This is a genomic window from Chryseosolibacter indicum (assembly GCF_018598585.1).
Classification (GTDB): domain Bacteria; phylum Bacteroidota; class Bacteroidia; order Cytophagales; family Cyclobacteriaceae; genus Chryseosolibacter; species Chryseosolibacter indicus.
Map to the genome: position 1 here is coordinate 1 of NZ_JAHESD010000025.1, position 57,671 is coordinate 57,671.

At 41.2% G+C, this 57,671-nt stretch carries 48 protein-coding genes and 1 pseudogene (1 of these 49 running past the window's edge); 17 read left to right on the forward strand and 32 right to left on the reverse strand.

What is annotated here, in order from left to right; genetic code table 11:
* The first annotated feature begins 430 nt into the window (after positions 1 to 430).
* The gene (locus KK060_RS12270) at positions 431 to 643 is read left to right on the forward strand and encodes a DUF4248 domain-containing protein (RefSeq protein ID WP_254154030.1); all 213 of its coding nucleotides are present in this window, start codon (positions 431 to 433) and stop codon (positions 641 to 643) included.
* A gap of 46 nt (positions 644 to 689) precedes the next feature.
* Here the strand turns inward: KK060_RS12270 and KK060_RS12275 are convergent, their stop codons facing one another.
* The 3 genes and pseudogenes from KK060_RS12275 to KK060_RS12290 form a co-directional block, all read right to left on the reverse strand.
* Positions 690 to 1,493, reverse strand: coding sequence for a helix-turn-helix domain-containing protein (locus tag KK060_RS12275; protein ID WP_254154031.1), 804 nt, complete (start codon positions 1,491 to 1,493; stop codon positions 690 to 692).
* 49 nt (positions 1,494 to 1,542) lie between these two features.
* Positions 1,543 to 2,513, reverse strand: a pseudogene (locus tag KK060_RS12280) (SDR family oxidoreductase).
* 10 nt (positions 2,514 to 2,523) lie between these two features.
* A complete protein-coding gene (locus tag KK060_RS12290) occupies positions 2,524 to 3,450 on the reverse strand; it encodes an oxidoreductase (protein WP_254154033.1) in 927 nt (308 codons plus the stop codon).
* 245 nt (positions 3,451 to 3,695) lie between these two features.
* Here KK060_RS12290 and KK060_RS12295 point away from each other — a divergent pair, with 245 nt between their 5' ends.
* The gene (locus KK060_RS12295; RefSeq protein ID WP_254154034.1) at positions 3,696 to 3,941 is read left to right on the forward strand and encodes a hypothetical protein; all 246 of its coding nucleotides are present in this window, start codon (positions 3,696 to 3,698) and stop codon (positions 3,939 to 3,941) included.
* A gap of 248 nt (positions 3,942 to 4,189) precedes the next feature.
* Here the strand turns inward: KK060_RS12295 and KK060_RS12300 are convergent, their stop codons facing one another.
* From KK060_RS12300 to KK060_RS12340, 9 genes are all read right to left on the reverse strand, one after another.
* Positions 4,190 to 6,451: a GH92 family glycosyl hydrolase gene (locus tag KK060_RS12300; RefSeq protein WP_254154035.1), complete on the reverse strand. Its 2,262-nt coding sequence runs from the start codon at positions 6,449 to 6,451 to the stop codon at positions 4,190 to 4,192.
* Between the two features lie 48 nt (positions 6,452 to 6,499).
* Entirely contained in the window at positions 6,500 to 8,878 is a 2,379-nt protein-coding gene (locus KK060_RS12305) for a family 20 glycosylhydrolase (protein WP_254154036.1), read from the reverse strand.
* An 8-nt stretch (positions 8,879 to 8,886) separates the two neighbouring features.
* Positions 8,887 to 10,746, reverse strand: coding sequence for a glycoside hydrolase family 35 protein (locus tag KK060_RS12310; RefSeq protein ID WP_254154037.1), 1,860 nt, complete (start codon positions 10,744 to 10,746; stop codon positions 8,887 to 8,889).
* Positions 10,747 to 10,757: 11 nt separating this feature from the next.
* Positions 10,758 to 12,230, reverse strand: coding sequence for an alpha-L-fucosidase (locus KK060_RS12315; protein ID WP_254154038.1), 1,473 nt, complete (start codon positions 12,228 to 12,230; stop codon positions 10,758 to 10,760).
* A 26-nt stretch (positions 12,231 to 12,256) separates the two neighbouring features.
* Positions 12,257 to 15,562 (reverse strand): VCBS repeat-containing protein, encoded by a 3,306-nt coding sequence (locus tag KK060_RS12320; protein ID WP_254154039.1) that lies wholly within the window; start codon positions 15,560 to 15,562, stop codon positions 12,257 to 12,259.
* A gap of 173 nt (positions 15,563 to 15,735) precedes the next feature.
* Positions 15,736 to 17,409, reverse strand: coding sequence for a RagB/SusD family nutrient uptake outer membrane protein (locus tag KK060_RS12325; protein ID WP_254154040.1), 1,674 nt, complete (start codon positions 17,407 to 17,409; stop codon positions 15,736 to 15,738).
* Between the two features lie 11 nt (positions 17,410 to 17,420).
* The gene (locus tag KK060_RS12330) at positions 17,421 to 20,900 is read right to left on the reverse strand and encodes a SusC/RagA family TonB-linked outer membrane protein (RefSeq protein WP_254154041.1); all 3,480 of its coding nucleotides are present in this window, start codon (positions 20,898 to 20,900) and stop codon (positions 17,421 to 17,423) included.
* 189 nt (positions 20,901 to 21,089) lie between these two features.
* Positions 21,090 to 22,088 (reverse strand): FecR family protein, encoded by a 999-nt coding sequence (locus tag KK060_RS12335; RefSeq protein WP_254154042.1) that lies wholly within the window; start codon positions 22,086 to 22,088, stop codon positions 21,090 to 21,092.
* A gap of 238 nt (positions 22,089 to 22,326) precedes the next feature.
* Positions 22,327 to 22,923 carry an RNA polymerase sigma-70 factor gene (locus KK060_RS12340; RefSeq protein ID WP_254154043.1) on the reverse strand — a complete coding sequence of 199 codons (597 nt, stop codon included), beginning with the start codon at positions 22,921 to 22,923 and terminating at the stop codon, positions 22,327 to 22,329.
* Positions 22,924 to 23,097: 174 nt separating this feature from the next.
* Here KK060_RS12340 and KK060_RS12345 point away from each other — a divergent pair, with 174 nt between their 5' ends.
* Positions 23,098 to 23,430, forward strand: a complete 333-nt coding sequence (locus KK060_RS12345; RefSeq protein WP_254154044.1) for an L-rhamnose mutarotase — start codon at positions 23,098 to 23,100, stop codon at positions 23,428 to 23,430.
* Between the two features lie 5 nt (positions 23,431 to 23,435).
* Here KK060_RS12345 and KK060_RS12350 read toward each other — a convergent pair whose 3' ends face one another.
* Entirely contained in the window at positions 23,436 to 24,875 is a 1,440-nt protein-coding gene (locus KK060_RS12350) for an alpha-L-fucosidase (RefSeq protein ID WP_254154045.1), read from the reverse strand.
* A gap of 19 nt (positions 24,876 to 24,894) precedes the next feature.
* On the opposite strand from KK060_RS12350, the gene KK060_RS25045 reads away from it, so the two are divergent.
* Complete coding sequence (locus KK060_RS25045; protein WP_302180065.1) at positions 24,895 to 25,020, forward strand: hypothetical protein; 126 nt, start codon at positions 24,895 to 24,897, stop codon at positions 25,018 to 25,020.
* 232 nt (positions 25,021 to 25,252) lie between these two features.
* On the opposite strand, the gene KK060_RS12355 is transcribed toward KK060_RS25045, so the two are convergent.
* Positions 25,253 to 27,526, reverse strand: coding sequence for a monovalent cation:proton antiporter family protein (locus KK060_RS12355; protein WP_254154046.1), 2,274 nt, complete (start codon positions 27,524 to 27,526; stop codon positions 25,253 to 25,255).
* 97 nt (positions 27,527 to 27,623) lie between these two features.
* Positions 27,624 to 27,842, reverse strand: coding sequence for a hypothetical protein (locus KK060_RS12360; protein ID WP_254154047.1), 219 nt, complete (start codon positions 27,840 to 27,842; stop codon positions 27,624 to 27,626).
* A gap of 541 nt (positions 27,843 to 28,383) precedes the next feature.
* Here KK060_RS12360 and KK060_RS12365 point away from each other — a divergent pair.
* Positions 28,384 to 29,370 carry an alpha/beta hydrolase gene (locus KK060_RS12365; RefSeq protein WP_254154048.1) on the forward strand — a complete coding sequence of 329 codons (987 nt, stop codon included), beginning with the start codon at positions 28,384 to 28,386 and terminating at the stop codon, positions 29,368 to 29,370.
* A 128-nt stretch (positions 29,371 to 29,498) separates the two neighbouring features.
* On the opposite strand, the gene KK060_RS12370 is transcribed toward KK060_RS12365, so the two are convergent.
* Together KK060_RS12370 and KK060_RS12375 are read right to left on the reverse strand one after the other, a co-directional pair.
* Positions 29,499 to 30,305, reverse strand: coding sequence for an AraC family transcriptional regulator (locus KK060_RS12370; RefSeq protein ID WP_254154049.1), 807 nt, complete (start codon positions 30,303 to 30,305; stop codon positions 29,499 to 29,501).
* Between the two features lie 44 nt (positions 30,306 to 30,349).
* Positions 30,350 to 31,321: an aldo/keto reductase gene (locus KK060_RS12375; RefSeq protein ID WP_254154050.1), complete on the reverse strand. Its 972-nt coding sequence runs from the start codon at positions 31,319 to 31,321 to the stop codon at positions 30,350 to 30,352.
* 250 nt (positions 31,322 to 31,571) lie between these two features.
* Between KK060_RS12375 and KK060_RS12380 the strand changes: the two genes are divergently transcribed.
* The 3 genes from KK060_RS12380 (at position 31,572) to KK060_RS12390 (ending at position 34,253) form a co-directional block, all read left to right on the forward strand.
* The gene (locus tag KK060_RS12380) at positions 31,572 to 32,162 is read left to right on the forward strand and encodes a YdeI/OmpD-associated family protein (RefSeq protein WP_302180066.1); all 591 of its coding nucleotides are present in this window, start codon (positions 31,572 to 31,574) and stop codon (positions 32,160 to 32,162) included.
* 283 nt (positions 32,163 to 32,445) lie between these two features.
* Positions 32,446 to 33,288, forward strand: coding sequence for an SDR family NAD(P)-dependent oxidoreductase (locus KK060_RS12385; RefSeq protein WP_254154051.1), 843 nt, complete (start codon positions 32,446 to 32,448; stop codon positions 33,286 to 33,288).
* Positions 33,289 to 33,332: 44 nt separating this feature from the next.
* Entirely contained in the window at positions 33,333 to 34,253 is a 921-nt protein-coding gene (locus KK060_RS12390) for a helix-turn-helix domain-containing protein (RefSeq protein ID WP_254154052.1), read from the forward strand.
* 76 nt (positions 34,254 to 34,329) lie between these two features.
* Here KK060_RS12390 and KK060_RS12395 read toward each other — a convergent pair whose 3' ends face one another.
* Positions 34,330 to 35,241, reverse strand: a complete 912-nt coding sequence (locus KK060_RS12395) for an NAD(P)/FAD-dependent oxidoreductase (protein ID WP_254154053.1) — start codon at positions 35,239 to 35,241, stop codon at positions 34,330 to 34,332.
* A gap of 260 nt (positions 35,242 to 35,501) precedes the next feature.
* Here KK060_RS12395 and KK060_RS12400 point away from each other — a divergent pair, with 260 nt between their 5' ends.
* The 6 genes from KK060_RS12400 (at position 35,502) to KK060_RS12425 (ending at position 40,668) form a co-directional block, all read left to right on the forward strand.
* Positions 35,502 to 36,083, forward strand: a complete 582-nt coding sequence (locus tag KK060_RS12400; RefSeq protein ID WP_254154054.1) for a TetR/AcrR family transcriptional regulator — start codon at positions 35,502 to 35,504, stop codon at positions 36,081 to 36,083.
* Positions 36,084 to 36,145: 62 nt separating this feature from the next.
* A complete protein-coding gene (locus KK060_RS12405; protein WP_254154055.1) occupies positions 36,146 to 36,940 on the forward strand; it encodes an SDR family NAD(P)-dependent oxidoreductase in 795 nt (264 codons plus the stop codon).
* A 414-nt stretch (positions 36,941 to 37,354) separates the two neighbouring features.
* Positions 37,355 to 37,765 (forward strand): OsmC family protein, encoded by a 411-nt coding sequence (locus KK060_RS12410; protein WP_254154056.1) that lies wholly within the window; start codon positions 37,355 to 37,357, stop codon positions 37,763 to 37,765.
* Between the two features lie 55 nt (positions 37,766 to 37,820).
* A complete protein-coding gene (locus KK060_RS12415; protein ID WP_254154057.1) occupies positions 37,821 to 38,729 on the forward strand; it encodes an alpha/beta fold hydrolase in 909 nt (302 codons plus the stop codon).
* Between the two features lie 101 nt (positions 38,730 to 38,830).
* Positions 38,831 to 39,694 carry a helix-turn-helix domain-containing protein gene (locus KK060_RS12420; RefSeq protein ID WP_254154058.1) on the forward strand — a complete coding sequence of 288 codons (864 nt, stop codon included), beginning with the start codon at positions 38,831 to 38,833 and terminating at the stop codon, positions 39,692 to 39,694.
* A 53-nt stretch (positions 39,695 to 39,747) separates the two neighbouring features.
* Positions 39,748 to 40,668, forward strand: coding sequence for a DMT family transporter (locus KK060_RS12425; RefSeq protein WP_254154059.1), 921 nt, complete (start codon positions 39,748 to 39,750; stop codon positions 40,666 to 40,668).
* A 3-nt stretch (positions 40,669 to 40,671) separates the two neighbouring features.
* Here KK060_RS12425 and KK060_RS12430 read toward each other — a convergent pair whose 3' ends face one another.
* From KK060_RS12430 to KK060_RS12455, 6 genes are all read right to left on the reverse strand, one after another.
* The gene (locus KK060_RS12430; protein WP_254154060.1) at positions 40,672 to 41,652 is read right to left on the reverse strand and encodes an adenylate/guanylate cyclase domain-containing protein; all 981 of its coding nucleotides are present in this window, start codon (positions 41,650 to 41,652) and stop codon (positions 40,672 to 40,674) included.
* A gap of 227 nt (positions 41,653 to 41,879) precedes the next feature.
* Positions 41,880 to 42,449, reverse strand: a complete 570-nt coding sequence (locus KK060_RS12435; protein ID WP_254154061.1) for an NADPH-dependent FMN reductase — start codon at positions 42,447 to 42,449, stop codon at positions 41,880 to 41,882.
* Between the two features lie 19 nt (positions 42,450 to 42,468).
* Entirely contained in the window at positions 42,469 to 43,041 is a 573-nt protein-coding gene (locus KK060_RS12440; protein WP_254154062.1) for a YceI family protein, read from the reverse strand.
* A gap of 179 nt (positions 43,042 to 43,220) precedes the next feature.
* Positions 43,221 to 44,003, reverse strand: a complete 783-nt coding sequence (locus KK060_RS12445) for a polysaccharide deacetylase family protein (RefSeq protein ID WP_254154063.1) — start codon at positions 44,001 to 44,003, stop codon at positions 43,221 to 43,223.
* Between the two features lie 23 nt (positions 44,004 to 44,026).
* Positions 44,027 to 44,611, reverse strand: a complete 585-nt coding sequence (locus KK060_RS12450; protein WP_254154064.1) for a Crp/Fnr family transcriptional regulator — start codon at positions 44,609 to 44,611, stop codon at positions 44,027 to 44,029.
* A gap of 565 nt (positions 44,612 to 45,176) precedes the next feature.
* Entirely contained in the window at positions 45,177 to 45,737 is a 561-nt protein-coding gene (locus KK060_RS12455; protein WP_254154065.1) for a U32 family peptidase C-terminal domain-containing protein, read from the reverse strand.
* Between the two features lie 519 nt (positions 45,738 to 46,256).
* On the opposite strand from KK060_RS12455, the gene katG reads away from it, so the two are divergent.
* Positions 46,257 to 48,497, forward strand: a complete 2,241-nt coding sequence (katG, locus tag KK060_RS12460; protein ID WP_254154066.1) for a catalase/peroxidase HPI — start codon at positions 46,257 to 46,259, stop codon at positions 48,495 to 48,497.
* A gap of 166 nt (positions 48,498 to 48,663) precedes the next feature.
* Here the strand turns inward: katG and KK060_RS12465 are convergent, their stop codons facing one another.
* The 8 genes from KK060_RS12465 to KK060_RS12500 all read right to left on the reverse strand — a co-directional run bounded on the left by KK060_RS12465 (position 48,664) and on the right by KK060_RS12500 (position 56,787).
* The gene (locus KK060_RS12465) at positions 48,664 to 49,653 is read right to left on the reverse strand and encodes an FAD:protein FMN transferase (protein ID WP_254154067.1); all 990 of its coding nucleotides are present in this window, start codon (positions 49,651 to 49,653) and stop codon (positions 48,664 to 48,666) included.
* 12 nt (positions 49,654 to 49,665) lie between these two features.
* Entirely contained in the window at positions 49,666 to 51,864 is a 2,199-nt protein-coding gene (locus KK060_RS12470) for a PepSY domain-containing protein (RefSeq protein ID WP_254154068.1), read from the reverse strand.
* 11 nt (positions 51,865 to 51,875) lie between these two features.
* Positions 51,876 to 52,358: a DUF2271 domain-containing protein gene (locus KK060_RS12475; protein WP_302180067.1), complete on the reverse strand. Its 483-nt coding sequence runs from the start codon at positions 52,356 to 52,358 to the stop codon at positions 51,876 to 51,878.
* Positions 52,359 to 52,362: 4 nt separating this feature from the next.
* Entirely contained in the window at positions 52,363 to 53,874 is a 1,512-nt protein-coding gene (locus KK060_RS12480; protein ID WP_254154070.1) for an ankyrin repeat domain-containing protein, read from the reverse strand.
* Positions 53,875 to 54,445: 571 nt separating this feature from the next.
* A complete protein-coding gene (locus tag KK060_RS12485; protein ID WP_254154071.1) occupies positions 54,446 to 55,048 on the reverse strand; it encodes a porin family protein in 603 nt (200 codons plus the stop codon).
* Between the two features lie 254 nt (positions 55,049 to 55,302).
* Positions 55,303 to 55,851: a hypothetical protein gene (locus tag KK060_RS12490; RefSeq protein ID WP_254154072.1), complete on the reverse strand. Its 549-nt coding sequence runs from the start codon at positions 55,849 to 55,851 to the stop codon at positions 55,303 to 55,305.
* Between the two features lie 175 nt (positions 55,852 to 56,026).
* Complete coding sequence (locus KK060_RS12495; protein WP_254154073.1) at positions 56,027 to 56,437, reverse strand: hypothetical protein; 411 nt, start codon at positions 56,435 to 56,437, stop codon at positions 56,027 to 56,029.
* Positions 56,434 to 56,787, reverse strand: coding sequence for a hypothetical protein (locus KK060_RS12500; RefSeq protein WP_254154074.1), 354 nt, complete (start codon positions 56,785 to 56,787; stop codon positions 56,434 to 56,436). The genes KK060_RS12495 and KK060_RS12500 overlap by 4 nt, the downstream gene beginning before the upstream one ends.
* Before the next feature lie 190 nt (positions 56,788 to 56,977).
* Here KK060_RS12500 and KK060_RS12505 point away from each other — a divergent pair, with 190 nt between their 5' ends.
* Both KK060_RS12505 and KK060_RS12510 read left to right on the forward strand, forming a co-directional pair.
* Positions 56,978 to 57,505, forward strand: coding sequence for a GNAT family N-acetyltransferase (locus KK060_RS12505; protein ID WP_254154075.1), 528 nt, complete (start codon positions 56,978 to 56,980; stop codon positions 57,503 to 57,505).
* Positions 57,505 to 57,671, forward strand: the 5' end (the start) of a protein-coding gene (locus KK060_RS12510) for a hypothetical protein (protein WP_254154076.1). Its footprint extends 778 nt past the window's final position; only the first 167 of its 945 coding nucleotides appear in the window; it begins with the start codon at positions 57,505 to 57,507; the stop codon falls past the right edge of the window. Before KK060_RS12505 ends, KK060_RS12510 begins: the two co-directional genes overlap by 1 nt.

The following is a 57,671-nucleotide window of genomic DNA, read 5'->3' on the forward strand; positions in this document are numbered from 1 at the left end:
CGTGGGCTCGGAGATGTGGATAAGCGACAGGTAAAATCCGGTGAGGGGCTGATGGGTGATGGGACCATGCTCCCTGGAGGTCAATAATGTTCTTTCAAAGCACATACATGTCAGAATTGCATAAAACAAAATCCGTTTCGCATAAATCAAACTATCCTATAATGATAGCTCCTGTTAAACAAAAAGCCCATCAACGTACACTGCACACGAAGTACAGGTACATAGATGGGCTCTCAACATTCAATGTAAATAAACTCTCACGAATTTCAACCTTGCCAGGATTTTACAACCTGCCATGACGGCAACGTCACGTGTAGCAGTTCATTTAAATCCGTGAAGATTCATTCGAATTCCTTCAGAATCTTACACAACCGTTCAGGTGGAGGGAAGTAAGCATTAAATTCATTTCACACTTTTATAACGCATACGGATGAATAAACACCATGGAATAGTGATCAGACCCTATACGCACAAAGAGCTTGCTGCGCTTTATGGTGTGTCGTGGCTTACCTTCCAGAAGTGGCTGAAACCTTTTGAGGAAGAGATCGGTAGCAAGAACGGGCACTTCTATAGCACACGCCAGGTAGAAATTATCTTCGGAAAATTAGGCTTCCCATCTATCTACATTGCCGATGAACGCTGAGTTAAAGCTTCTTTACATTCATTATAAAGCATATCCATAGTACAGGCTATTGTTGAACCTTAGATTCGACAGCAACCTCTGAAGGGGTTTTTCCAAATTCCTTTTTGAAGGCGAATGAAAAATGGGACAAATCCTCGAAGCCTACTTCCAGGTACACATCACTTGGCTTTTGGTTTTGTTTACTAATCTGAAAGAAAGCTTCATCCAGGCGTTTCTTTTTTAGCCAGCAACCTGGTGGAATCCCGAATGCTTGCACAAAATCCCTTTTAAAGGATGACAAACTTCTTCCGGTCATAAACGCAAAACGTTCCAGGCTTACATTGAAACGAAAGCTGCGGTTCATGAATGCCTTGATGTCAATTTTCTCCGGGGTGCTGAAATTGAACAGAATACCAGACAGCCAAGGCTCTGATTTCAAAATAATCAGCATGAGTTCTTCCCGTTTGATATCCGAGAACGTTTCATCAATCTGCAAATCGCCCATGTAATAAGGTTCAAGCGATTGGACATAACTCTTGAATAACCGGTTCTCCTTCAAAAACAAGAATGAATCATTGTTGTCTGTTGATGAAGCTACATACGGATGACGCTCCTGAAATTCTTTGAGGAATGCTTCATCCAGTGTGATGATGATTTTTTCAAACTGGTCATCTTCCTTGTACTTTGTGTACCTGATGAGGTAGTTTTTCCGGGCGATATAATAATCACCCGGTTTTAAAGAATAATGTTTGTTCCCATCATAGGCCGTCATTGAACCTTTCAGCAAATACATGAAAAAATGTTCAGGTATAAACTGTTCGGGCGATATTTCCGGACCAAGGTGACAAGATTGAATATTGTTTACCTTCATAAAATACTGAACACAAGTAGAATCTGAAATCTAATTGAGGATCCTAAATTTAATGGTTTTGCAATTGGCAACTGTCAACGCTGGCAAGTATTGCTTCCTCCTTCTTCCTGGGATGCCAGTTTAACGTTTCAACGGCCTTCCTGTTAGACAACACAACATATTTTTCAATGGGGGTCGGTTGCATGGATGCTATTTTCCCGGCACATTCAGGACGCTCTTTTTTAATCAACTCGGCTACATCATAAAAACTCATGGCGCCTTCGGAGGTAGCGAGGAAGCGCTCACCATTCGCTTTGGGATGCAGCATGGCTTTGATGTGAATATCAGCTACATCGCGCACGTCTACTACGCCAAAAGTGAATGGTGCATTGTCTTTGATTACCCCATCGATAATTCCCTTGACAACAGTATCAACGGACGCCGAAGATATGTTTCCCAGGCACGGCCCGAAGATCCCGACCGGATTGATAACCGTAAACTCCATAGCTCCCCCTTCGGTCTTTATAAAATTCCACGCTGCTTTTTCTGCTATGGTTTTGGATTTGATATACGCCTGGATAGGTGCCCTTTCATCCGTCCAGTCATCTTCCGTGTAAATATGATTTTCAGGATCAATACTATAACCAATGGCTGCAAAGGAAGAGGTAAGCACGAACGTTTTACTCCGGCTTCTTTTGCCGCCCTTAATGCACGCAAAGCACCATCGCATGCAGGAATGATCAGTTCGTTTTCATCTTTCGGTTCGTCGGCGACGAAGGGTGAGGCCAGGTGCAATACATAGTCACAACCACGTGCGGCTTCATCCCAACCCTCATCCGACAGCAAATCTGCTTCATAAAAAGAAAGGTTGCTGAAATCGATTATACCTCCCTGACGTAGTGCATTCAGTATTTCATCTTTCCGGCTTAATGAGCGAAGTGTGGTCTTTACAGTAAAGCCTTGTTGTAATAATTGCAGTATGGTATGGACAGCCAGAAATCCTGTTCCCCCGGTTACCAATACAGTTTTTTGGTTCATCATATATCTTCCATTAAAAATTGAATTTTACTTGTGTAACCTCCTCCGCATAGTCCCACAGTTGCTTTGCCAATACAGGATCGTTCATGGCAGGAGTACTATGCCTGGAGGGTGCCGGGTAACCAGTATACTCTTTATCACCATCGGGCCCATAAAATACGCCCCCGCTTGCATTCGGATCAGTAGCGGCAAACAACGTTGGTAATGCACCTTGCCAGGGCTCCATTACTTCATCAAATTGTGCGAACAAACCCTTCAGCTCTTCCGCGGGGATGTGTCGTTGCAGATCGGTACGCGTAACACCTGGATGGGCCGCAGCGGAGATCATGTTAAAGTTGGCTGCTTTCAGTTTGCGATCTAACGCATAGGTGAACAGGATATCGGCCAGCTTGCTTACTGCATATTCACGCCATGCATCATAGGATTTTTCGAGCCTCAGGTTGTTGAAGTCAATACCAGATGCACGAATGGCTGCGCCACTTGAAAGCGTTACCACCCGCGCAGCATCTGACCTTTTAAGCGCCCCGAAAAGATTTCCCGTAAGGGCAAAATGTCCGATAAAGTTTACCCCAAATTGCAATTCAAATCCATCATCCGTTTTTGCGGGCGGAGGAATCATCACCCCGGCATTGTTAATAAGAATATCCACTTGTGGATACTTCTCTTGGATAGTTTGAGAGAACGTTTTAATTTGACTGAGACTGGCGAGGTTGAGTAGTTGTATTTCCAAAGAGCCTCGTCCCTTTACTTCAGCGATCATTTTTTCCTTAGCATCCTTCGCTCTTTGCAAATCCCGCGCAGCAATAATTACATCTGCCCCGGCTACATATAATGCTTTGGCTGTTTCGTATCCAATGCCGGTATTGGCACCTGTTACAATAGCAGTCTTTCCTGACAGATCAGGAATATTATCGTGTATCCACATAACTTTGATATTCATAATGATGCAAAGCTCAACATTCAATCACCGTTTCCGTTTTGTTGTGGAGTTCAATTTTTGTTTGCTGTGAGGGTCAGTTCTTCTAACGGTTATACCTTGGTGCACCCGTTTTTCCAATGGCTTAAATTCTGACTGGTAATAAGACTTGCACACAAGTCCTTTAAATTCCTCCGTATCCCCTTACAATCTCTTGCACTCATTTAAAACCGTTAACCAGAGCAGTCGCCCCGTTACACCTTTAGCCTATGGAAACACAAATAAATCATAGCAACGGGGCAGGCAATTGGATTGCCTTCCTTTTTGGGGTCATGTTCAACTTCCTGGTGAAGTTCGACCTCCATCATGCCATTGACTACGCCGCGCAAGCCATTACGGGTGGACTGGTCTGTCTCGTCTTTAAAATCCTGGGTGATTTCATTACGCATTGTATAAAAAGATGGTGGGGCCAATTTATCCGATGGTTAAAGGCGAAGTACGAAGGCCGGGGCTAAAACTGTTTCTTTCTGATACAGGAACACCAGACCAACGATGTTCCTATTTTGAAGTGAGGTGAAGACGAGGATCAATAATTCGTCTGTTGCAAAAAAAACGGTAGTAACATGAGACAATGTCACTACCGTCTAAGCTTTAAAAATTACTTTGCTATCACTTCCTTGGCGCGACAATTTGTTGCGGGGAACTATTTATTGTTTAATCCACAGATGTGCAATTCTCGGCAAACGTTCTTTTGATTCGAGAACTATAAAGATCCGGAAAACGCCTTCTCGGTGCCCCACTGTTTGTTTGGCTCCTCTCCCATCTCAATTTCCAGGGTACCACCTTTCATGATATCCGTATATGGTAACCAGGTCTTGTTATATGGTTTTCCGTTAAGCGAGATCCGTTGAATATAGATGTTGGCAGCAGAATTATTTTTTACTTTAATATCAAAGTAGTTGTTGACACCGACCTGAAGACGTGCGTTTTCTATTGCTGGACTACCAAACACATACATGCCGTTGGCAGGATTAGCAGGATAAAATCCTAATGCTGAAAACACGTACCATGCAGACATCTGACCAACATCTTCGTTGCCGCAAAGACCATCCGGTTTATCACTGTAAAGACTGTCCAGTATATACCGAACCTTAGGTGCAGTCTTCCACGGTTGTTGTGTGTATCCATAGAGATAGGTTATATGGTGACTTGGCTCATTGCCATGTGCATACTGACCGATAAGCCCTGTTATATCCGCCGATGCCTCCTTACCAAGATCTCCTTTCACAATAAACAGTGAATCAAGCTTTTCAATAAAACGTTGTTCTCCGCCCAGCAACTCCATTAATCCTTCTACATCCTGCGGAACAAGCCAGGTATATTGCCATGCATTACCTTCGGCAAAATCATCTTTCATGTGCTTTACAATGAAAGGACTGAATGGCGTACGCCATTTGTCATCAGAGATCCTTCCCCTTACAAAGCGTGTTTCAGGATCAAAATAATTCCTGTAGTATTTCGCACGTTTACTAAAGAGCGTGTAGTCATCTTCCCGACCAAGCTTTTTGGCTACCTGTGCTATACACCAATCATCGATGGCGTACTCAAGTCCTTTAGCAACACTTTCTACTTCCAGGTCAGCAGGTATGTATCCCTTCTCCCTTACATACTTTAATCCTCGCTCGTCCAGGAGCGCAGAAGCTTTCATGGCTTCCAATGCAGCATTTGCATCAAAACCGTTGAAGCCTTTTAATACCGCATCGGCAATTACAGGAAATGCACTGTTGCCCGGCATCGTGTTTGTTTCGTTACCCATCAGGTGCCATACAGGAAGCTTTCCTTGTTGCTCATATATTCTGAGCATCGTATTAACCATATCGTTTACACGTTCCGGATTAAGAATGGTATGCAGTGAATGGGCAGACCGGTACGTATCCCACAATGAAAAGGTGGTGAGGTTGGTGAAGGTTGTATCGTTGTATATCTTTTTGTCTGATCCCCGATAGTCTCCATTCACGTCATTGAAAACGGATGGGGCAATCATGGTATGGTACAGGGCCGTATAGAAATTGCGAAGTGTATGCTTGTCTGCATTAACCTGAACCTTGTTAAGCTCCTTATTCCATAAACTGTCTGCATCTTCAACCACTTTATCAAAATCCCAATGCGGAATTTCTGCAGTTATATTCATCATGGCATTCTCTACGCTTACAGGCGAGATACCCACCTTCACCAGCACTTCCTTTGCAGCCTTATCAAAACGTACATACCCTTTGATATCTTTTCCTGTTGATGATTTCTCATTGATAATTTTTCCATCGTGCGCTACAGAAAATTCCCTGATGGGCTTTGAAAATACTGCGGAGAAAAAGATCCGTTGATCTTCAGCCCAGCCTTTAGAATATCTGTAACCGGTAAGCGTGGAATCATTCACAAATTCCATGTGAGTTTCATACGGAGCATCCCAACCAATGCCTTGCCTGAGATCAATGAGAACATAAGCGTCATCTGTGTTTGTAAATTTGTAACGATGAAAACCTACCCTTGTTGAAGACGTAAGTTCCACCTCGATGCCGTATCGCTTTAACACCACGCTGTAGTATCCTGGTTTTACCTTTTCCTCATCATGAGTAAATTTCGATCCAAATCCACTTTCGGGTTTCTCAACAGTTCCTTTTGTAAAACGAAATTCACCTGTTGCCGGCATCAGCATGATATCGCCCAAATCCCCGATACCCGTTCCGCTCAGGTGTGTATGAGAAAAACCAATAATCACAGAATCTGAATAATGATAACCGGAGCACCAATCCCATCCTTCAGAAAGTTGTGTTGGTCCAAGCTGTACTGCTCCGAATGGCACGCTAGCTCCTACAAACACGTGACCGTGAAAACTGCTTCCGATATAAGGATCAACATACTGTGTCAGGTGCTGCACAGAATCACGTGCAGTAGTCACAATACGCTGATTGTTATCACAGCTAAAGAACAATACCAAAACCAGGAAAAATACAATACAACATCTCATGACGAATGGATTAACGTTTGCTCAAATATAGTAATCAACTGAGTATACCTACTTTGCTATAACACGGAAGGCACTTTCAGGTATGGGTTGTTTTTCAATTGCAGGACCTTCATACAAAAGCTGCAGGTCATTACCGCCACCACCATCAAAATAACGGAGAAGGAATGGATGCAGACCTCTCCTTAGCGCCACCTGACCGCTTTTCTCAACATTGCCATGATAACCATCATGGTTGACCACCATGCGATCGCCAATCTGCAATGTGCTTCCGTCGTCAGAAGATAAATAGAATGTATAAATACCATCGGACGGAACTTCAATCAGTCCAGTGTACTCCAGTGCAAATACGTTTGAACGAACAAAAGAAGGGAACACTATTTTATGGATCAAAGATTCTTTCTTCAAATCCTTATCCGATATTTTAGATACTGAGTTATATTCTCCTTCATAGTAACGGCAATGCAAACCTGCTTTGGTACCTGATGCCGCAACGGCATCGAGATATGCTTGCTTTTCATAACGTACTGTATACGCATTACCTCTTCTGCCACCAAAGCCTACTGTTAGTAGCTTAAGCGTCATGGAAGAATCAATACCAAATGGCTCAGTATATCGACTTGATTTTTCAGTTGGTTGTGTTCCGTCGGTGGTGTAATGTACAGCGGTAACCCCAGCAGGAACTGTAAGCGCTATTTTAGCGGTATCAATGAATACACGTTGCTCGCGTATATCTGTAATATCAGGTAATCGGTAATGAATGTTTAGTGTATCAAGCCTTGCATAGTGATGAGACATCCGCTTACTGAAGTCATTCCAATCTTTCGTTTTACTCCATCCATTTTCTGCCAGTGCAATCATCCTGGGCATGGTCAGATAGTCAAGCCGGGCAACGGTAGGGATATATTCCGTCCAGATATTTGCCTGCATACCAACAACGGTGTTAGAGGCATCCAGTCCTGCCACAGGATTAAAATCATAAACACGCTTCAAGGTTGAATTATCGGGCTCATAATCAAAATAGTGGTGAGAAACCGGGCTCATGATAAGTTGGTGGCCTCTTGACACTGCCTGTTGTGGCGCATCTTTAACCCAGGCTCTCCAGTACATTACTGTGACTGATGTGTCTGCTAAACCACTGTCAAGAATCTCGTCCCACCCAATAGCTTTTTTCCCTAATGACTTCACAATACGGTTTACACGGTTTACAAAATAGCCATGTAACTCCTTAGTGGTCTTATATCCGTTTGCTTTCATTAAGGACTGGCATGCAGAAGATTTCAACCACGAAGTTTCATCTACTTCATCCGCACCGATATGAATAAATTCTCCCGGAAAGAGCGCTGCTACCTCCTTCAATACATCTTCAACAAACGTATATGTTGTTTCCTCACAAGGACATAACGGAATGGTAAAGAGCTTGCCCCAACCGCTTTTATCTACACAGGTGAGCGCGGGGTTAGCCAAAATGGCTGCATTCATATGACCGGGCATATCGATTTCAGGCACAATCGTAATCTGCCTTTCACTGGCATACGCGATCACTTCTTTCATCTCTTCCTGGGTGTAAAAACCTCCATACATTTTCTTTCCCTCTCTGATCTGAAAGAATTCTTCCGGAAGCGCAAAATCTGGATTATCCTTGGCACGATCAAGACAAACAGAATCCTGGTTGTTCAATGTGCGCCATGCGCCTTTCTCTGTTAGTTCAGGATAACGTTTGATCTGTAATCGCCAGCCTTGATCATCGGTAAGATGAAGGTGGAGTTTGTTGAATTTGTACAATGCAAGCCGATCAATGAATCGTTTAATAAAGTCAACGGAAAAGAAATGTCGTGATACATCGAGATGCATACCACGCCATGTGTAGGCGGGACTGTCTTCTATTTCAACAGCAGGAACATGCCAGCTTGAAACAGACTTGCTTTTGTTCTCGATGGCCGGGGGCAGGAGTTGCCGAAGGGTTTGAACACCGTAGAATATACCAGCCGCAGTAGAGCCTGTTATTCTGATTTCATCACTACTGACTTTAAGAGCGTAGCCTTCTTCACTTCCCTTCAGGCTTTGTTCAAGAACAATTTTTGGCCCGGAAGCATTGCCTACTGTATCTATCTTCAGATCAAAAGTTGATGCCGCAGATACCATATCCTCTAAATACAACGCTACTTTTCGAACATCGTCACTCCCTACAGCTTCAAGTATGGTTTCGGAATCAATTACGAAAGATCCGTTTTTAGTTTCCGTTTTTACAGGCTGTGGAATAATTGCTATTTGGCTGGTAGCCGATACAGGTGTTTCCTGTTTACAGGAGCTTAAAATAAAGATACTAACCAGTACGAACAGGGCAGAAACACTTACGACACTTCTTTGTTGATTCTTCCTGCTTCTTCTATTAAGCATCATCTTATTCATTCTTACTTTCAAATACATTTTGTTTTCTAATTCTTAGGAGAGACAACCTCCAGCACTGGTTCTTTTGTCGTCTTTATTGCCTCGTGGATAATATCGTTTTGCTGCTCAAAAATCAGTATCTCGTTTTTACCTTTCTTAAGCCAGCATCCCGGGAGATAAAGTGTTTGTTGTGGTCCTACATTCCAATATCTTCCAAGGTGATGCCCATTCACAAAAACAATTCCCTTTCCCCAAGTAGCCATGTCAAGAAAAACATCTCCCGTTTGTTGTGTTTCAAACTCAGCGTAGTAGAATGCTGGCATGCCTTGTCGTTTACTTGCCAATGCTTTCGAAAGGTCAGGTACTCTATCGAAAGGAAATCTATACATTTCCCAACCACCACTTACTACATATTCATCAATAGAAACGGGAGCAATGATACCTTTTGTGTTATTTACAATTTCAGCGCCATAATTGATACGTCCCATGTTTTCAACGAGTATGTCAAGTGTGCTATTGAATGGAATATCAACATCAATTGTATACTTATTTTCCTGCCTGTTAAGCTCACCAATTTTCTTACCATCTATATAAACCAAGGCATAATCACGTAGTCCGGGAACATTGAGTTTTCCGGAAATGGGTTGTGTAAACTTTTTGCTATACAGCACATAACCATGTCCTTGTCCCAGGTCTTCAAAGCTAAGCGGGTTCATGTTAACTACGGGCTTCATATTTTTCTTTAAGGAGAAAAAGTCAACCTGCCTTGTTAATTTTATCTCACCCAGGTCCATAACAGGAATCCGTTCCGGAATTTCAGGCACAGCATATTTTACATACTTCTTTAAGAGATCGCGGAGTGCCAGGTATTTCGGCGTTACCCAGCCAGGTTCACTGATGGGTGCATCATAATCATAACTCGTAATATCCGGTTGGATGTCGTGTTCATTGTTATAGTTAGCACCTGATGTAAATCCAAAATTGGTCCCGCCATGTACCATATAGAAATTGAAATGGATGTTGTTCTTCAAATAAACTTCCGTTTGTTTCACAATCTCTTCATGGTTAATCCGCACAAATGGTTCTGCCCAGTGATCAAGCCAACCGGGATAAAATTCAGCTACCATATAAGGTCCTACACCCTGGTGATATTTATTAACAGCGTTTTTTAAATTATCAACGTTACCTTCACCGTTGGCTGTGGGTAAAACATTGGGCAGTGATCCACCCTCAAATAACCATGTTCCATCCGATGTAAAAAAAGGACCATCAAAACCTGCACTGACCAACATATCCTTTATGGCGAGGTTATAGGTCTTATGTTCCTCTTTTGAAATATCTTTCCGTTGTGATACATAAGAACCAAATTCATTTTCCACCTGCACCATAATGATTGGACCTCCCTTGCTTACTTGCAAGTGCTTTACCTCTTTCGCGAGTTTATTGATGTAGACACGGCATGAATCAAGGAATGCTTTATTATTTGTTCGTACCACGAGATCTTTATTCTTCTGAAGCCACCAGGGATATCCGCCGAATTCCCACTCGGCACAGGCATAAGGTCCAGGACGAAGAATAACATACAACCCTTCTTCACGGGCCATAGAAATATAGGCAGCAAGATCACGATTTCCTGTTTTAAAATCCCACACACCGGGTGCGGTATTGTGATAGTTCCAAAATACATAAGTAGCAATAGCATTTAATCCCATTGCTTTTACCATCTTCATTCTGTGACGCCAGTACTCTTTTGGTATACGTGCATAATGCATCTCACCCGAGTGGATCTGAGTCGGCTTACCATCAACGAGGAACTGACCTCCCTTTATCTCAAAACTTTTAACACTTTTCTGCGCGATAGCTCCATATACAAATACTACCATCGCGAAACACAACGCAATTCTCATGAATTAAAATGTTAATAGACCTCTACATTAGACAGCAATGGACTTGCCTTTGATGATGTGATGTTGACGCGAATCTTGCCTGTAGTAACAGCATCCAGCTTTACAATTCTTTTATATCCCATGGTAGTACCTTGGGCAATTGTATGCCAGCCCTTATCCTTCCATACCTCAATGTTGAACGATTTAACACGTTGGCCTAACCGGATGTACTCTTGTAATACTACGTACTTTACTTGCTTTTCAGAACCTAAGTTGATCACCACACTACCTGTAGTAACATCATCATCAGTTGCCCAATATGTACTGGTATTTTGATCTGTGACATTGCCTGGAGCGTATTTTTTTGATTTCCTCCGATAATTGGTCGCATCTGCTTTTGCCTTCTTCGCAAGGTTGTTACTAAACTCCTTATTCATCATCTTGCGAAAACCTTGTAAAGACTTGACATCATTTTCATGAAATACTCCGCGTTGATCAGGCGGAACATTTAGCAAAAGTGTTGAACCTCGACCTACCGAAGTCAGGTAGATATCAAATAATTTCTGCGGTGTTTTTACGAGTGAATCTTCTTTTGCATGATAGAACCAACCTGGTCTTATCGAAGTATCTACTTCACCCGGAATCCAGTGCGTGCCGTTCTCAGAACCTGTAGCAAGCAGATTCTCTATACCGGGCTTTCCTGCGTAGAGCGTATCAGGTGTGATGTTGTTCCAGTTTGTTTCATTGATAACACCGGTTTCATTGCCACACCATCTAACACCAGGGCCACTGTCACTAAAGAAAATTACATTGGGTTGTATTGATCGTACCATTTCCAATGTTGCAGGCCAATCATAATATTTCGCACCATTGATTCTTCTTTTTTCATTGGCACCTCCATAATACCCATCTCCTCCGTTGGCCCCGTCAAACCACATTTCAAAAACAGGACCGTAGTTTGTAAACAATTCTTTTAGCTGATTTCTGTAATATTCTATGTAGGATGGTTGGCCATAGTCTGCACGGTTTCTATCCCACGGCGACATATAGATTCCAAACTTTAATCCATACTTTTTGCATGCATCTGATACTTCCTTTACAAGATCTCCCTTTCCATTTTTGTAGGGAGAATTTTTGATGGAGTGTTCTGTATACTTTGTAGGCCAAAGACAAAATCCATCGTGATGTTTAGCCGTAAGAATTACGCATTTAAACCCGGCATTCTTCAAGGTGCTTACCCATTGATCGACATCAACACCGGTTGGATTAAAAAGCGCGGGACTCTCATTACCATATCCCCATTCTTTATCGGTAAACGTATTGATCGTGAAATGGATAAATGCACTAAGCTCCATCTCATGCCACTGCATCTGCTGATCTGTTGGTACCGGAAGTACCGCAGCAGGTGCTGTTGCCTTAGATGATTGTGCACTGCACACCAGTTGAAAACTACCTGATAGAATTATACCAAAAAAGAGATTCTTTACAAATGAGATTTTCATCATGCTTTTTCTATTGATACTTATTAACACTATTTTTTAAATCCATCTTTCACTTTATAAACAGAGGCAGCATCGTTATTCCTGGATACTACTATTCTTATAGGAGAGTTTTTTGACTTGAGTAATCCGATGTCGCGGATGTCACCTGAAAGCGAAAGCAAATGATCGCTTTTATATTCAGTTACACTACCTTCTCTGAATTTTAAAAGCAATCCCTTAGAAGCATCGCTCTGACCTAATTGCACACGGTAAGGATAAAAATTTCCGACAGCAAGAACTTCATCTATCGCATCACCATCAACATCGGTTTGAACAAAACCTTGTAAACACGAGAGCTGTGCCATGGGTGGCAAAGGCCTTATCTGAAATTTTCCTTGTCCATTATTTTCCAGCCACACAGACTCAAATGTATTTGCCTGGAGAACAAAAGACTTGGCGAGATGCTGTTCACCAACAATATCATTAATGGTGGCATCCGCGTAAAGCGCATAGCTCGTAAATCGTTTTTTTAGTGTTGGTACCTGTTCGAGCAGTTCATCCCTGGACGGAAGGGGATAACTCTTACCTTGGTTAAAATAGCAAAGCACCGGTTCTATACTTGCATCGTTGTTAATATCCTGAGCATAAAGCGATACCGGTTCCTTCGAAGACGCCTTAATCTGCATATTACGTCCTGCATTTCCAGCAAGGAGGTCCAGGTCACCATCGTTATCAACATCTCCGGCAAAAACAGTTGTCCACCAACCATTACTATCTGCTAAGCCTTCATCCTTAGTTATCTCTGTAAACCCTTTCCCATTATTGTTCTGAAAAATTCTCACGGGCATCCAATCCCCAACCAGTACCAGATCAGGCCATGAATCTTTGTTAACGTCAGCCCACACAGCACTCGTAACCATCCCCGCTTTTAGCAACGGCTCTGCGTATTGCTTTGTAACATCAGTAAAAAGTATTTTTCCATCCTTTGTATCGTTTCGTAAGATTACACTTTTAGGTGAAGCAGGATACAAACCCGGAACGAGTCTATTGCCCACAAAGAGATCGATATCTCCATCCTTGTCGAAGTCGGCAGCAATTACACAACTTCCGCTTGCTGTTTCGTTGGGAAGGGCATCACCCAAACGTTGAAACCCGCCCTTTCCATCTCCCTTATACAAACGATCCTGGTAAAGCGGATCACCAAGCTCAAATTCACTGCCTCCACTTAGCACATATAAGTCAACGTTGTGATCACCATCCGCATCAAAGAAAGCTGCATCTACATCTTCATAATATCGTTCTGCTTCCCAAGGTTTGCCTGGTGCTTCCTGAAACGCACCTCCATCAATACCCAGAAACAATCTAGATTGTGATCGGTGCGCACCACCAAAAAACACATCATCATTACCGTCATTGTTAACATCTCCGATAGCAAGCTTTCCCCCCAAACGTGATAGCTGATAGGGAAGAAGTTTCTGATGTTTAAAATCGACATAAACATTTTCCTGATGTGTAAATCCCACATGCGATTTTTCAGTTATGTCAGTAAGCAGTTTTTCTTTAAGCTGAATGGTTATCTTTCTTTCAGGAACTGCATCAGATTGATGAAGGGTAAGCGTTTGATTTGCGCTGACATTGTTAAGTACAGAAACTGACTGGTCTGGCCAAACAACTTCGACACTATTTATAAGAGATGCATTACCTGTACCAATCGTTAACACTGGTTCTACTGAAGATTGATATCCACGGGTGTAATACACTTCGTGGGTAAGCTTAATACCGTCATCTATCGAAAGGACTATCTTTGATCCCAGCGCTTGTGTGTTAGCTCCCTTCCCTATCAACCGTATCTTTATATAATTATTTTTTTGAATTTTATCCTGATGATTTTGCAGGATGGTTACATCATCATTGAGATTTCCGATGACCAGGTCGTAATCACCGTCATTATCAAAATCGCCATAAGCAGCGGCATTAGAAATTGCCTCTTTCTCTAGTCCCCATGGTTCGGAGGCGTTTGAAAAATGGATACCATCATCATTTTTAAAAATATAATTCTTAAGTTTTGTTGTAGGTATTTTTTGAATAGAGGCAAGAAGGTCAAGTGGATGATTATTATCATTTGCTTTCTGTACCTCTTGATGAATGGTATACTTCTGGAAATCAAGATTGGTGTAATCCCGTAAGTAACCGTTTGTTACAAAAAGATCTTTTAATCCATCATTATCAAAATCAGCAAACAACGGTGCCCAGCTCCAGTCTGTTGCTGATAAGCCTGACATTTGCGCTATCTCACTGAAGCGTGGTAAAGTATCACTATCAAATCCACGATTCAGCTGAAGCGTGTTGCGCATATACTGGTGGTGGTAACCGCTGTCAACAAAAATTGAATGTTTATCAAATTCATCTCCTCCCTTTAAAAGCTTCTGGCGGCGGTTGTCTTCCGGAAGCATGTCAGCAACAAAAATCTCTGGTAAGCCATCATTATTGATATCTGCAACATCTGAACCCATCGCAAACTTAGAAAGATGATTAAAAATTTTGTGGGAGACTTCTGAGAATGTGCCGTTTCTATTGTTGATGTAGCAGAAATCCTGCTCATCATAATCGTTTGTTACGTAGATGTCTGGCCAGCCATCGATATTAATATCAGCTATTGAAGCACTCAATCCAAAGTTAAGACCACTTCCATGGATGTTTGCTGATTCACTTATTTCAATAAACTTTCCATTGTCATTTTTATAGAGCTTGTTTCCAAAGTATGGGTGCCTCAGATTTCTAAGTTTACTAACGTTAACAGTAGACCGATAAAACATATTTGCATGATTAAGCAGAAACATGTCGAGGTCTCCATCAAGGTCGTAGTCCAGAAAATATGCTTGTGTTGAAAAGGTCCCGGTAGCGTCAAGGCCAAAATCTTTTGCGCGTTCCACAAAAACAGGAACTCCGCCCGGTTCACATCCTCCATTGATAAATAGCTGATTTGAACGTTTAGGATGATCAGCAATAACAGGCCTGTTAAAACCTTCCTTTGGTGCATTACCAGAATAGCATTGGTATATATCCAGCCAACCATCTCCGTTAATGTCAACGAAGGTAACACCCGTCTTCCAATCATTTCTACCTGCAACTGACGCTAGCTGAGTAACATCCTTAAATTTCCATCCTCCTTTATTTAGAAATAACTTGTTAGGAACAGTATTTCCCGAAAAATAAATATCTGGTAAGCCATCATTATTAACATCCCCTACAGCAATGCCTCCACCGTTATAGGTGTACTCATAGGTTAAGATATTATTCTCCTCGGTTTCAACGATCTCGTTTCTGAATGATAAGTCAGTATGGGTTTCGTCCATTGCTTCAAACTGATGCCTTTCCGAACATTGCAAGCACAAGAACGCAAGAGTAACTGCTGAAAATGTCTTAAAAAAGTTGGGCAAGAGACAATGCATGACATTATTGATTAGAAAAGAAGGAGGCATAAGCCTCCTTCAGGACCCATTAACCCCAAACTACTACGTAAGTTCCTTTAGTTATTATAAAAATCATTTTGCGTAAGCGTATTATGACTTCTTTCTATTTCCGTTGCCGGGATAGGAAGCAAATACATTTTATCATGCCACTTCCTTGTGTTATCAGCTACCCGACTGTAATCATACTCCATGGTATTTCCGTTCTTATAGATAGTGACACCCATCGCTGGCTGCCCGATGGTTTCAGCACCAATCTTCCATCGTCTAATGTCGAAGAACCGGTGGTCTTCCAAGACTAATTCGACACGTCTTTCACGGCGGTACTTTTCAATTAATGCGTTTCCAGTTTCAATTACCGCAGGCATTCCCCTATGCGAACGAACTTCATTTAATGCTGTACGGGCATCAGCTTCATTACCCAAAGCAATTTCAGCTTCAGCGTAGTTGAGGTAAAATTCTCCTAGACGGAAAATAATCCAGGGTCCCTTATTTCCTGAATCCCAATTTTCTGATTCAAGAGCCCATTTCCGGAAGGTATACCCAGTACGAGATGCATTATGCTTAGAGTTTGATGAGCTTGGCGAATCCTTTCCTGCTTTATTAGCATTGGATGGATCAGCCTTATCTACCCATGGGTCGTAAGTTGCGCCTTTAAACGGAGCTCCATTAAATAATATGGATTGATAGAAGCGAGGATCTCTGTTTACATAGGGGTTCTGAGGATCATAAGTAGGTTCTTCTTCTGGCAAGGCGCCAGTAGTAATTTCATAAGAGTCTACAAGGCTTTGGGTAGGCGTAGTAGTTGACCAGCCACCTTCACTGTTAGGAAACAACCACGTATTTACGCCCCAACCCTGATCATTAACTGCTGTAAAATAACGAGCCCAGATCACCTCTTCTTGGTTCGTACCTCTGAACATATCACCATACTCCGTAGCATTGTCAACAAGCTTGTATTGTGGTAACTCCATCACCGCTTTATTGGCATCCCTCGCAGCAATCCATTTATTCTGATCATTAGAAGGATTGAACAACGGGCTAGCAAGATAAAGGAGTGTACGTGCCTTTAACGCCATCGCTACCTCTTTCGAGGCACGCCCCTTCTGGTAACCTGCATCTAATGAAGAATTAAGCTGAGAAATTGCAAGATCACATTCCTGAACAATAAACGCCCCTATTTCGTCTGCACTACTCGTCTCAACATCAAACGACTCTTCAGTAAGGTTAAATGTTCTTGTAATTAAGGGCACATTTCCATACCAACGAAATAATTCGAAATAATAGAATGCCCTGAGAAAATGCATTTGACCCTCTAATGGTGTGAGTTTAGAAGCTTCAATAGAAGAGTTTTCAATCTTCTCGAAGAACAGATTCGTTCTTTTAATATACTCATATGTAGAATTCCAGAGTTGGCGAGTGACACCTTCTCCGTTATCCGGATTTACTTCGCCGCGTGTGTAAACTTTTATAATAGCGTCTGCACTTCCATGCTGGTTGAAGGCATTATCGGTCAATCCATCAGTCAACGAGTTCTCGCTATCATCAAAAGGATGCCGTACACCGCGGTATGTTCCATTTACGAAATCGCCCAGCAGTGCTGGATCAGCAAAAACATCAACTTCGCTGAAGCTGTCGAGCGGCTTCTTCTCTAAAAAGTCATCCGAGCAAGACCACAACAATGCAACGGTAGCTAATGCTATTGTTATATATACTTTGAAATTAGTTTTCATAGACAAAACGTTTAAAGTGTCAGGTTCAAACCAAAGTTCACGCTTTTGGTATGGGGGAATTGCCATCCCTCGATATCCGTGCTTTCAGGATCAGGCAACCCATCTTTCTTAAGCTTATCAAAAGTGAGCAGGTTATACCCATTGAAATAAATCCGTAATTTCTGAATGCCAATTCTTGATACAAGACTTGCAGGGAGCGTGTACCCTACCTCAATGTTCTTAAGACGCACAAAAGCATTGTTACGAAGCCATAATGTGCTCAACTGTGCATCTGTATTCCCTCTGTTATAGGCAGGAAGCTCACCATTAGGGTTGCTTTCTGACCATGCATTTTCAAGGAAGTAAGCAAATCCGTTTGTACCACTGTTGAAAGTGTAACGGAGCAATTTCCATGAACGAGCCTGACCTTGGAAAAGCGCCGTGAAGTCAAACGCCTTAAATTGAAGTCCAAGTGGAATACCGTACTGAACCTGGGGTACACCTACCTGGTTACCAGTATTGTTAACCCTCATCCTATCATTCTGGCTGTCAATTACGTTATCCCCGTTTAAATCTCTGAAAATAGGATCACCTAACTGAGGTGTGGTGTTAGCAAACGTAGGATATCTATCCAGATCATCCTGTGTTCTATACACACCGATATAATCATATAGTAAACGAGCGCCAACAGTGTGGCCCTCCTGAGATAGCCTGTCGTGTAGTTCTTTGGTAGCGTACAGATCCTTTTCGTCTGCAAAGACAACGTTGTTCTTTGCGACAGTAATATTAGCACCAATATTAAATGAAACTTGACCGATTTTATTTCGGTAAGTTATCTGGCCATCCACCCCTTTGTTCTCTATTTCAAGGAGGTTCTCTAATGGAAGAATTATACCCGTATAATTTGGAACAGTAGAATTTCGAGGACCGAGTACGTTCTTTCTGTTTTCAAAGAAAACATCGAACTCAAACACAAGGCGGTCTTCAAAAAACCCTGCATCTATACCAAAGTCGAGTGTGCTCTTCGTTTCCCAGGTAATGTTAGGGTTTGCGGCTACGTCCGTATTTAATACACTTACATCTATGCCATCAAACACATATCCTGAACGGGATGGACTTGAAGGGTATCTGAATTTATCAAGATACTGAAAGTAGTACGAGAACGTAGTCGTATTGGCAGGAAACTGGTCGTTACCGACTTTACCCCAAGAGCCACGAAGTTTAAGATTGCTTATGACATTGTTTCCTGCAAGGAAAGACTCTTCAGAAATTCTCCAACCTGCTGAAACACCAGGGAAGAATCCGAATCTTTTATTAGAAGGAAAGTTTGCCGAACCGTCACGACGAAAATGGAATTGCACCATGTACTTATCCTGGTAAGTATAATTCACGCGACCGAAATAACTAAGTCTTGCCGTCTCAAGGGCTCTTCCATCAATCACGTCATTATTAGGATCTCCGGCAAAAAGCTGATCGATCTGGCTTGACTTGTAGTTTCCGCTACGGGCGTAAAAATTATTACTCTTGGTCTCATTCTTCTCAACACCCAGGAATGCACTAATTGCATGATCATTAAAAGTACGGTCATACTTTATCTTGCTATTGAGTGTTACAGACTGCGAGCCGGAATAATCCTGTCGAAGAAAAGTATTTATCTGAGAAGGTCCCCCTTGAACGGCTTCTACGCCTCCATTATTATCTTCTCGATAGAAGGTATATTGTTGTAAAAAGTGCTTTTGAAAGTCCTGAACTACATCAATAGCAGCAAAACCATCAATGGACAAACCTTCAACACCAGGAATCTTGTATTCACCCGATAGTGTACCATTGAACACATTGCGCGTAAGGTTTAAATAGCCTGGACCTTTCGCGATAGCCAAAGGGTTAAAGCCTTGTCTTCCTTCTGCAGGATATCCCTGCACGGTTGCAGGAATAGTTGGAAGCGCTCGTATGGTATTTGAATAAATGGTATTATCATCATATTGCAGCCAGTTTCTGTCTTCGCGTCTTCCGGCGAGACTTAAACCGACCTTCAGACGTTTAGTAACATTGGCATCAATGTTAGAACGGATGTTATACTGTCTGTATTCCGTTTTATCATCACCCGTGATAAGTCCGTTTTGGAATGCTGTACCAGCAGAGACGAAATAACTGACCGCCTCTGATCCACCATTTAAAGAGATGTTATGACGATTCTGTCGTGAATACGATTTGTACACTTCATCAATCCAGTTGGTGCTTGGTGTCGCGCCGCTTTCATAATCTGCTATCTGCTGAGGTGAAAAAATAGCTGGCTGTCCTTGCTGTTGACTCCACGTGTTTGCTCCTCTCGCATACTGCGCTGCGTCTGCAAGTTCAAGCTTACGCGTTGGGCTAACAAAACCTTGATTGAACGAGTAGTTGATTGTGGGCTTCCCTGTTTTGCCTCTTTTGGTTGTAATCAGTATTACACCATTTGCAGCCTGCGCACCATATATTGCAGCAGAGGCATCTTTCAACACCGTGATGGATTCAATATCGTTCGGGTCTATGCGCGAAATGTTATCGCGATTGGCTACACCATCAACTACGATCAAGGCAGCTCTGTTTCCTGTTGTACCTACACCACGTACAAAGATGCTGGCATCATCACGACCGGGTTCTGAATTTCCCTGACTTACAATAAGACCAGGAACCCTACCAGCTAATGAGTTAGAAACTGAAATAGCTGAACTTTTAAGAATCTCCGTTCCTGACACTTGTGCTATAGCAGCAGTAACTTCACGCTTTTCCTGGGTGCCATAACCTACTACAACCACTTCATTGAGCGATTGGATATCCTCGACAAGAACTATGCTCAGTGTTGTTTGTCCATTTAAAGGCATCTCCTGTGTTGCATAACCAATAAAGGAAAACACAAGAGTAACGTTAGCATCTGCTACTTCAAGTGAGAAATTTCCATCAGAATCGGTTGTGGTACCATTGGTAGTACCCTTTACCAAAACGTTAACACCAGGAAGACCAAAACCCTGGTTATCGTTCACTTTTCCTGTAATGGTAACGGCAAAGTTTGCAACTTCACCCATGGAAGCCTCAGCTCTATTTAAAGTTCCGACCTTTTCGTCGTTGGGTGTAAGAACAATGTAGTCGTTCTTCTCCTGAACCTTGAATGTAATTTGCCGGGGAACGAGCAATTCGTTCAAGATGGCACCTAATGTTTCCTTGTCCGCATTGAGGGTAACTTTTTCGTCAAGTTTGAGGTGACTGCGACTATAAACAAATTTTACATTAGTAACAGATTCAAGCTCTGTCAATGCTTTCTTTAACGTTACACCATTGAGGCTTAAGGAAACCTTCCTATCGAGTATTTCCTGTGCTTTAGAGGTATTTGCCAGTGAAACTCCTGCGAGTGTAATGGCAAAAATTATCTGTATTAAAGAGATTTTCATAACCTTCCAGATCAATCTTCGAAAGAGACAATTGCCCGCTTTCCCGAAGTTGCCTGTAAGCAAAACGGTAAAATTATTTTGCATAAATTTGATTGTTTGTTGAATTCCTAGACCGAATGAAACAAGCTGCCCGTAGTTCCTTGCAGGGAAGTGTCGGGCATCCAACAGCAGGAGTGTTAGCGCACTCCTGCTTACTTTTTAAGGTGGATGGTTATACTCCTCCAGGTTCTTTGTTTGGGGTTTATTCATAGTTTATATTCTGTTTATTTCATATCAATTCATTTCGCAGCCTTTTCCGTCTAGCATTACTGACTTTCCTTGAATACTATAGGTGAAGTTTAAAGCTTGTGAAATCATGCTTAGTGTGCTCTCCAGTGATTGATCTGAAAAATCGGCGGTGATCATGCAATTATTGAGGTTAACGTCACTCAACGAAATACGAACATTGAATTTCTGCTCTATTCGTTGAATCACTTCGCCCATCCTGGAATCTTCAAAAGACATGATGTATTCCGTACCACTTACCGCTACTAGCTTTTCTTCGTTACGTTGTTTCGTTACAGCCAATTCCTTTTTATGTCCATCATATACCACTTTTTCATCGGGGAGCACAATGACACCTTGTTCATTATCAGCTGATGTCAGCGAGACTTTTCCGGTGAGCACCACCACTTCTATTTTATTATCACTGGATTTAATATTGAAGCTTGTTCCTAACACAGTAGTTGTTAATTCTCCGCAGGAGATGATAAACGGATGTTGTACATCTTTTGCAACCTCAAACAAGGCTTCTCCCTGAAGTGAAACGTTTCGCGTTTTTTCGGAAAAGGTTGAAGGATATGACAGTTTACTGTTTCCTTTAAGCCAGACCAATGTTCCATCTGCAAGAATTACCTTTCTGACATTGCCAGATGAGGATGCTTGAAGCATTTGACCTTTCTCTACCTCATCAGCGGTATATTGTAAAATAAGGTACACGAAGACCGCAATGAGTGTAAGGGATGCGGCAATTTTATAGGTAACTACCCAAGAGGATACAGGGGATGCATTTTCTTTTTTATGCTCAAGTTCGAATGTAGTTCTTGATTTATCCGTAGCGCCAATCTGATCGAAGATTTTTAGTTTTAGCATTTGTTTGTCATGCTGACTATAGCTGGTATCTTCTTCCGCGCCGGATTTATTAAGCCAGTCCTCTACCAGTTTTTTCTCTTTTCCTGTAAGCAGACCCTTTTGATATAATTCAATCAACCGATCAAATTCGAACTCGTTCATAAACTCTATACAAATAAGATTAAAGACCAGGCATGTCGCCTCCTTTACGTATGTTGCATGAGTGGCATCATACGCACAGTCTAACACTAATATTTTTTTTATTTTATTTATAAACGCTACCTGAATGGCACGGAGCAGGTTACTAATACAATATGATTAGTCTAATTTTCAGGTTGTGCGTTAAAGCACATGGTTGATCTAAACCATTATAGATAGAAACTAATATGCTGAAATCGGGTTATCGAAGGAGGAACAACGCGACTCCTATAGTAAGGAGTTCACCGAGGTTTGTGCGCAAATGCCTCAAGGCTTGGGATATATAATTTTCAACGGTTCTTGTTGAAATATTCATTTTTTCGGCGATCTGAGAGATTGGTGTGTGCTCCATCCGGCTCAGGCGAAATGCGAGCTGGCATTGATCGGGCAGCTCTGCGACTTTTTGTTGTATGGTGAATTGAAGGTCGTTGAGGTTGGCTTGCTCAATAACTGAATTATCGTACTGCTCATTGGCAAAGCGTGTAAACTCTGCTGCATACTCTCTCCTAACATATTCTTTCCTTATATAATTAAGGACCTGGTTTTTAGCTGCCCCAAACAGATAGGCTTCTATTGAGGTATGAATATGCAGTGATTCCCGGTTTGCCCAGAGGGAGACAAATATTTCCTGGATTATTTCTTCGGAGATTTCCTTTACCCTGATCTTCCCATTAATAAAAGAGAATAATAGCCCGACATATTTATTGTAGATACTCTCGAAAGCAAACTTATCCCCCTCCTTCAATAAGATAAGGACCTGCTCAGAAACAGAATTATCAGGTTTGATCGGGTTTACCATACTGGGACGCCTAAGACAAGTTAGGAAAAAATCAAATAATATTAAAAAATAGCGTGGTAATTTATGCTGACCCAACAATTTTAGCAAAACAGACAAGACCTATATATTACACGTGTTCTTAATTTTAACTTATCTTTAGAATTGGAGGTCTGTAAAAGTTTAAGTCTGTGTAAAATGAAACGATATTGCCTGGCTCTTGATCTGAAAGATGATGCCGACCTTATTAAGGAGTATGAAGCATATCACCGAAATATATGGTCCGACATTGAGCGAAGTATTAAAGACGCAGGTATCGAACAAATGGAGATTTATCGCGTAAGCAACAGGCTTTTTATGATTATTGAAGCCAATGATACGTTTTCCTTCGAACGCAAAGCTGAGATGGACCGGACTAATTCGCAGGTACAGGCATGGGAAACGCTAATGTGGAAATATCAGCAGGCACTACCAGGCGCCAAGCCTGGTGAAAAATGGGTGTTAATGAAAAAAATATTTGCATTGCAGTAATTACTTTACTGGTTATAGGAGAATGCGATCGCAGGCAGGGATTTACCTCTTAAAGACGAAGGAATTGTTACCTTAACTTTATCTCCCTGCAAAGACCACTTTACTACTTCGCCCGTCTGTAATATTTTCATTGTTGATCCTTTTGCCGGAGGGTTTCCATTCCATTCAATGGCTGCTGGTACTTTGGTATTTGCATCTAACAAACGCATCGCGTAAAGATTTTTACCATCTTTACTCTGCGTGAAGAATGATCGCTCATGCTGAAAGTTGTCTATAGTTCGGGTATTATAGATTGCTTCTCCATTAACCTTAAGCCACTGACCTATCTCTCTTAATCTTTCTATTTGTATCGTGCTAAATAAGCCTTTGGCATCAGGACCGACACCTAATAACAGGCTTCCTCCTTTAGCTGTAACTTCAATGAGCGTATGAATGATCTCGGTGCTTGATTTAAACTGATCGTTGGGTACGTGACCCCAGGCATTTCCTAATGTAATGCAACTCTCCCATGGCTGGTCAAGTTTTCGCTCAGGGATTCTCTGCTCTGGTGTCTGGTAGTTTTCATAAGGGCCATGTACGGTGCGGTCAACTATTAGTAAGCCGGGTTGGTTTGTACGCGCCATTGTAGCAATCCGATCCATGTTAATATCCTGACTCCACGCTGGTATTTCAGCTCCCCATGAACGCACTTCATCGTTGACAGTTTCCAATGGTCTTACCCACCCTCCATCTAACCACAGAATATCTATCTTCCCATAATCGGTCGTTAACTCCTGAATCTGATTGAAGGTAAATTCCTTATACTTATTCCATCGCCATTGATATTTATTAATATCGTAGTTGTTATTTCTATTTGGTGTTGCATACTTGGGCCACCAATAATATTCACTGTGCCAATCGGGCTTTGAGAAGTAAGCACCAATCATGAAGTTCTGCTTTCGAAACGCTTCAAACACATGACTTGCCACATTAGCCCGGGGATGGTTGGCAAAGGGACCATGGGTAATTTTAAAATCGGCTTGTTTTGTATCAAACATGCTGAAACCATCGTGATGCTTGGTGGTGAAAACCACATAACGCATTCCTGCATCTTTCGCTGCCTGTGCCCATTGTTCGGGATTAAAATCAACAGGGTTAAATTCACGTTGAAGTCCCCAATACCATTTCTTGAAATCATCGTAGCTAATTGTGCTATCTCTTTCGATCCAATCTTCAGAGCACAACCCCCACGATTCAATTATACCAGGCACTGCGTATAATCCCCAATGAATAATCATTCCGAATTTCTGATCGCGCCATTGCTCCAGCTTTTCTTTTACTAAAGGATCCGTTGGCCATTCATATTGAGCTGATTGGTGATGTACATTCTGCTGGGCGAAAGACAAATCAGCATGAAGTGAAAGAATGATCAGAAAAATGGTAAGACAACGGTACTGGCTCTTCATGGCCAATATTAACCATTCGATGTATTACAACAAAATAGCTATGGGCACTCATCCCGAGCGCTTGTCTATTGGTATGCTGATCTGTTTGAAGAATCGCTCTGCTGCGTTTAACGAAAATCAAATTCCGCAAATTCAGGACGCTTAAATAACCTATTTACTGGCATGATAAAATTTCAATACGGTGACGATTTCCTGACTCTAGCTAAAGGGTAGCTAGAACTGTCAGTATACCCTGGTAAGGCGGAGATTTACAGGCACATTCTGAACAATTAAAAGTCGTTTAGACTATACATAAAGCCATTACTCCACCCTGCGCGGACGAAATGCAATCAGGGTGAAGACCAAAGAAGACTTGTTGAGGATTATTAAGCTGTAAACTATTTGGTTGTCTTAAGCGATTGAATCTTGCTTCTTTCACCTACAATCCAAATTATATCACCCCAATCGAATATAGTTGTTGAATCAGGATTTAGTATTCGTTCGTTATTCCGTTCGATACCAATAACAAGTCCGTTTGTACGTTCACGTAGACCTGAGTTACGAATGGAAACACCTTTGAGCTGTGTATGCTCATCTACCAGTAATTGTTCAAATACAATTTCACCGATATCAATGTCATAGGCATCTTTATCTCTTACAACACGTTGATCGAAAACAGGTTTAAACGCAGTGATCTGTTCGTCAGTAGCGACGATACCCACCTGGTCAAACGGCAAAAGAAACTGTTTGCGATCAGGAACGTGGATTAGGCTTTCGGCACGTCTGATATATACAACGTTAATTCCGTACTTCTCGCGCCATTGCAAGTCTTTCAAAGGTTTGCCTATATATGCTGCATCGGGTGGGACCTCCAACTGCACGATGTGTGCATCCCACGGTGTAAGTTGTGTTTGGAAAACAACGTTCTTTCTGGCTACGCGTGCAGATAATGTATTAAATGTTTCAGTCTCTCTTGCATTAAGATTGGTGAAGAATCGTTTCTCCAGCTTTGAATAGAAATTATTCATACGTTTTGCGAAAAGGAAAAGAACCCCTGCGACTACAGGTAAAACAATAAAGATGGCACCACGGGTCGGTATGATCTGTACTGTCCATATAACAATAAGAACCAGCCCTAGTAGAACTCTTCCGACTTCGAGTATAAAAAGAGGTCCTTTGTTATACTTCTTTTCCATCCACAATTCTTTATAGGCACTATTGTCTGGCCTTTTAGCCATAATAGCCCAGAGGAATGGCAGCCCGAGTACGAGAGAAATTACCAATGCAACAACGCTTTTTGTTGTATCTCCTTCAATGGTTTTCTCTAAATAAGGGACCAGGAAATTAAGTGTAAGCCAAATCAGAATCAGTAATAAAACACCATTGCTTACAACGATGTTTCTATAAGACTTGAGGACGATTCTCCAATCAGTTTCAGCCTGAATAGATTGTGTGCCTGATGAATACGTGTTGAGTCTTCGGATCCAGCTTTCCGGGAGAAAGCGCTCGAGGAAGAAATAGAAAGACTCTGAAAACTTGATGAGATAGGGCGTAGTGAAGGTTGTTATTGCAGAAGCGCCAACAGCTATCGGAAAGAGGAAATCTGAGATAACACCAAGAGAAAGTCCCAGCGTTGCTACGATGAAAGCAAACTCACCGATTTGTGCCATACTCATGCCAACCTGTACTGATTGCTTTAGTGGCTGCCCTGAAATTAAAGCACCTATTGTTGTACTAAACAATTTTCCAAATAGGGTAAGTAGTGTGACAACAACCACAGGCCATCCATATTGTATAATAGCTTGAGGATCTATCAACATACCAACGGAAACAAAGAAGATAGAGCCGAAAAGATCTTTTACTGGCTTTGTAAGATGCTCAACCTTTTCAGCGGAAGTAGTTTCTGCAATAATAGAGCCCATGATAAAAGCACCTAGCTCTGCAGAGAAGCCTACCTTGGTTGCCAATACCACCATGGCAAGACATAAGCCGATTGAAAGTATGAGAAGGTTCTCTTCATCCAATAATGCTCTTGCTTTTTTCAGCAATGTTGGTAGTAGAAAAATGCCGGCAATAAACCAGATGGCAAGAAAGAACAAGAGCTTAACGATGGTATACACGATTTCCATACCCTCGAACTGTTTGGTAACAGCGATGGTAGAAAGCAGCACCATCAAAAGGATGACAACAATATCTTCAACGACTAAAACTCCAAACACAATACGCGCATACTGCTTCGTCTTTACGCCGAGTTCATCGAATGCACGAATGATGATAGTGGTTGATGAACTTGCAAGCATACCCCCGAGGAACAGGCTGTCCATTGTAGACCAGCCCATCCACCGACCAGCAAAATAACCGGAAACTGTGATAAAGGCTATTTCAACAAATGCAGTAATGGAGGCAGCGCCGCCTACTCTTACTAATTTTTTAAAACTGAATTCAAGACCGAGGCTAAAAAGCAAAAAGATTACACCGATCTCAGCCCATATTTCAATATTCTCGTGATCAGCAACTGTCGGAAAAACTTTAAAATAAGGACCGACCAAGAACCCGGCAATGATATATCCCAGCACAAGCGGTTGCTTAATCTTTTTGAAAATCAACGTAATAATGGCGCCGGCCATGAGTATAAGCGCCAGGTCACGAATCAAATCAGGCAAATGTCCCATGACGGCAAATTACATTTTTTGAAGCACTGAGGCCCATTGCTGCTTAAAAAAAGCATCAATGCATAAAAGTTAACTGGTGTTAATTCGTTTTCTACCCCTATTCTGTTATAAGATTGATCAACTCGTCAGCTGTTGTATTATTCTTAATCCAGATCTCTTCCATTGTATTTGCATCACCAATTGAGATACCATTACTCTGAAGCTTTTTAGAGACTTTATTATAATCGCCACCAAGCACTTTAAAAGTATCGTGGATAGGTCCTTTAAAGATCTTTTTTGTTATAACAATATCAATTGGCATATTCCTTCTCGCCATGATGATAAATGCAATGGAGGTTATGATAACGGATATAGCTGCAGGAACAAATACTTTTTTTTAAAATGAATTCTAAGGCTTGACCAATTGATTATGATATGAAAAATAGCAAAAGTTAAAAAGACAACTCCCATGAGTTCATGCACAACTTCTGTGTAACCATCCAAAAGATGGAAGAACATTAAAAGGCCGAGATACCAACGACAACGAAAACAAGGGCGATAAAGGGAGTAACATAATTCCTATTCAATTTCATTATTCTTTAGATTTTTGTTTCTACGGAGATGAGCGACCGAATGGTGGGAAACGATAACAATTGTTAATAAAGAATTGAAGGCGCATCGCCGATACTGTTAACAAGAGGGCAGGAATATTTCTTGCTATATTCACCTTGTTGTTGAAGTACAAATGAAAGAAAGGTGTCATCATTTAATTAACATTTTCTTAATGCGTTCTTCAGGAACGAGAAATAATTATTACATAATTTAATTACTCATGGGGAAGTATCATTCCCAATCTCTATTTCAAACAACACAAAATTATGGTACAAACATCAACCGCTGTAAAAGCAGAAAAAGATCCGCAGGTTTTTGCGGAGGTAAGAGCATTCCTCAAAGTATTGAACTCTTCTGGCGGCACACCTATGGAGCAAATGACTCCTGCAGATGCACGTCAGGTCCTCATTGGCGCACAGCAATCAGTAAATGTAGATTACTCCGGCATTGAAGAATCTGAACGCCAAATTACGCAAGATGGTATCAGTGTAAATATTCACGTTGTAAAACCGAAGGGTGCTAAAGAAGACCTTCCGGTGTTCATGTTCTTCCATGGTGGTGGTTGGGTGCTGGGTGATTATCCGACACACCGCAGAATGGTACGAGACCTTGTAGTTGAAAGCGGCGCAGTAGCGGTATTTCCCGACTATACACCTTCTCCTGAAGCCCGTTATCCTGTTGCTATCAACCAGGCATACGCGGCTACTAAGTGGGTATCGCTACATAGTAAAGAGATAGGAGTAGACAGTGAGAAACTGGCTGTAGCTGGTAATAGTGTAGGAGGGAACATGGCAGCCGTTGTAGCACTGATGGCAAAAGATAAGAAAGGTCCGAAAATAAAATTTCAACTGCTGCTGTGGCCTGTTACCAATGCAGCTTTTGACACCGACTCCTACCACGCGTTTGAGTCTGATCGTTTTCTTACCAGGAATATGATGATATGGTTTTGGGATAACTATACTACCGACGAGGATGAACGAAAGCAGAAGTATGCATCTCCGCTGCAAGCTTCTGTTGAAGAACTGAAAGGCTTGCCTCCTGCGCTGGTACAAACTGCAGAGATCGATGTTCTGCGTGACGAAGGGGAAGAGTATGCTCGGAAATTAAATGAAGCCGGCGTCACAGTAACGTTGACACGTTATCAAGGGCTAATCCACGACTACGGACTACTCAATCCGCTGGCACATATACCTGCGGTAAAAGTGGCGATGTTACAAGCAGCTGCTGTATTAAAACAGGAGTTGTTTAAATGATATGTAGAAGGCTGCCGGAGAAGATTAAGCGAAATGTTATGAACTATTGCAACAATAAGATTTCCGGCAGCTGCCTTGGCTACATTGAAGAGCAATTTTATCCTTCAACAGGTATAAACCATCTATTTTTACAACGCCGAAGGCGCCATGCCGAACTTCTTCTTGAAGGAATGAGAGAAGTGTGACAGCGTTTCAAAACCCAAATCGAGGTAGATGGCAGAAGGTTTCATGTTCTTTTTCTCGATCAGGTGTCGGGCTTCGGCCAATCGTCTTTCCTGAAGCCAATGTCTGGGTGATGCGCCAAATGTTCTTTTGAAATCTCTTTTAAACCCGGCAAGACTTCTTCCTGTAAGTCCAGCAAATTCTGCGACAGAGAGGTTGTAATGAAAATTGCTAAGCATAAACTTTTCAAGATCGATCTTGTGAGGTTCTGAAAAGTCAAAGAGAAAATTGCTTAACGCAGGCATGGTATGCAGTAATAGTTTCACCGCTTCCTTTACTTTTAGCATACCAATTTCATTTGTCAATCTTTCTTCGGGATTACGTACATAAGGTACTACGGATTGAAAATACCCCCTCAAAAACTCATTGGAGGGAATGAGAATATTAGGTGACCCAAGATATTTTGGCTTAGGCTCAATGTGTTCTTCCAGCGCAATTTTTCTCAGCAGAGGCTCCTGTAAGGAGATGACGATAGTTTCGTAATGTGTATCTGGTTGAGGAGTTTTGGTAATTTGGCCTAATTGATTTTTACCGATCAACAACATCTCACCTTTATTCATGGATATTTTCTGAACAGAAGTTTCGAAAGTGAAATGCCCTGATACCTGCAACACCAGGGTATGATGTGTGAGAAAACCCACTTTCTCTTTTCGCATAGACGCATTGTATGCATAAAAGAGTACTCCTGGAATTATTTCAGTCGGATTGATCATAAATGTAAAAATAGCTAAAGAAGGGGGCTAAACGCCCCCTAAATTTATCGTTGTAAATAAGTTCCTCCAAGTATTGCTCCTACTGAAAAATGGGTGTTCAATTCATTTATCTCATCTGCTGAGAATGATATTTCCATGGCCTTCATATTTTCAGGAAGTCTCGATCTGCGGCTCATGCTCACCAAAGGCATGACGTGATCACCTTGTATATTGACCCACGCAATTGCAAGCTGTGTTGGTGTAATTCCTTTTCTCTCAGCCAGAGACTTTAAAACTTCTACCTTCTCAAGATTCTTCACAAGGTTATCACCCTGAAAGCGAGAGAAGTGGTTTCTATAATCATTCGTAGGCAATGGTGCTTTCATATCTCCGGTAAGGAGTCCTTCAGCAGTATTGGCAAAAGCTACGACTCCTATGCCAAGCTCTTTGGCTGTTGGAAGCAAGTCTTTTTCGATTTGACGCTCGGCTAACGAATAACCAATTTCCAGCGCGGAGACGGGATGTATCCTATGCGCCTTACGCAACTGCTCAGATGTAATTTCTGAAACACCAAGGTAGCGCACCTTTCCTTCTTTAATAAAGTCTGCTACAGTTCCGATAACATCTTCTACAGGAACACTGTTATCTAACCTTGATGGCTGATAAAGATCAATCGTATCTATACCTAAACGTACCAACGAATAGTTGATAAAGTTTTTAATGGATGTAGGACGTAAGTCCATTCCTATCCATTGACCATTATAAAAGATAGCACCAAATTTCACACTGATAAAGGCATCGTCTCTTCTGCCCTTGATGGCTTTACCTACCAGCAACTCATTATGGCCGCTACCATAAAAGTCTCCCGTGTTTAAAAAGTTAATGCCGTTATCCAATGCGATCTGAATGGTTGCAATGCTCTCACTTTCATCGTTTGCAGGACCACCCCAAACAGGTGACATACGCATACAGCCTAGTCCGAGTTTGGATACAAGCGGACCATTTTTACCAAGGTATATCTTCTTAATTGTTGTCATTGCTGTTATTGTTTGTTGATGTTACAAAGGTGGGCACTTATAAGGCCTAAATGTTTTCTTTATTGGCTCAAATTACTTGTCTGGATGGCTCATGAATACGAATAGCATACTTTAAAATACTCTTTTTGATAAGAGAATAACATTTTTATGTTTTGTGTCCTGCCATAAGGCTGTCACCTACGGGTTTTAAACTTGTACAAGTTATTTAAACAACTAAGCCAAGAAGGTATTTAAAATTTAAGTTTTTGTTATGAAAATAAAGGTGGACGAGACAGAGACATTCTACCCTAAAAACCGAAAGGAATGGAGGAGTTGGCTTAAAAAGTATCATCACAAAAAAGAATCGATATGGATTATTTACTATAAAAAAGCAGCAAACAAGCCTACACTTAATTGGGCTGAAGCTGTAGCGGAAGCTTTATGTTTTGGCTGGATTGATAGCAAAGCAAAACCTGTTGATGATGAAAAATACATACAATTTTTTACGCGACGGAAGCCGACCAGCATGTGGTCAAAGATCAATAAAGATAAGGTTGAGCAACTTATAGCTGAAGGTCTAATGACAAGTGCGGGCCTTAAATGTATAGAAGTGGCGAAAGAAAATGGATCATGGGAAATACTGGATAGTGTTGAGGCACTTGCTGTTCCTGAAGACCTGCTACATTATTTTAAGAAGGAGAATAAAGCAAAAACCTATTACGAGGGTTTAAGTAAATCGCTTAAAAAACAATTATTGCTTTGGTTAGTTGTTGCCAAGCGGGAGGAAACGAGAAAGAAGCGTATTGCCGAGATCATTAAATCTCTTAAGAAGGGCACACTACCCAACCGATTTCGAAGCTAGCAGACGCGTATCAAAGTAGCATTGAAAAAATTGAGTCGGTTACGTTTCAGTAAGTCGAATTAAAGTTTATGATTGCCGATTGCGAATAATGCGTCTCAGACATCTTAAGTAGTTGAGCGAAAATAGACATTCTTAGCATTTAGAAGCAGCTGCCAAGGTCCATTTCTTTATGATATCTGATCATGAATATGGCTACAACAACCATTGATTTAGATACAGGCAACACCTTGGAAGAGCCCACCTTTGTAGTGTAAATCAATTAAAAAACTAAAACAAAAAAACGATGAGCACTAAAAAAGTATGGTTTGTAACCGGAGCTTCTAAAGGCCTCGGACTAACACTTGTAAAAAGACTTTTAAATGAAGGGTACCGCGTAGCAGCGACTTCAAGAACCGCTGAAGCTTTGAAAAAAGAGGTAGGATCTTCTACTAACTTTCTTGCACTGAAGACCGACGTTGCAAATGAAAAAAGCGTGCAAGATGCCATTGCAAAAACACTGGCAACTTTTGGAGGGATTGATGTAGTCGTAAATAACGCCGGATATGGTCAGTTGGGAACCTTGGAAGAATCTACAGATAAAGAAGCACGTGAAAACTTTGATGCGAATGTCTTTGGCCTGTTAAATGTGATCAGAAATGTGATGCCGCACATGCGGAACAAGAAATCCGGACATATTATTAACATCTCTTCTATAGCAGGTTTTCTCGGAGCATTTCCTGGTTGGGGGATTTACAATGCCACTAAATTTGCTGTAGCCGGCTTAACTGAAGCTTTATCAGCAGAAGCAAAATCGCTCGGGATTGCTGCTACCATTGTTTACCCTGGGTACTTCAAAACCAACTTCTTATTAAAAGGATCATTACGATTCGCTCAGAATCCTATTGCCGAGTACAAAGAGGCAAGAGAACTAGACAGGGCCCATGTTGAAGATATCCCAGGAAACCAGCCCGGCGATCCAGAAAAGGCTGCTCTTGCATTCATTCAATTGGCAGAACAAAAAAATCCACCCTTGCATTTATTCATGGGCAGTGATTCAATTGGAATGGCCAACAATAAGCTGGAAATTTTAAAGGGTGAGATCAGCGCCCACGATGCATTAAGCAGATCAACAGATTTTTTAAAATAAAATGATAAGATAGAGCTAGCAATAGCTCTATCTTTAACATCGCTATGAAAAAGCAAAAGACAATACACACATTCAACACCATCAGTGAATTTCATAAGATGAGTGGCTTGCCAAAACCTGAACACCCTTTGGTTAGTTTAGTAGATTATGGATTGGTGGACTATCAAACTAATGAAAAGGAAATCAGCTGGGTACAAAACTTCTATTCCATAGGATTAAAACGAAATATCCAAGGGAAATTTCGCTATGGTCAACAACAATATGACTTTGATGAAGGCCTGTTGTCATTTGTTGCACCAGGACAGGTTGTACGCCTTACGGTAGAAAAGCAGACGATAAAGCCCTCCGGTATTCTCTTGTTTATCCATCCTGATTTCTTATGGAACACACCACTTGCCAAGAATATCAAACATTATGAATTCTTCGGCTATGCTGTTAATGAAGCACTGTTCATGTCAGAAAAAGAAGAGAACATTATTCAGGAACTCATGCAGAACATTCAGCGAGAGTATCATTCCAATATTGACAAGTTCAGTCACAATATTATTATCTCTCAAATAGAATTGCTACTCAATTATTGTGAACGCTTTTATCAAAGACAGTTTATAACAAGAAAAAAGAGCAGTCATCAAATTCTTGAACGATTGGAAGGAATTCTTGATGAGTACTTTAATAGTGGAAATTTAATAGACAAAGGATTGCCTACCGCACAATATGTTGCAGACTTATTAAATGTATCACCTAACTACTTAGGAAGTTTGTTAAAAACACTCACAGGCCAATCAACACAACAGCATATTCATAACAAACTAATCGACAAGGCGAAGGAAAAACTGTCCACCACTACCTTATCGGTAAGCGAGATTGCATTTGAACTAGGGTTTGAGCATTCGCAATCCTTCAGCAAGTTGTTCAAAAATAAAACCAACGTATCGCCATTGGAATTCCGACAATCTTTTAACTAAAAAAGGGTGTTGCGAGTTTATTTGTAATAGTCTGCATAAACACGCGAACATTGTTGACGTGCATTCGGAAACCGGCTTAGAATTGCTCCATAGCCAGTTCTTTGTTAAGTGAGGCACCTGCAAAATTTCCGGTTGAGACTGCGTTTGCAACAGAACGCATCATAGACGAATTATCACCACAGGCATATACGCCATCAACAGTGGTTTTTTGAAAGGTATCAACTTTTATATAACCATGCTCAGTGAACTCACATCCCAATAACTTAGGTATGTCTGTATGTTGTTTGAAGGGTGGGCGGAAGTATAGGGCATCTACTTGTATTTTGTTACCGCCACTCATTATTACGTTTTTGAGATAACCACGTTCGTGTTCAATCTCAATGATTGCTGAATCATTAATCGGAATGTTATGTTTACGAAGTTTAGCCATTTGCTCTTCAGTAAACTCTGGTTTTCCGTTCGTTAAAATTTGCAATTGCTTTGTCAGGTGACCCACAAGCAAAGCGTAGTGCATAGCCCCTTCTCCATTAGCAAGAATCGCTGTCTTCTTCCCGTGATACTCGTAACCATGACAATACGGGCAATGGACCACCGAAATTCCCCAACAGGAAGAGAAACCGGGAATGTTTAAAAGCTGATCTCTAATACCAGTGGCAAATATTAACTTCTTAGCGCCAACCTGGGTACCCGATTGCAAAGCAACATCAAATCCTTGAGCTGTTTTATCAGCCTTTACTACAAGATCATTTAGAATCTGAACTGTATTGTAGGCAGCAACCTGTTGGCGTGCAGTTGTCGAAATTTCAAACGGAGTCTTGCCATCCTGTGTAAGAAAGTTGTGTGAATGTGGTGTCTGCGCATTGCAAGGCATACCCGAATCAACAACCAATACTTTACGCAGCGATCTACCCAAAGCCATGGCAGCACTAAGGCCGGCATAGCTGCCTCCTATAATCACAACATCCCAAGTGTCCTTTGTATTTGTCATATTATATATTGAAGTAAAATCTTTGCTGACAGAAACTCCGCTATAAGATCTATTAATATGAACCCATGCGAATTCCCGACACAGGTGCAATTATAGAAGAAACAAGTCTTAAATGCAACTTTGTTGCAGTAAAGATATTGGACCACTTACTCTCCAAAAGTTGGCTTGAAAATAAAAGACTGATACCCCTTGAGCGAAATATCATCATATTTTGTAGTAATCGTTACAAAAGTGGTAACTTGCAGGAAAATTAATGTAAGATGCCAGGGAGACCATCTACTTTTAATGATGAAGAAGTTGTACTGAAAGCGCAGAAAGTTTTCTGGACAAAAGGTTACACCGCCACGTCTATGGAGGATCTGCTGAAAGCTATGGGCATGGGATTGGGTAGTTTCTACAATGCCTTTAAAGGTGGTAAGAAAGAACTTTTTCAACGCGCATTGGCAGAACGGCGATTGGCCTTTGAAGCCTTTAAGCGGAAGCTTGAAGAAAGTAATGATCCTATCCAGGACATTAAAGATTTTTTCCTAAGCATTGCCGATACCGATATTCAAACCCATATGCAAGGTTGCATTGTAGTAAATACTGCCGTTGAAATGACCTTTGTAGATAAAGACCTTGAGAAAGCATCGATTACAATCCTTAACGAAGTAGAGCGTCTTTTCATTGATACGATTAAACAAGCTCAAAAACAAGGCAAACTCAAAACCAAGACAAAGGCAACTTTGCTTGGCCGGTATCTCATTACATTGTGGAATGGCATTAACATTACCCGTAGAATGCATCCTGACAGATCTGTATTGCGTGAGCAAATTAAAATGCAGTTATCCCTTATTGAATAATTTTTACCCTATTTTGTAGTAATTACTACAAATCATGATCAAAATAACATATACACGCTAAAATGGATTTACAGTTAAAACAAAAAACAGCATTCATCACTGGTTCAACACAAGGCATAGGTCTTGCCATTGCAAAACAACTTCTGTTGGAGGGAGCAAATGTAATCATACATGGAAGGTCACCCGAAAAAGTGAAAACCATTGTCGCATCGTTGAAGAATGAAGTAGCAAATAGCAATGTTTCAGGGTTGACAGCAGATTTTCTAAACGCTGAAGAAGTTAATGCACTCATTGCTCAATTACCATCTGTAGATATACTAGTTAATAATGCAGGTATATTTGAAGTTAAACCTTTTACTGAAACCAATGATGATGACTGGCAAAGAATGTATACGGTTAATGTAATGAGTGGTGTGCGATTGTCACGTGCGCTTCTTCCTTTAATGCTTAAAAAGAACTGGGGTCGCATCATCTTTATCAGCAGCGAGTCTGGCATTAATATTCCTGAGAATATGATTCACTACGGCACTTCAAAAGCTGCGATGCTTGCAATTAGCAATGGACTAGCTAAACTAACAAAGAACACTTTAGTAACTGTCAATACAATAGTGGGTGGTCCTACTTACTCAGATGGTGTAGCAAATGTAGTAAAGCAAATTGCGGCCAGTCAAAATATCACTGCCGAGCAAATGAAAGCAAATCTCACCAAGAACCTAAATCCAACTTCTCTTTTGCAGCGCTTTATCGAGCCCACGGAAATAGCTAACATGATATCTTTCCTTGCTAGTCCGCTTTCCGCTGCAACGAATGGATCTGCTATCCGGGTAGACGGTGGCGTTCTCACCACCACTATTTGATGGTGAAATTCTTTCGCACTAATCAGAAGATAAAACAATACCTGTTGCCGTTAATCCCGTGCAACAGGTTCTACGCTTATCAATTACCCTCTATTTAAAGCTCCGGCAAATCACCCGGCACGCCCTCATCAACTCACCTGTTTTTATAAAGGTACCCTCATTGATATCATAGTCAAACAGTCCCCTGTACTTATAATAACAGAGCTATCTGAGTTCGTGTTTATTCGTCTCCTATAGGAAAAGATAGTCTACTATCCCTACACCTTTCCACCACGCTATTCAGAAAAATAAGCACTGAATTATCGATAGGGAAAAATGTACAAGACACGTAGCAATTTGTCCATTTTCCAGCGCCTCCCTTTAGCACACCTTTGTACTATCAAATTAATCACAACAACAAAAAAAATAAAACATATGAACCGATCAGCTAAAGCAATCTGGAATGGCACAATCAAAGAAGGCAAAGGAAACCTCACCACCCAAAGCCACATTCTAAATAACACACCTTATTCGTTTTTAACACGATTTGAGAACCTGTCCGGAACAAATCCTGAAGAATTGATGGCCGCAGCACATGCCGGATGTTTTACAATGAAAGTAAGCGCAGACCTTACTGCAGCAGGATTTACACCCGAAGAACTGAGTACTGAAGCCGTAGTCTCGCTAATCAATGGCGTAATTTCTAAATCAGCACTAACGCTACATGCGAGAGTACCTGGAATATCTCAAGAGCAGTTTACAAAAATTGTACATCATTCGAAAGATACATGTCCTGTTAGCAGAGCATATAATCTTGAAATCACGTTAGATGCACATCTTCTATAATGTGATCAAGTTCAAATACAATAATCAATCATAAACCATTAATAAAAAACCAAACATGAAAACAACAATCTTAACAATCAGCTTATTAATTGCCTTTATTTACAATCTGCCACTTTTTGGTCAAGGGAAAAGAGTCCCAGCCTCTGCGGGAAGAGAAGAATATATTGAAGTAGAAAAAAATGTGAGGCTTCATGTCGTAGACCTTGGTGAAGGGCAGCCCGTTGTATTGATACACGGATGGCCGCTAAGCAACGCTATGTACGAGTATCAATACCAATACCTTGTTCAGAAGGGATTTAGAGTTATCGGTATTTCACTTAGAGGGTATGGCAAATCAGATAAACCTTATGGCAGATATGACTTCGACACATTTTCTGACGACATTAAAGTAGTGTTGGAAAAGCTTAAAATAGAGAATGCAGTATTAGGTGGCTATTCAATGGGTGGCGCGGCTGTACTTCACTATGTTACTAAGTACAATGGTGCCCATATCAGCAAGCTCGCTTTATTTGCCCCTGCAGCGCCATCATGGATACAACGTCCTGGTTTCCCTTACGGATTAACAGAAGAAGGTGCAAAATCATTTATTCAACTCACCAGAACTAACCGCCCACAGGTAATCGATGATTTTGACAAAGCATTTGCGGCTACAGAGAATGGAATTTCTAAAGGAATGTCAGAATGGTTAAAGAGTGTCAATATGGAAGCATCTCCTTACGCAGCATCAGAATCATTGGTAGCACTTAGCCGTCTTGATTTACGTCCTGAACTGAGCAAAATTAAAGTACCAGTAGCGATCTTCCACGGCGCAAAAGACAAGTTATGTGACTTCGTTCTCGCCGAGCAACTAAACAAAGGAATTAAGAATTCACAGATCATCAGGTTTGAGAACAGTGGTCACGCGCTTTTTATCGAAGAAATGGAGAAATTTAACACTGAACTGGAAAAGTTCGCTAGAAAGTAATCACCCTTTGGTTGCAGCGTAATCCATACGCTGCAACTTTTTGACATTGTTAAGAAACATCGGTTAACTTTCTTTAATTTTCATACAAATTATCCCTTCTCATGAATAAGCCTCATCTCTTTGCAAGTAGTCTTAAAAGATTGGGACTTGCCTATGTAAATGCTGAAAGCGCTGACACCCTTAATAGCGACGCCTATAAGCAATACATCAAAGTAATATACCTCCCAAAAGGTTATAGGCTTACAGTAGACTTTGCAGCATATGAAACACGTCAGCCTTCGCTTTTCTTTGTAGCTCCCAATCAATTCTTGAAGATTGACAAGTTTGGCTCAGAAGTAGGATACCTGATCTTCTACAACCGCGATTTCTATTGCATTCAGATACATGACAACGAAGTAGCTTGCGATGGTTTATTGTTTAACAACATCAACAATATGCCTTTGGTCAATGTGACAAAAGAAGAAGTAGCTTTTATCAATTACCTTTTTCAACAAATGGAAGACGAATTTAAGCTTGGAGACACTTCCCTGGAAGAAATGATTCGCACATACTTAAAGCAACTGCTCATTAAAGCCACACGGCTATGGAAGAAACAGCATCTTGAAAAAAGTGTTGTAGAGCAAAACAATGATGTTGAGTTCTTTAGAAAGTTTACGCTTCTGGTAGATGCGCACTACAAGAAGAAGCACAGTGTTGCCGATTACGCCGATGTTCTGGCAATGGCACCAAAAACAGTCACCCATAAATTCAAACGTATGAAACTACCTCAGCCCAATGAGGTAATTAAAAACAGAATAATTCTTGAAGCAAAAAGACTACTGGTACACACTACAATGACGGCAAAGGAAATTGCTCATGAACTAGGCTATGAAGATCCTGCATATTTCAGCAGGCAATTTCAGGTAAAAACGGGTGAATCTCCCTCAGGATTTCGAACCAAGTATCTCGGAACGAACAAGGTGTAACATCAGCATATATCCTTCTCATTATTCATTTAATACAACCATCACATCTCATTATGCCATCCGTAAGAAAGACAGCCATTGTACTGGGCCTGTTATCGTCTTTATTCTTTGCCATCACGTTTGTTGTCAATAGAGTCATGTCTTTAGAAGGCGGTAGCTGGGTATGGAGTGCATCCCTCCGTTTCTACTGGATGCTCCCGCTATTTCTAATAATCGTTGCATACCGTCGCAATTTCAAAGCATTAATAGCGGAAATAAAACTAGACATAAAGCAATGGATCCTCTGGAGTACAGTTGGATTCGGCATTTTCTATGCATCTCTTACATTTGGCGCCGCTTATGGACCTTCATGGCTAGTAGCAAGCACATGGCAGTTTACAATAATTGCCGGAATAATTTTATCTCCTCTAATCCATTCATCCGGAGAACGATCGAACCTTCTCTCATCCTTATTGTTCTCAGGAGTTATACTTCTTGGCATTATCATTATGCAGGTAAGCCATGCGGAATCATTCTCGTTGAATAGTTTTTTACTGGGAATACTACCGGTACTCATCGCTGCATTTGCTTACCCTCTCGGCAACAGAATGATGATGCAACTTACAAGAGGAAGGATTGATGTGTATCAAAGAATACTCGGAATGCTCATCTGCAGCATGCCTTTCTGGTTTCTGTTAAGTAGCTATGAATTGTTTGTAGCACATACCACCCCGGAGAAGAGTCAGTATACCCAAACCTTTCTTGTTGCAATATCTTCAGGCGTAATTGCTACCGCTTTATTCTTCTTTGCTACAGACAAAGTTAGTACCGATGAGAAGGCTCTGGCTGCAGTAGAGGCGACGCAATCTGCTGAAGTAGTTTTTGCGCTCGCAGGAGAAATATGGCTATTAAACAGTGCCTTACCTGATATTTATGCAATGATTGGAATGGCACTGGTAATCATCGGAATGGTATTGCACAGTTATAAAGGGTAGTTGTTATGGATTATACGGAGTACCCATAAGAAACACCCTTACATCACCATTTACTCCCTTCAGGTTTACAAATGCTGATCGATTACTTTGCATACTTGCTGGCAAATGGTTATGTACTTCAGAAGATATAATAAAGCTATTGTTAAGCTCCTTTGTTGCGTTTTGCAACCTTGAAGCAATGTTTACTGGCGACCCCATTACAAACCGGTGACTGATAGAATTCAGTTCTATTTCACCGCTGATTACTTTTCCCACATGCACACCGATTCCTGCTTGAATAATATGCATGAAGTGCGGTTTAAAATAGGATTCATTTAAGGAATTAAGCTTTTCCAATATTGATAAACCTGCCTGAACAGCATCTCTAACGGCAGCATGTATATCACTTTCACATTGGAACACCGCATAGAAGCCATCACCCATCAACTCAATTATTTTACCACCGTGGCTCTCTAAGATAGTTTGAAACACAGAGAAAAGCTTGCGGATTACATGAATCACATCAAAGGGAAAGTGGGCTTCAGAAAAGGTAGTGAAGTTGCGTATGTCGAAAAAGAGAAGAACCATCTCTAACTCCTCTCCTATTTGCTGTGGTGTTTGCACAGCGTCTTTCCCCACGTAATACCCTATGTCTGAGTCATCCCGTATAATGCGTTTTAACTTTACTGTACCAACCTGCACCGTTGTCTGACATGCTAGCCGGATATCAGGTAGAAAAGAGAGCTTTTTGTTTAACTGTTTCTCTTTGTTGTTTGGAGCTGATAAATTGCTATGGCCCTCAAGAATTAGCACTCGGCATGTAGAACACTTACCTTTTCCCCCGCAGACATGCAAATGCTGAATCCCAGCTCTAAGAGACGCTTCCAACAATGATTCTCCTGTTTGGATTGTAACCACCTCATCTCCTTCAAATTCAACATTGTGCATCGCAGATTTGAAGTTCGCTGCTGACATTCCTATACGTGAAAAACCTTCATCATTCATACTTCCTCCGTTAGCTAGTAAGTGATTTTTAAACCGCAAAACACCGCCTTCTGCTTTCGTTCTATTTGCAAAGTTATTACTTTTTATCGAGGTGCCCGGAATAGTATCTCATTCATCAACAATAAAAATTTCAACAAAAAGAGAACGGCCTGCCATACAGGAGATACCCCACAAACTCCAATAGCTCGCCGTTCCAATTCTTAAAATCGAAGTAATTGATTTAAAAATCAGGATACCATCTCCATACGTAATCCTTTCATTGCCTTTGACCACATAACTATCTGATCAATCATCTCATTTAATTTTTGTAAGTGAACAGAGGCAGGCTTAAAAACCTGAAAGTTTTCAAAATCAGTAAAAAGTGAAAGCGATACTTGTGTATGAACATCTGCTACTTTAAGTGCACCCATAATAAGCCTTAAATGCTCAACCGCTCTGATAGCGCCACTGCCTCCATAACCCACAAATCCTGCCACCTTATTATTCCATTCTTTATATAGAAAATCAATAGCATTCTTAAGCGCCGCTGATGTAGAATAATTGTATTCCGGAGTTACAAATACATATGCGTCAAAAGAAGCAATCGTTTCAGACCATCGTTTTGTATGAGCTTTTGTGTAAAGACCAAGATATGGTGCTGCAGCCTCATCCAGTAATGGAAGATCAAAGTCCTTTATATCGATCAACTCAAATTGAGCATCTGTTCTGTTTTTCGAATGCTCAAACACCCAATTCGCCACTGCCTCGCCATTTCTACCAGGTCTTGTACTTCCTAAAACTATTGCTATTTTAATCATACTATGTTATTGTTTACGTTTATGATAATCTGTTATCAATTCTTGATACTTTAGCCGCGTTTTGTTCCGACTGCTTTAATAGCTGCATGTTGATTGACAATATGACGTCTTCACTCACAACCCTGGCTCCTGCACCTGTTGTCGCATTCCATTTTAAGCCACACTGTTTCTTATTTAGCAATCCTCGCACTTCAAACCCTGCCTTCGTGTTTCCCCACGGATCTGTGGTAGTACCAGCATAGGTTACAGATAACGTAATTGGCATTACATTATCTTTTATCAACAGGTCACCATTTAGCTCGAACCTGTTATCGTGCTGTATTTTCAACACATCACTGCAGAAAGAAATGACAGGATGCCTGGCCACATCAAAAAAATCAGGGCTTTTCAGATGTGCATCACGTCTTTCATTATTGGTGAAGATGGAGCAGACATTAACCTCAAACCAGGTATGTGCACTTGAGAAATTTTCTCCTGCAAGGACCACTCCCGAGAAATCATTAAAGCATCCCGTCAGCGAAGAAATGCCCAGGTATTTTACCTTAAACTTCACCTCCGAATGGTCGCGGTCAACTATCCACATTGTCGCCATAAATGCCTTCGTTACATGCGTTATTATAGCACAAAAGTGTAGGCAACGGGATCAGTATAAAATGATAAAAAATAAGAAAGAGACTTGATCTATATCAAGAGTTTACGCTTTAGAGTAAACATCAAACTTTAAAGCAGCGTTTGTCTGTGGCTTAAACGCAAATAATATGTTGCATAAAATTACTTGTTCTGCATTGCTAAAACCGCTCCTGCAGCAATAATGGAGAGCGAATCTACCTGTACGAGGCGTTTGAGTAGTTTTCTTAAATATGCACTGCTCATCGGCCCCCATCCCTCCTTATCAAGACCATGGGTATTTAATACAAGCCATCCACCTTCTGTTTTTAGAAAATTATTTACCTGTTCTTCAACCCAGTGATCAATATTTTCAGGGCCTTTTGATTTACATCCTATACGCATTCCACCCCCCTTTTTAGGAATTGGATTGACCGCTCGCTCGCCATTCGTACGCACTGCTTTTACCTTTGACAAAGCATACGCGTCGAGCTCAGGTGTAGAAGCGTTAAACGCGAAATTATAAACGGATTCAGTACTCTTGAATCCTTCAAGATGTTGTTCAAAATAATCGAGGCACTTATCAATAAGTAAAGTTGCCTCCGTATAAGGTATTTTGGCTAGATTAACGTGATCCCAGCTGTGAGGCATGATTTCATGACCTCGCTCCTGCAATCTGTTCCAATCATCAAAATTACCCAACAACTCCGGCCGTATCCATTGATCGGGAGCTTTAAAGGAGGATAAGTGGCCAGAAGCTATTACATTCAGGCAAGCCTTTAGTCCAAATTCTTCAAATATATCTGCCGTCTTGTAAAATGATCTCTTAAAACCATCATCAAAGCTCAGCGTTACCAAATGCGTTTTTCCTTTTGGAAAAGCATAAGGCACACCACAAAGAGTGAGTGCCCCTACCGATGCGGTTTTAATAAATGACCTGCGATGCATAGACTTTTTTAGCAAAGTATTAATTATTTTGAAAGTGCCTGTTTTCTAACGCGACTTAATGTTTCAGGGGTAATACCGAGATAAGAGGCAATCATGTTTTGCGGAAAGCGTTGCAGAAATTCAGGATAAGTTTTCATCAGATGTGTAAACTTCTCTTCTGCAGAAAACGAAAGCGTTGCCTGAATCCTGTTTTGTGAACTGATGAAATATCGCAGATCCAGTTCATGCAATGTTTTTATAAACAAAGGAGACACTGCTCTTAATTTCGTTAGCTGCTCGTTGGTAGTAACTAACAAGTCACAATCTTCAACCGCATCAATATTATAGGGAGATGGCGTGGCCATCGCAAAGCTTTCCCTGTCACTCATCCACCAGTTTTCTATACCAAGCCTCACAATATGCTCTACACCCTTACTATCAATTGTATACTGGCGCATTGCACCTTTCACAATAAAAGCACTGGTTTGGCAAACACTATTTTCATGCAAAATGAACTGCCTCTTCTTAACTGTTCGCGGAGTAAACGCTTCGTAATAATGCTCAAACTCCTCATCAGAAATAATAGAGGATGTATAATTGTTAATGTATTTCCTCAGCGCATCATACATGATTCACAAACCTGTTTAGTAATTGATTACCCCTCGTATACCTGAACACTGCTTACTTGCAAAAGGGGCTCGCCCAAATATAGTGATTTTGCTTATCTCACTTCAACGGTGTGTGTTCGTGCATTTACTTGCAAATGGATACAATATGAGGAAGTCTGTTCACTGCATATCGGTTAGTTATATAAATAAAAAGTAAGGGTTAACAAGATTACTTCCCTTGCTAAAAATTTCAGAGTCGTGCGAAACGCCACTCCGATTGCAAATCCTTGTTGCCTAATGTATACTAACGAACTAAAAGCGTCTCCATTTGAAGGCAAAAGCCCATAGGAAAAGAATTTAATTAGTTTGGGCAAATCCCTTCGCTTCCATCACGCAGTTTCAACCCTCACTCCGGGTCGGGCTATTCGCTATACTCCTCGTGCCTACGCTCATGCCTAACCCCAACTGCGGGGTGCCGCTACTATCCCTTTTGCAAAAAAAGGCCCCATTTAAAAATTCCAGGATTTGATTCGTATAAAACCACTAGTCATTAAGTCATCGCCCTCAGACCTCCACAAACTCCAATTCAAAATCCTACCACCTTCCAATGTGTCTTATCAAACCTATCGTAACTAACAATCTCAGCCCTGCACCGTTCTGGATTTGGATTAACAACTGTAGCCTTATACTCCCAGTTAAAGCCTTTCTTTGTTGCCAATCCTGACTCAATCATATTTCCGGTGGCATCATAAATCGAAACCTCAACCTTCGTAATCTTCAAGCGCATTTTCGGTGTCATCAGAATTACATCCCCTACCTTTCCCTTATAGGGTTTTATATCCACATCTTCAATTTCAGGCATCGTCATAAAATCTTTTACTACGGCCTGTTGAGCGGTTCTTAAACCATTGACTTCTGCTACAATGGTGTACCACTCGTTTTTCTCCGGTTCCCTTAATGTAACATCGGCATAAAAATGCGCTTCCGTGAACATGGCTCTCTTTTTAAGTTGCTCGGCGCTGGCAGGTGTTTTATTCTTCCCTTTCCTACTAAAAAAGGTCTTGTTGCCATACCTTTTAAAAACAAGGTCATCTCCAAATTTTCCGCTAAATGAGCCCGTAATCTGATTGTCAATAATTTTTCCCATAACTTTACATTTTTTATTGTTGTCACTTTTTTAATATCGTCAGAACAAAAATATGTTCGCACTCCGCATTCCATACACGGAGTAAAAAAATCGTTAATTATTTTATTCAGTGCGCCAGTAGACTGGGTACGGTGTGAAATCAGTATAGATTCTGTGGTATTTCACTGATAATTCGCTGATTCTTCAATAAAAAGGCCTTTTTATGAAGGTTGATAGAACAATCGCAGAAGAATGGCACAAGGAAGACTGATGGGAAATGGGAGCCACAAGGGAGGCAGACTAAAGAATCAAGTAACTGGGCAGTCGGCGAAAAAGCAAGATTGCCAGTAAAAGGCTCTAATCGCTTCATACGCGCAACCTTAATCTGTTCTAAAACCAGTAATGCATCACAAATTGCATGTGAGTTATAGATAATAATGATAAGATCATAAAGATAATCAATTTGATTTATAATGGTATTAGCCCTATCCTTGTGGGTGATTTCGAAAAAACCTCAGTAATTATCCACTTACTAATAATATGGAAAACAGTATCCCTACTACCCAAAAATCATTGCAGGTCAATGATAGCGAAGTAAAATGTCCGTTTCACGGTGGCTCTCTTAAACAAACTGCCGGCGGTGGTACACGCAACCGCGACTGGTGGCCAAATCAGTTGAAACTTAACATCTTACGTCAGCATTCTTCCCTGTCTGATCCGATGGGCGAAAGCTTTGACTATGCTAAAGAATTTAATTCACTGGATTTAAAAGCGGTAAAGAAAGACATCTTCGAACTGATGACTTCATCACAAGAATGGTGGCCAGCAGATTATGGTCATTACGGACCTTTCTTTATTCGTATGGCATGGCATAGTGCTGGTACTTACCGCGTTGGCGATGGTAGAGGTGGTGCAGGTGCTGGCCAACAGCGTTTTGCCCCGCTTAACAGCTGGCCTGATAACGCTAACCTTGACAAGGCACGCTTACTTCTGTGGCCTGTTAAACAAAAATATGGTAAAAAAATCTCCTGGGCTGACCTTATGATTCTTGCAGGTAACTGCGCACTTGAATCTATGGGCTTTAAGACTTTCGGCTTTGCCGGCGGACGTGAAGATGTGTGGGAACCTCAGGAAGATGTGTATTGGGGTTCTGAAACTACTTGGCTTGATGACAAGCGTTATACACCACAACGCGAGCTTGAGGCTCCGCTTGGCGCCGTGCAAATGGGTCTTATCTATGTAAACCCTGAAGGACCTAACGGAAACCCTGATCCTGTTGCTTCTGCGCGCGATATCCGGGAAACATTTGGTCGCATGGCAATGAACGATGAAGAAACCGTAGCACTTATTGCCGGAGGGCACTCTTTCGGTAAGACACACGGTGCTGCAGATCCTTCGAAGTATGTAGGTGCTGAGCCTGCAGGTGCGGGCATTGAAGAACAAAGCCTTGGCTGGAAGAATACATTTGGCAAAGGAAATGCTGGCGATACTATCACAAGTGGTCTTGAAGGTGCCTGGACTACAACACCTACAAAATGGAGCAACAACTTCTTTGAAAACCTGTTTGCCTTTGAATGGGAATTGACTACCAGTCCTGCAGGAGCAAAACAATGGAAGCCAAAGAATAATGGCGGTGCTAACAGCGTGCCTGATGCACACGATCCATCAAAACGCCACACGCCTGTTATGCTTACAACTGACCTTGCGCTTAGATTCGATCCTATTTACGAGAAGATCTCAAGACGTTTCCTTGAAAACCCTAAAGAGTTTGAAGATGCATTTGCGCGTGCGTGGTTTAAACTAACACACCGCGATATGGGGCCTCGTGCACGTTACCTAGGACCTGAAGTGCCAAAAGAAGAATTGATCTGGCAAGATCCACTTCCTGCAGTAACACATAAATTAATTGATGATAACGACATCGCGGCGCTGAAGAGCAAAGTTCTTGCTTCAGGCCTTACAGTGTCTCAATTAGTGTCTACAGCATGGGCGTCAGCTTCTACCTTCCGTGGTTCTGACAAACGTGGTGGTGCCAATGGTGCACGTGTTCGCCTTGAGCCACAACGTAACTGGGAAGTAAATAATCCTGATCAGTTAAGCAAAGTGTTAAAAACACTTGAAGGCATACAGAAAGAATTTAATGCAGCGCAGTCTGGTGGCAAGCAAGTATCCATCGCAGATCTTATTGTTCTTGCAGGTTGTGTTGGTGTTGAGAAAGCTGCAAAGAATGCAGGTGTTGAAGTAAAAGTACCGTTTACACCTGGTCGTGTAGATGCTACGCAGGAGCAAACTGATGTTGAATCATTTGAGGTACTTGAACCTTCTGCAGATGCATTCAGAAACTACATCAAGTTACATCACAAGGCTGCAGCTGAAAACATGTTGGTAGACAAAGCACAGTTGCTAACACTCACTGCACCTGAAATGACTGTACTTGTTGGCGGTATGCGTGTTTTAAACACCAACTTTGATGGATCGAAGCACGGTGTGTTCACAACAAAACCTGAGACACTGACTAACGACTTCTTTGTAAACCTTCTTGATTTCGGAGTTACATGGAGTGCTACCTCTGCATTTCAGAATGTGTTTGAAGGTCGCGATCGTAAAACAGGTTCTGTAAAATGGACTGCCACCCGCGCTGATCTTATCTTTGGTTCTAACTCAGAGCTAAGAGCAATTGCGGAAGTATATGGCTGTTCAGATGGACAGGAGAAGTTTGTAAAAGACTTCGTAGCTGCATGGAACAAAGTAATGAATCTTGATCGCTTTGATTTAAAATAAGAGTTCATAGTTTAATTATAGTAAAAGGTGGCCCGGCAACGGCCACCTTTTTTGTTTATCCTTCTACTTCTTTCGTCTGAAAGACATTCTTGTGAAGCTTTGCTTCATGCTAACTCAGAAAAAATTATTGGAGGAATGTTATAGATAAGGTGGTTGTGTTTTCAACCTATTTGTTCTTTGATCTAATCACCTTTCCCTTATCGGTAATCATGATGCAATGGTATTCAGGGTACTTCTTTAACAAGACAAGTCCCGCCTTGCTGCCCAACACCATCAGTGAGGTACTGAAACCATTAGCCATTTCAGCGCTTGGGCCAAATACCGTTACACTGGCAAGACCGGTAGCAGGATATCCTGTTGAAGGATTGATAATATGCGAGTAGCGCTTGCCGTTGAACACGACAAATTTTTCATAATTACCAGAAGTTGTAACGGCGCCTTCATGAAGTGTTACTACATCGAGAAGTTTATTCTTTTTGAACGGATTGGTAATCCCTATCTTCCATGGCTCGCCATTTGGTTGTTTTCCCCAGGCGCTCATATCTCCTGATCCGTTCACAATACCTGCCTTAACTCCTTTTGCGAGCATCATCTCTCTACATCTGTCGGCAGCATAACCTTCACCCAGTGCACCGAAGCCAATCTTCATTCCTTCTAATTTTAAGAAGATGGTAGATGATACGCCATCCAGGATAATGTTTTTGTATCCCACTTTCTCTACTGATTTCTTAATAGCCTCCGCTGATGGCATCTCCTTCATAGAGCCGTCAAACTTCCAGATCCTGTCCATGGCAGCAAAGCTGATGTCAAAAGCACCGTTTGTAATCTGAGAAAACTGGAGCGCCCTTCTTGTAAGCTCAAAAACCTCCCGATCAACTTTTACAGGGTGAATACCCGCGTTTCTGTTAACTTCGGATATCTGTGTTTCAGGTTTCCAATCTGAGATAAGATTTTCGATCCGTACAATCTCTGCAATAACCGTATCAATATACTTCTCTGAAGTGAGAGAATCTTCAGCTACAATTGTAATATCAAACCTCCCCCCCATCAATAACGTAGTTCTCTTTCGCAGTACTTGCGCATTGCCCATTAAGCATTGCAATAACAACACTACTGCGATTAACATCTTCAGTCCAACAACAAATACTCGTATCATTATAATTGTGGATCAATAACAATCAGCAACTACTTGTCCGCTCGACTTATACGTTGCAATACCTGCTCCAAATCGCTTAATACATATTTGATCTAGGGTAGCCTCAACATCCTGCAGCATGGCAAGGGAACCACATATCATCACAACCCCTCCTACAGCAAGAAGGTTAACAAAAAATTTAGCATCTCTTTTGATAAGGTCCATTACATAACAATGGTTTTCTTCCTGAGAAAAAGCGATGTTAAAGGTTTTGAGGTGCTGCTTCTGCATGTATTCATCAGCAAAACCTTCATAGCGTTGTATTAATTCTGTTCTTCTTCGAAAACCACAGTATAAATGGACTTCTGTTTTCTTTTTGTTCTGCTCAACCATTCCAAGAAAAGGTGCTATACCAGTACCGTTGGCAATCAAAGCTACAGCAGGAGCAGGCTGCGGGAAATGGAATCCTTTGTTATGAACAATCCGTGCGCTGATTACAGCTCCAGGATTTAAGTCATACAAATAACGAGAACCAGAGCCTGAAGGATGGAGCTTTACAGCAAGTTGAATATTTCCCTTGCTCTTGCTGATGGAGTACAACCTTTCTTTACCATTATTGTCAGGATAAATCGCAAGCAGATCTCCTGAAGTAAACACAGTTTTTCTATCAGGCTTTAATGTTAATAGAAACGTCTCATCATTACTGGCCACCATTGTTTTTTCCAGCACGTGCATTTTCCGTAGACCCTCAGGGACACCGTTATACAACGCTGGCGCAGTGGTGAGTGAAAGTCCAGTTTTTTCATTCCACGCTTTTACCCATTGTGTAAACTGCAAAGGCGATTTATCGTCTACCGTATGCAATGTGACGAGTGGTTCGGCCCATGGCTGACGTGCAAGCACTTCATCTACCGTTCTGGCGTAGCCACAAAAGTCAGGATATGCATGTGATCCAAACCCCACCACTGAAGTATAAACAGACTGGGTTTGCGTATTTTTCGATAAGAGTGACACGAGTTTATTCGCATTAGAAGGAGCATGTCCAAGTCCATGTGTAGAGGTGAACACCACAAGATGCTTTGCCTTTGGAAAAACAGCATAGTTGTTAAGCTCGGCTAGGAAAGATGTTCTTTTATTAGCGAGAAGCTGTTGATGAATAGCATTGGCAAAACGCAACGTACTCCCGTTCTCGGAGCCAACGAGAAGAATAAATTCGCTTTCGTGTGGTTTGTGCTTATTCGTAATACGCGTTGCGATCCGCCGTACCGTCATGCTGAAACCCGAGTAAATAAAAAACAAAATATTTAAGGACGCAATTGCGAGAACAATAGCCCACACAATACTTGTGCGACCAGTATGGAGGTCGAGGCTCAGGGTTTCAAGGAGCGCTGTAAAAGGGTACTGAACGTTACTAAGAACGTTGCCCGTAAATTGGTCAATAACCATTTCACGGTCTTTCAGTTTCAGCACGTAATATTCATCAGGATCATCAGAAAAAGGAAATTCAATCTTTCGAACTTCTGAAAGCATGGTATTGCTAAACACTGCAAAATCAGCAATGTTCTTTTCAGAAGGGCTATCAGACGCAACGGTTTCAACCTCGTGATTGATCTTTGGCTGAGGCAGCAGATTAAACCGCACGAGCGATAGATAAGTACCGCTAAGTGCAATGATAAAAATTGGAATAAGAGCTAACCTGCCTGTTACGACATGATAATACTGCGCAAAGTCGTCTTTGACAATTCGCGAAAAGAATCGCCGTATACCCTCCTGCCGTTGAATGATAAGCGCGATACCTGAGACTGAAATGAGCATAAGCAGGAAAGCATTCAGGCCAATAAAAAATCTGCCGGCCTCATGAAGGAAAAGCGAGCGGTGCAGAGCGGTAATCCATTGAATGAAGTCGCTCTTCTTTTCGGGCTTTCCCGATAAGGCTCCTGTACGCGGATTGATGTATGCTTCTACATCATCACCATTTGCATCAACGCCCTGCAACACAATATGCTGATTGTGATCAACGCTTATCTCCGTGATTTCAGGATAAGCCTTACGCAACACGGTTAATGTTTCTGTAAGGCTTATGTTTTCAATGTTGTCCGCACGGTATGGCGACGCCCTCTCCCTAACTGCATCGACAGCCAGTATTACTCCCGTAACAGAAGCCAATGCCAGAAAAATAAAAGAGAACAATGCCAACGCGAGGTGGGCATATCGCCATACCGAAAGTGTCATTTATGAAACTCCTATTCGCTCTTGCTGAGCTTTACGTACCTGATGTACCCTTTGCCTTCTGTTCTGGCAGCAAGCCCTTCGTCAGTCAATGCAATTTCGACATCATCTACATGATATTGCTGGTCCTCTACAGCAGTTTCGAAACGGAGTTTATATCCTTTATTGACCTTCGTGTTGTCGATCTCAAACGTAGTTACGCTGCGATCGCCACCTGTAACGGAAGCTCCTGTGATTGCACTGATATCCGTAGGTCTTTTCGAATACACCTTATACCATTCTTTTAAACTGTTGTACCACTCTTTGTCATCACCCATCACATACAGCGTTTTTTCGTATTCCCCTTTAGGATTAATGAGTGATACTACCACATAGGCGCCTTCGCCCATGTAGTTTGACATCTGTAGTAAACACTTGTACTTCGTTTTTTGGGCTGACGCGTGAAAGGAAAAACAGGTGATCACGCACACCAGGCACAATTTCATTAATAACTTCATGGTTCTATCTTAAAAACTCAACGGAAATGTTATTCTTCGTGAAAAACTCATTTTCTTTTGCCAGTGCATAAGCAGTCTCGTCAAACTCGGTAGTAATATCCTTTTGCGCTCCTATAGACAACAGATATTTTAGCATTGAATCGTCTTTGGAGATCATTGCTGCCTTATGCAAAGGCGTTACACCTTCTTTGTTCTTTGTGTTGACGTTGATATTCAGAGATGACAGCGCTTTTAATAATGCTACATCATTTTTAGTTACAGCAACATGATACAGCGAATTGTTTCCCGCCTGAGGTGCGGAAAAGTCGAGCTTGTTATCCTGTAGTATTTTCAATTTCGCGCTAAAGTCGTCCGGCCCTTGTCCTGCAAAACCACCACGGGCATTCTGCGGCCTGTAAGATTGAACAAGATAGTACGCGAGTGTATTACCATCCTTGTCTTTAACATTTGCGTCAGCGCCCTTATTCAAAAGCAGGGATACCATATCAGCAGAACCTGATTTTACTGCCATTGTTAATGCAGACTCTCCTTTTGTATTTACTGTATTGATGTTTTTCACCTTAGGCAACAATGTTTCTACCGCAGCAACATCTCTTCCTGCTGCAGCATTCAGCAGCGCCGTATTTCCTTCTTTATCTGTTTTGGTTACATCAACCCCTTTATCTAAAAAGTATTTAATGATCTCAGACTGGTTAGGTTTGCGAGCGAGAATGTGAAGTACTGTTTCTCCTTCCTTGTTTGTAACTGTTGGTTTTACTTTTAATTCATCAATCAAATATTGATAAATTTCAAGCGTGTTTGCTGCCCGTCGCGTTCCCTGCGCGGCGAAGATGAGGGCGTTATCTGTATATTTTACACCTTTTTGTTTCAGCGTTTTTAGAAACTGAACATTACCAGATCTTGCTGCATAATTAAAGGCAGTATTGCCGTTGGCATCGGTTTCGGTAAGCGACAGACCTTTTGAGATGAAGTAGTTGGTAAGCGTAAGATCTTTGTCATTAGGAATAGCCATCAGCAGCAGTGTTGCACCCTCTTTGTATTTTTTCTTAGGGTCGAGGCCCGCTTTAAAAAAGGATTCGTATACAGCAACGTTGCTTTGCCCGTTATTGGCCGCAAAAGCAATTGGCGTAAGACTGTGGCTATCTTCCGCGTTTATATCAGAGCCTTTTGCCAGAAGATATTCTACTATCTCAACATTACCCTTGTTTGCGGCCCAATGGAGATAAATACGACTGTCGTGCGTCACCTTCTTAATACTGTTTCCCTCCTGGTCTAAAAGAAATTTAATTGTTGCGTTTGGTGCATCGTTATTGATGGCTATAACGGTAGGATCAAAAGACATTTCATTAAACTGCGCAGGATTGTTTCCTTTTGCTATTTCTGCCTTAACAGTCTCTACCTCTGGTTTGGACTTCCAGAAGCCCTGATCGAGTAAAGTATTTTTTGACTGTGCTTTTGACATACCCCCTCCCAGTATGCAAAGCACCAGTAGAGATGTTTGGAATATTCGGATCATATAAAACGTTTAGATTTCAATCTTTAATAAAAAGTCTGCTGTTCCTGCGGCTGCCGCCTTTATCAATCCTGCGTCGAAATAGCCGCCAAATTGCCTGATTCAGCCTTAAACCTAGTCGGAAGACAGAATGCCACATTTTGCCGTAAAAGTAAGGATTTTAAACTATTTGGAATTATTCTAAACAAAGATCGACGCTATTTTTGTTGTTTTGATTCTGAAAGCAAGACACTTTTTACCCTAACTGACCTATTAGTCAGAGCTTTATAATGAGCTTAAAGGCTTCTCTTGGGATATTATAAATTGATGAGAAGAATGTAGGATGATTGAATGCTGTGAGGCGTTAACGCTAAAGAGGGGGTTTCCAAGAAAGATAGCTAAGCTGCTACTCTTTCTTATTTGAACTTTGAAGGAAGAAAGAGTAGCAATTTATTGGGAGAGTATTCTATGCTGCTAGATCGATTAGCAGCCTGAGTATACAAGGGTATCAGTTTTAACTTAATTATTAGTACAATACCATAACAGGACCGGTAACGCCTTAACAAGTTAGATACTGTTACAACGGTCCGGTTCACTATTGAATAAAATAATAATTGAGGGATAGCGAAAGCACATTACTTCGCGCAATTTTCAAACGATCCGTTAAATTGTTATTAATATCACGCGACGTAAATTCATCGTGGTAACGAAACCCGAAGTAGTTACGTAGAGATACACCTAGGCTGCTGACAGGCTTTACTTCTATACCCAGTGCTACCCCGTAATCGAACTTTTTACTAAGAGAAGGTTCATCAAGGAACCACTTAGAATCTTCGTGAATAATATAGTTAAATTCAGGGCCCAACTCCAGACTTACACTATTAGTAAACGCATAATTAACAAGTAGTGGCAGCGAAAGCTGATTTAATTTTAAATAGAGGTCAGTATCTTTAAAATTTGCCCCATCATTAGAGTATAGCAACTCTGCACGTAAATTCCATTTGTCTTTGAGATTAAACAATGCGTGTACACCTGCCCTGAAACCAGTACGAGCTTCAAACATTTCAAAATCAGAGCCTTCATTATCCAGTGTAGACCGGTTAATGCCTGCTTTTATACCAAATTTCGTTGCCTGGGCACTACAAATCAGAGGTACAGTTAGTACTAAAACAATAAGTGTGAGGGTATTTAATTTCATGATTTATATAGTTAGATAATTGATTGCTTGACTCGTTATGATACTTCTTCTAAAACTTCATAGCTCACGAAAATAATAGAAGAGCGAAAACGTCCGGGTAGGTAGAAGAAAAGCGAAAACCCTTGTTTCAATAATATTCAAAAGGTAGTTCACTGTCTGTTTATTTCATTGATCTTTTGGATAGACAAAGATAGAAGATTTGTAACGGAAACACGCATTTAAAATATCAAAATCATTTATACAGAAGCGTGTCCTTATTTTAATTCATTAAATGATTCCCTGCCAGATAAAAGTGCCAAAACATCGGTCAGATGTTTACTCTCTTGTAATCCTTTTAAAGGAGATAACTTTATAAGTTTCCTTATTTTATTCAACAATTCCGTATTCACTGTTATGTCAGGGTGGTCTCTTACATGTATCTTTACAGCAATAGCAGTCTTTAAAACACTTGCCTTTACCCTTAAGGTCTGCGGTGAATATCTTCCAGGATGCACATGGACATACTTGTCTTTTTCTTTTCCTTCCCGTAAAACCCATATCGAACCATCTGACAAGGTCAATAAACGGAATCCGTCGTTCTGATTAAGCCATTCGAGATAGACGTTCTTCTCTAACAAGCAATTTTGTTGTAGGTATTCAATTATTTCATCGCTGATTCTATCGGGTGATAGCAGACCGTGGTAAAGGTCCATTTGCGAACCACCTATCCGTAGTAATTGCGGTTCTATCTCCTCCATCGTGTACCCCCTGATGGTATTTTTTATATAACCGAGATGATGCTTTATAGCGTGGAACAGAATCAAGCTGAATGTATTTTGTTGAAAGTTAGATCGCGTAGCGCACAACTTCAATAAGATACTCGTTTTGTACGTGTCAAGAATAATTAAGGCGACCGATGAATACACGTTCACCGTATCGCCTTAACCTTCAGGTAAAAATATTAACAGAAGTCGTTATGATACTGAAGTCGTTAGGATACTAATGACTACCAGGAGCGTTGATTTTCACAGCATCTTGTACGAATACAGGCTTTACATTTGCACGTGCCGCTTTACGGCCCCGAAAGAACATATAGAGATTGAAGAATAGCATGAGCCCCAGGTAAATAGAAAAACCTCCGATCTTTTTACTGAGAACTTCAACAACCGCTTGTGCTGAGCGCAGCTCGAAGCTGATCTCAAGTATCCAAAGTGCAAACCCTACATTGAGCAGGTAAAAGCCTACTTCAAAAAGCTTATTTGTGGCCATTGCTATTTCTGTTTTACCATGAAAGATATCGAGCATAAAAATCCTTCCGTTCTTAAAAAGGGTATGAGCAACATACCAGGTCAGCACGATGGTAACAGGCAAATAGATGAGGTAAGCGAAAAGAACGTGTGATGTATTCATATAGTTACTCTTTTGGTGTTATTCAATTTATTCCATAGAATGACTACGGCTATATTAAAGAAGTGCATGGTTCCCAGCGTAAGCATGATCGTTCCTACCGATGTTGACAAGGCCGATATCAAATGATGCAGTGTCCTCATAGGAGGATGGTTTGTAAGCATGATGAAGACATAGCCGAGATTAACAAGGTAGTATCCCGTTAATAAGATTCTGTTTACTGCATTGGTCAGGTCTTCCCGTACGAGCATTTGAATCAGGAAGTGCCTCCCATTTTTAAACAGTACCTGTCCTACATATAGAGTAATATAACCCGTTATAAGAAGATAAAGAATTAATCCGGCTATTTCCATAAGCTAAATTTTAATTTTACCTGCTAACGCTGCCCTACATTGTATTGTACGAAACAGTCGATCTTTTGTTTCTAAACTTTCAAACTTTTTTGAAAGTACAGTAACATACGTATAATACATCCAGGATACTCATCACCTTTTGCAAGTTTTTTACACCAAAAGAATGACTGAGATTCATTAGGATTGCAGTATGAAATACATTGAGATATTCGGTAAGAATGCAATTACCTTAAGATCACTTCAAACGAGCATGGCCAGTGATATAGCACTGCAAGCAAACGATCCGGAAATTAGTATGTATTTAAGAGATGTTTTTCCCTACCCCTATTCTGAGGACCACGCCCTTGGATTTATCAATATGGTAAACAATACTTCTAAAGATCCGACGTGGGCAATATATTATCAGAACAACTTTGCAGGAATAATTAGCCTTACATTGCAGCACGATATTTACCGGCATTCTGCAGAAATCGGCTTTTGGTTAGGCAAACAATTTCACAACAAGGGTATTATGACGGAGGCCGTAAATCTTGTATGCAACTATTCCTTCAGCGAGCTGAATATCTACAGGATTTATGCAGGTGTATTTGAACCAAACGCTGCATCAAAACAAGTTCTGCTAAAAAATGGATTTGAAGTGGAAGGAATCAGAAAAATGTCGGTACTTAAGAACAAGAAATTTCTCAATGATTTTTTAATGGCTAAAGTGCGAACCTAATGGACAATAGCATATCAAAGATAATAGAAGCAAAGGTTGGCGTTGATGTAGTAGATCTGCTAGCAAACAAACTATCAGGGTCAGCGTTGAACACCCTGCTACTGGAAGTATTCAGGGAGAGAACTGCTACACTAACTGCGCCAGACCTTCTTAATCTTTATGAGAA

Coding starts and splice junctions, on each gene's coding strand:
- KK060_RS12290 (WP_254154033.1), bottom strand. CDS start 3,450: ATGAATATCAAAGTTATGTGGATACACGATAATATTCCTGATCTGTCA.
- KK060_RS12440 (WP_254154062.1), bottom strand. CDS start 43,041: ATGGCGACAATGTGGATAGTTGACCGCGACCATTCGGAGGTGAAGTTT.
- KK060_RS12400 (WP_254154054.1), top strand. CDS start 35,502: ATGCCAGGGAGACCATCTACTTTTAATGATGAAGAAGTTGTACTGAAA.
- KK060_RS12345 (WP_254154044.1), top strand. CDS start 23,098: ATGAAACGATATTGCCTGGCTCTTGATCTGAAAGATGATGCCGACCTT.
- KK060_RS12295 (WP_254154034.1), top strand. CDS start 3,696: ATGGAAACACAAATAAATCATAGCAACGGGGCAGGCAATTGGATTGCC.
- KK060_RS12330 (WP_254154041.1), bottom strand. CDS start 20,900: ATGCAAAATAATTTTACCGTTTTGCTTACAGGCAACTTCGGGAAAGCG.
- KK060_RS12445 (WP_254154063.1), bottom strand. CDS start 44,003: ATGCATCGCAGGTCATTTATTAAAACCGCATCGGTAGGGGCACTCACT.
- KK060_RS12315 (WP_254154038.1), bottom strand. CDS start 12,230: ATGATGAAAATCTCATTTGTAAAGAATCTCTTTTTTGGTATAATTCTA.
- KK060_RS12305 (WP_254154036.1), bottom strand. CDS start 8,878: ATGTATTTGAAAGTAAGAATGAATAAGATGATGCTTAATAGAAGAAGC.
- KK060_RS12320 (WP_254154039.1), bottom strand. CDS start 15,562: ATGGACGAAACCCATACTGACTTATCATTCAGAAACGAGATCGTTGAA.
- KK060_RS12465 (WP_254154067.1), bottom strand. CDS start 49,653: ATGATACGAGTATTTGTTGTTGGACTGAAGATGTTAATCGCAGTAGTG.
- KK060_RS12395 (WP_254154053.1), bottom strand. CDS start 35,241: ATGACAAATACAAAGGACACTTGGGATGTTGTGATTATAGGAGGCAGC.
- KK060_RS12390 (WP_254154052.1), top strand. CDS start 33,333: ATGAAAAAGCAAAAGACAATACACACATTCAACACCATCAGTGAATTT.
- KK060_RS12475 (WP_302180067.1), bottom strand. CDS start 52,358: ATGAAGTTATTAATGAAATTGTGCCTGGTGTGCGTGATCACCTGTTTT.
- KK060_RS12410 (WP_254154056.1), top strand. CDS start 37,355: ATGAACCGATCAGCTAAAGCAATCTGGAATGGCACAATCAAAGAAGGC.
- KK060_RS12340 (WP_254154043.1), bottom strand. CDS start 22,923: ATGGTAAACCCGATCAAACCTGATAATTCTGTTTCTGAGCAGGTCCTT.
- KK060_RS12385 (WP_254154051.1), top strand. CDS start 32,446: ATGAGCACTAAAAAAGTATGGTTTGTAACCGGAGCTTCTAAAGGCCTC.
- KK060_RS12310 (WP_254154037.1), bottom strand. CDS start 10,746: ATGAGAATTGCGTTGTGTTTCGCGATGGTAGTATTTGTATATGGAGCT.
- KK060_RS12500 (WP_254154074.1), bottom strand. CDS start 56,787: ATGGAAATAGCCGGATTAATTCTTTATCTTCTTATAACGGGTTATATT.
- KK060_RS12505 (WP_254154075.1), top strand. CDS start 56,978: ATGAAATACATTGAGATATTCGGTAAGAATGCAATTACCTTAAGATCA.
- KK060_RS12270 (WP_254154030.1), top strand. CDS start 431: ATGAATAAACACCATGGAATAGTGATCAGACCCTATACGCACAAAGAG.
- katG (WP_254154066.1), top strand. CDS start 46,257: ATGGAAAACAGTATCCCTACTACCCAAAAATCATTGCAGGTCAATGAT.
- KK060_RS12420 (WP_254154058.1), top strand. CDS start 38,831: ATGAATAAGCCTCATCTCTTTGCAAGTAGTCTTAAAAGATTGGGACTT.
- KK060_RS12335 (WP_254154042.1), bottom strand. CDS start 22,088: ATGAACGAGTTCGAATTTGATCGGTTGATTGAATTATATCAAAAGGGT.
- KK060_RS12300 (WP_254154035.1), bottom strand. CDS start 6,451: ATGAGATGTTGTATTGTATTTTTCCTGGTTTTGGTATTGTTCTTTAGC.
- KK060_RS12275 (WP_254154031.1), bottom strand. CDS start 1,493: ATGAAGGTAAACAATATTCAATCTTGTCACCTTGGTCCGGAAATATCG.
- KK060_RS12365 (WP_254154048.1), top strand. CDS start 28,384: ATGGTACAAACATCAACCGCTGTAAAAGCAGAAAAAGATCCGCAGGTT.
- KK060_RS25045 (WP_302180065.1), top strand. CDS start 24,895: ATGTATTACAACAAAATAGCTATGGGCACTCATCCCGAGCGCTTGTCT.
- KK060_RS12405 (WP_254154055.1), top strand. CDS start 36,146: ATGGATTTACAGTTAAAACAAAAAACAGCATTCATCACTGGTTCAACA.
- KK060_RS12435 (WP_254154061.1), bottom strand. CDS start 42,449: ATGATTAAAATAGCAATAGTTTTAGGAAGTACAAGACCTGGTAGAAAT.
- KK060_RS12350 (WP_254154045.1), bottom strand. CDS start 24,875: ATGAAGAGCCAGTACCGTTGTCTTACCATTTTTCTGATCATTCTTTCA.
- KK060_RS12415 (WP_254154057.1), top strand. CDS start 37,821: ATGAAAACAACAATCTTAACAATCAGCTTATTAATTGCCTTTATTTAC.
- KK060_RS12380 (WP_302180066.1), top strand. CDS start 31,572: ATGAAAATAAAGGTGGACGAGACAGAGACATTCTACCCTAAAAACCGA.
- KK060_RS12325 (WP_254154040.1), bottom strand. CDS start 17,409: ATGAAAACTAATTTCAAAGTATATATAACAATAGCATTAGCTACCGTT.
- KK060_RS12480 (WP_254154070.1), bottom strand. CDS start 53,874: ATGATCCGAATATTCCAAACATCTCTACTGGTGCTTTGCATACTGGGA.
- KK060_RS12375 (WP_254154050.1), bottom strand. CDS start 31,321: ATGACAACAATTAAGAAGATATACCTTGGTAAAAATGGTCCGCTTGTA.
- KK060_RS12370 (WP_254154049.1), bottom strand. CDS start 30,305: ATGATCAATCCGACTGAAATAATTCCAGGAGTACTCTTTTATGCATAC.
- KK060_RS12455 (WP_254154065.1), bottom strand. CDS start 45,737: ATGGGAAAAATTATTGACAATCAGATTACGGGCTCATTTAGCGGAAAA.
- KK060_RS12360 (WP_254154047.1), bottom strand. CDS start 27,842: ATGGCGAGAAGGAATATGCCAATTGATATTGTTATAACAAAAAAGATC.
- KK060_RS12355 (WP_254154046.1), bottom strand. CDS start 27,526: ATGGGACATTTGCCTGATTTGATTCGTGACCTGGCGCTTATACTCATG.
- KK060_RS12495 (WP_254154073.1), bottom strand. CDS start 56,437: ATGAATACATCACACGTTCTTTTCGCTTACCTCATCTATTTGCCTGTT.
- KK060_RS12430 (WP_254154060.1), bottom strand. CDS start 41,652: ATGAATGATGAAGGTTTTTCACGTATAGGAATGTCAGCAGCGAACTTC.
- KK060_RS12485 (WP_254154071.1), bottom strand. CDS start 55,048: ATGAAATTAAATACCCTCACACTTATTGTTTTAGTACTAACTGTACCT.
- KK060_RS12425 (WP_254154059.1), top strand. CDS start 39,748: ATGCCATCCGTAAGAAAGACAGCCATTGTACTGGGCCTGTTATCGTCT.
- KK060_RS12470 (WP_254154068.1), bottom strand. CDS start 51,864: ATGACACTTTCGGTATGGCGATATGCCCACCTCGCGTTGGCATTGTTC.
- KK060_RS12450 (WP_254154064.1), bottom strand. CDS start 44,611: ATGTATGATGCGCTGAGGAAATACATTAACAATTATACATCCTCTATT.